General features: G+C 62.7%; 48 protein-coding genes (1 of these 48 running past the window's edge). 17 read left to right on the plus strand and 31 right to left on the minus strand.

Features of this window, described 5'->3' with window-relative positions; all coding sequences use genetic code 11:
• The 3 genes in view from DDA93_RS08480 to DDA93_RS08490 are tightly spaced (at most 18 nt apart) and all read right to left on the minus strand, a layout consistent with a single transcriptional unit that may run on beyond the window.
• Positions 1 to 1,376, minus strand: partial view of an ABC transporter ATP-binding protein/permease gene (locus DDA93_RS08480; protein ID WP_165802601.1) — the 5' portion only. The gene continues 424 nt to the left of window position 1, outside the view; the window shows 1,376 of its 1,800 coding nt (coding positions 1–1,376); its start codon is at positions 1,374 to 1,376; its stop codon lies beyond the left edge, outside the window.
• Between the two features lie 18 nt (positions 1,377 to 1,394).
• Positions 1,395 to 1,796 (minus strand): DUF2304 domain-containing protein, encoded by a 402-nt coding sequence (locus tag DDA93_RS08485; protein ID WP_116778500.1) that lies wholly within the window; start codon positions 1,794 to 1,796, stop codon positions 1,395 to 1,397.
• Between the two features lie 5 nt (positions 1,797 to 1,801).
• Positions 1,802 to 2,467, minus strand: a complete 666-nt coding sequence (locus DDA93_RS08490) for a glycosyltransferase family 2 protein (protein ID WP_193353911.1) — start codon at positions 2,465 to 2,467, stop codon at positions 1,802 to 1,804.
• Positions 2,468 to 2,567: 100 nt separating this feature from the next.
• Here DDA93_RS08490 and DDA93_RS08495 point away from each other — a divergent pair, with 100 nt between their 5' ends.
• Positions 2,568 to 3,713 (plus strand): glycosyltransferase, encoded by a 1,146-nt coding sequence (locus tag DDA93_RS08495; RefSeq protein WP_116778501.1) that lies wholly within the window; start codon positions 2,568 to 2,570, stop codon positions 3,711 to 3,713.
• Positions 3,714 to 3,792: 79 nt separating this feature from the next.
• A complete protein-coding gene (locus DDA93_RS08500) occupies positions 3,793 to 5,820 on the plus strand; it encodes a DUF6541 family protein (protein ID WP_116778502.1) in 2,028 nt (675 codons plus the stop codon).
• A gap of 22 nt (positions 5,821 to 5,842) precedes the next feature.
• Here DDA93_RS08500 and DDA93_RS08505 read toward each other — a convergent pair whose 3' ends face one another.
• From DDA93_RS08505 to glf, 4 genes are read right to left on the minus strand one after another with little or no spacing between them, the layout of a single operon-like run.
• Positions 5,843 to 6,577 (minus strand): ABC transporter ATP-binding protein, encoded by a 735-nt coding sequence (locus DDA93_RS08505; RefSeq protein ID WP_024475671.1) that lies wholly within the window; start codon positions 6,575 to 6,577, stop codon positions 5,843 to 5,845.
• A 2-nt stretch (positions 6,578 to 6,579) separates the two neighbouring features.
• Entirely contained in the window at positions 6,580 to 7,470 is an 891-nt protein-coding gene (locus DDA93_RS08510) for an ABC transporter permease (RefSeq protein ID WP_024475672.1), read from the minus strand.
• Positions 7,471 to 7,473: 3 nt separating this feature from the next.
• A complete protein-coding gene (locus DDA93_RS08515; protein WP_024475673.1) occupies positions 7,474 to 9,474 on the minus strand; it encodes a glycosyltransferase in 2,001 nt (666 codons plus the stop codon).
• Positions 9,471 to 10,658, minus strand: a complete 1,188-nt coding sequence (glf, locus tag DDA93_RS08520; protein WP_019483060.1) for a UDP-galactopyranose mutase — start codon at positions 10,656 to 10,658, stop codon at positions 9,471 to 9,473. The genes DDA93_RS08515 and glf overlap by 4 nt, the downstream gene beginning before the upstream one ends.
• Positions 10,659 to 10,778: 120 nt before the next feature.
• Here glf and wecB point away from each other — a divergent pair, with 120 nt between their 5' ends.
• Positions 10,779 to 11,834, plus strand: a complete 1,056-nt coding sequence (gene wecB / locus DDA93_RS08525) for a UDP-N-acetylglucosamine 2-epimerase (non-hydrolyzing) (RefSeq protein WP_024475674.1) — start codon at positions 10,779 to 10,781, stop codon at positions 11,832 to 11,834.
• Here wecB and DDA93_RS08530 read toward each other — a convergent pair.
• From DDA93_RS08530 to DDA93_RS08550, 5 genes are read right to left on the minus strand one after another with little or no spacing between them, the layout of a single operon-like run.
• Entirely contained in the window at positions 11,820 to 12,968 is a 1,149-nt protein-coding gene (locus DDA93_RS08530) for a glycosyltransferase family 4 protein (RefSeq protein ID WP_024475675.1), read from the minus strand. The genes wecB and DDA93_RS08530 overlap by 15 nt on opposite strands.
• A complete protein-coding gene (locus DDA93_RS08535) occupies positions 12,965 to 13,957 on the minus strand; it encodes a Gfo/Idh/MocA family oxidoreductase (protein ID WP_024475676.1) in 993 nt (330 codons plus the stop codon). The genes DDA93_RS08530 and DDA93_RS08535 overlap by 4 nt, the downstream gene beginning before the upstream one ends.
• Before the next feature lie 2 nt (positions 13,958 to 13,959).
• Positions 13,960 to 15,060 (minus strand): DegT/DnrJ/EryC1/StrS family aminotransferase, encoded by a 1,101-nt coding sequence (locus DDA93_RS08540; protein WP_024475677.1) that lies wholly within the window; start codon positions 15,058 to 15,060, stop codon positions 13,960 to 13,962.
• Positions 15,057 to 15,677: an acyltransferase gene (locus tag DDA93_RS08545; RefSeq protein WP_116778503.1), complete on the minus strand. Its 621-nt coding sequence runs from the start codon at positions 15,675 to 15,677 to the stop codon at positions 15,057 to 15,059. Before DDA93_RS08545 ends, DDA93_RS08540 begins: the two co-directional genes overlap by 4 nt.
• A 39-nt stretch (positions 15,678 to 15,716) precedes the next feature.
• Positions 15,717 to 17,006 (minus strand): nucleotide sugar dehydrogenase, encoded by a 1,290-nt coding sequence (locus tag DDA93_RS08550; RefSeq protein ID WP_116778504.1) that lies wholly within the window; start codon positions 17,004 to 17,006, stop codon positions 15,717 to 15,719.
• Between the two features lie 191 nt (positions 17,007 to 17,197).
• On the opposite strand from DDA93_RS08550, the gene DDA93_RS08555 reads away from it, so the two are divergent.
• A complete protein-coding gene (locus DDA93_RS08555) occupies positions 17,198 to 21,169 on the plus strand; it encodes an FtsK/SpoIIIE domain-containing protein (RefSeq protein WP_116778505.1) in 3,972 nt (1,323 codons plus the stop codon).
• Here DDA93_RS08555 and DDA93_RS08560 read toward each other — a convergent pair.
• Entirely contained in the window at positions 21,166 to 21,606 is a 441-nt protein-coding gene (locus DDA93_RS08560) for a membrane protein (RefSeq protein ID WP_024475680.1), read from the minus strand. The two genes, DDA93_RS08555 and DDA93_RS08560, sit on opposite strands and share 4 nt — an antisense overlap.
• A 423-nt stretch (positions 21,607 to 22,029) precedes the next feature.
• Here DDA93_RS08560 and DDA93_RS08565 point away from each other — a divergent pair, with 423 nt between their 5' ends.
• Positions 22,030 to 22,278, plus strand: coding sequence for a WhiB family transcriptional regulator (locus tag DDA93_RS08565; RefSeq protein ID WP_019483052.1), 249 nt, complete (start codon positions 22,030 to 22,032; stop codon positions 22,276 to 22,278).
• Between the two features lie 175 nt (positions 22,279 to 22,453).
• On the opposite strand, the gene DDA93_RS08570 is transcribed toward DDA93_RS08565, so the two are convergent.
• The 4 genes from DDA93_RS08570 to DDA93_RS08585 are packed head-to-tail and all read right to left on the minus strand — an operon-like array spanning position 22,454 to position 30,841.
• Complete coding sequence (locus DDA93_RS08570) at positions 22,454 to 23,929, minus strand: PAS domain-containing sensor histidine kinase (protein ID WP_019481726.1); 1,476 nt, start codon at positions 23,927 to 23,929, stop codon at positions 22,454 to 22,456.
• A 13-nt stretch (positions 23,930 to 23,942) separates the two neighbouring features.
• A complete protein-coding gene (locus DDA93_RS08575; protein ID WP_116778506.1) occupies positions 23,943 to 28,787 on the minus strand; it encodes an NAD-glutamate dehydrogenase in 4,845 nt (1,614 codons plus the stop codon).
• Positions 28,788 to 28,811: 24 nt separating this feature from the next.
• Positions 28,812 to 30,173, minus strand: coding sequence for a P-loop NTPase (locus DDA93_RS08580; RefSeq protein WP_347693300.1), 1,362 nt, complete (start codon positions 30,171 to 30,173; stop codon positions 28,812 to 28,814).
• An 8-nt stretch (positions 30,174 to 30,181) separates the two neighbouring features.
• Positions 30,182 to 30,841 (minus strand): hypothetical protein, encoded by a 660-nt coding sequence (locus tag DDA93_RS08585; RefSeq protein WP_051317679.1) that lies wholly within the window; start codon positions 30,839 to 30,841, stop codon positions 30,182 to 30,184.
• A gap of 225 nt (positions 30,842 to 31,066) precedes the next feature.
• Between DDA93_RS08585 and DDA93_RS08590 the strand changes: the two genes are divergently transcribed.
• A complete protein-coding gene (locus DDA93_RS08590) occupies positions 31,067 to 31,306 on the plus strand; it encodes a helix-turn-helix domain-containing protein (RefSeq protein WP_024476745.1) in 240 nt (79 codons plus the stop codon).
• A 5-nt stretch (positions 31,307 to 31,311) separates the two neighbouring features.
• Here the strand turns inward: DDA93_RS08590 and DDA93_RS08595 are convergent, their stop codons facing one another.
• Complete coding sequence (locus DDA93_RS08595) at positions 31,312 to 31,863, minus strand: hypothetical protein (protein WP_024476744.1); 552 nt, start codon at positions 31,861 to 31,863, stop codon at positions 31,312 to 31,314.
• 154 nt (positions 31,864 to 32,017) lie between these two features.
• Between DDA93_RS08595 and DDA93_RS16480 the strand changes: the two genes are divergently transcribed.
• Both DDA93_RS16480 and DDA93_RS08605 read left to right on the plus strand, forming a co-directional pair.
• A complete protein-coding gene (locus DDA93_RS16480) occupies positions 32,018 to 32,752 on the plus strand; it encodes a LysM domain-containing protein (RefSeq protein WP_024476743.1) in 735 nt (244 codons plus the stop codon).
• A gap of 159 nt (positions 32,753 to 32,911) precedes the next feature.
• Positions 32,912 to 33,244, plus strand: a complete 333-nt coding sequence (locus DDA93_RS08605; protein ID WP_279325270.1) for an Rv3235 family protein — start codon at positions 32,912 to 32,914, stop codon at positions 33,242 to 33,244.
• A gap of 3 nt (positions 33,245 to 33,247) precedes the next feature.
• Here the strand turns inward: DDA93_RS08605 and secA are convergent, their stop codons facing one another.
• From secA to mtrA, 7 genes are all read right to left on the minus strand, one after another.
• Positions 33,248 to 35,989 carry a preprotein translocase subunit SecA gene (gene secA / locus DDA93_RS08610; RefSeq protein WP_116778508.1) on the minus strand — a complete coding sequence of 914 codons (2,742 nt, stop codon included), beginning with the start codon at positions 35,987 to 35,989 and terminating at the stop codon, positions 33,248 to 33,250.
• Positions 35,990 to 36,084: 95 nt separating this feature from the next.
• The gene (locus DDA93_RS08615) at positions 36,085 to 37,296 is read right to left on the minus strand and encodes a crosslink repair DNA glycosylase YcaQ family protein (RefSeq protein ID WP_024476740.1); all 1,212 of its coding nucleotides are present in this window, start codon (positions 37,294 to 37,296) and stop codon (positions 36,085 to 36,087) included.
• 35 nt (positions 37,297 to 37,331) lie between these two features.
• On the minus strand, positions 37,332 to 38,066 hold the full coding sequence (gene raiA, locus DDA93_RS08620) for a ribosome-associated translation inhibitor RaiA (protein ID WP_019481716.1): 735 nt from the start codon (positions 38,064 to 38,066) through the stop codon (positions 37,332 to 37,334).
• A 167-nt stretch (positions 38,067 to 38,233) separates the two neighbouring features.
• Positions 38,234 to 38,854, minus strand: a complete 621-nt coding sequence (locus DDA93_RS08625) for a phosphoribosyltransferase family protein (RefSeq protein WP_165802602.1) — start codon at positions 38,852 to 38,854, stop codon at positions 38,234 to 38,236.
• Positions 38,855 to 39,216: 362 nt separating this feature from the next.
• Positions 39,217 to 40,953 carry an LpqB family beta-propeller domain-containing protein gene (locus DDA93_RS08630; protein WP_116778510.1) on the minus strand — a complete coding sequence of 579 codons (1,737 nt, stop codon included), beginning with the start codon at positions 40,951 to 40,953 and terminating at the stop codon, positions 39,217 to 39,219.
• Positions 40,943 to 42,616, minus strand: a complete 1,674-nt coding sequence (gene mtrB / locus DDA93_RS08635; protein WP_019481713.1) for an MtrAB system histidine kinase MtrB — start codon at positions 42,614 to 42,616, stop codon at positions 40,943 to 40,945. Before mtrB ends, DDA93_RS08630 begins: the two co-directional genes overlap by 11 nt.
• 43 nt (positions 42,617 to 42,659) lie before the next feature.
• Positions 42,660 to 43,337: an MtrAB system response regulator MtrA gene (mtrA, locus tag DDA93_RS08640; RefSeq protein WP_024476736.1), complete on the minus strand. Its 678-nt coding sequence runs from the start codon at positions 43,335 to 43,337 to the stop codon at positions 42,660 to 42,662.
• Positions 43,338 to 43,488: 151 nt separating this feature from the next.
• Between mtrA and DDA93_RS08645 the strand changes: the two genes are divergently transcribed.
• The 7 genes from DDA93_RS08645 to DDA93_RS08675 are packed head-to-tail and all read left to right on the plus strand — an operon-like array spanning position 43,489 to position 50,679.
• A complete protein-coding gene (locus DDA93_RS08645; RefSeq protein WP_133185472.1) occupies positions 43,489 to 44,781 on the plus strand; it encodes a hypothetical protein in 1,293 nt (430 codons plus the stop codon).
• Between the two features lie 20 nt (positions 44,782 to 44,801).
• Positions 44,802 to 45,488 (plus strand): DUF4129 domain-containing protein, encoded by a 687-nt coding sequence (locus DDA93_RS08650; RefSeq protein ID WP_051317677.1) that lies wholly within the window; start codon positions 44,802 to 44,804, stop codon positions 45,486 to 45,488.
• On the plus strand, positions 45,488 to 46,690 hold the full coding sequence (locus tag DDA93_RS08655) for a DUF4350 domain-containing protein (RefSeq protein ID WP_116778513.1): 1,203 nt from the start codon (positions 45,488 to 45,490) through the stop codon (positions 46,688 to 46,690). The genes DDA93_RS08650 and DDA93_RS08655 overlap by 1 nt, the downstream gene beginning before the upstream one ends.
• Positions 46,687 to 47,688 (plus strand): MoxR family ATPase, encoded by a 1,002-nt coding sequence (locus tag DDA93_RS08660; protein ID WP_024476503.1) that lies wholly within the window; start codon positions 46,687 to 46,689, stop codon positions 47,686 to 47,688. Before DDA93_RS08655 ends, DDA93_RS08660 begins: the two co-directional genes overlap by 4 nt.
• 12 nt (positions 47,689 to 47,700) lie before the next feature.
• The gene (locus DDA93_RS08665) at positions 47,701 to 48,993 is read left to right on the plus strand and encodes a DUF58 domain-containing protein (RefSeq protein WP_116778514.1); all 1,293 of its coding nucleotides are present in this window, start codon (positions 47,701 to 47,703) and stop codon (positions 48,991 to 48,993) included.
• Complete coding sequence (locus DDA93_RS08670) at positions 48,993 to 50,006, plus strand: phosphotransferase (protein WP_116778515.1); 1,014 nt, start codon at positions 48,993 to 48,995, stop codon at positions 50,004 to 50,006. The genes DDA93_RS08665 and DDA93_RS08670 overlap by 1 nt, the downstream gene beginning before the upstream one ends.
• 1 nt (position 50,007) lies before the next feature.
• Complete coding sequence (locus tag DDA93_RS08675; RefSeq protein ID WP_116778516.1) at positions 50,008 to 50,679, plus strand: DUF4166 domain-containing protein; 672 nt, start codon at positions 50,008 to 50,010, stop codon at positions 50,677 to 50,679.
• Here the strand turns inward: DDA93_RS08675 and DDA93_RS08680 are convergent.
• The 6 genes from DDA93_RS08680 to DDA93_RS08705 form a co-directional block, all read right to left on the minus strand.
• Positions 50,676 to 51,701: a hypothetical protein gene (locus DDA93_RS08680; protein WP_347693309.1), complete on the minus strand. Its 1,026-nt coding sequence runs from the start codon at positions 51,699 to 51,701 to the stop codon at positions 50,676 to 50,678. The two genes, DDA93_RS08675 and DDA93_RS08680, sit on opposite strands and share 4 nt — an antisense overlap.
• Positions 51,691 to 52,065: a chorismate mutase gene (locus DDA93_RS08685; RefSeq protein ID WP_019481704.1), complete on the minus strand. Its 375-nt coding sequence runs from the start codon at positions 52,063 to 52,065 to the stop codon at positions 51,691 to 51,693. The genes DDA93_RS08680 and DDA93_RS08685 overlap by 11 nt, the downstream gene beginning before the upstream one ends.
• Before the next feature lie 81 nt (positions 52,066 to 52,146).
• A complete protein-coding gene (mnmA, locus tag DDA93_RS08690; RefSeq protein ID WP_116778518.1) occupies positions 52,147 to 53,286 on the minus strand; it encodes a tRNA 2-thiouridine(34) synthase MnmA in 1,140 nt (379 codons plus the stop codon).
• 13 nt (positions 53,287 to 53,299) lie between these two features.
• Positions 53,300 to 54,508 (minus strand): cysteine desulfurase family protein, encoded by a 1,209-nt coding sequence (locus DDA93_RS08695; RefSeq protein ID WP_116778519.1) that lies wholly within the window; start codon positions 54,506 to 54,508, stop codon positions 53,300 to 53,302.
• A gap of 9 nt (positions 54,509 to 54,517) precedes the next feature.
• Complete coding sequence (locus DDA93_RS08700) at positions 54,518 to 55,450, minus strand: diacylglycerol kinase family protein (RefSeq protein WP_116778520.1); 933 nt, start codon at positions 55,448 to 55,450, stop codon at positions 54,518 to 54,520.
• On the minus strand, positions 55,447 to 56,034 hold the full coding sequence (locus tag DDA93_RS08705; RefSeq protein ID WP_019481700.1) for a pentapeptide repeat-containing protein: 588 nt from the start codon (positions 56,032 to 56,034) through the stop codon (positions 55,447 to 55,449). The genes DDA93_RS08700 and DDA93_RS08705 overlap by 4 nt, the downstream gene beginning before the upstream one ends.
• A gap of 202 nt (positions 56,035 to 56,236) precedes the next feature.
• On the opposite strand from DDA93_RS08705, the gene DDA93_RS08710 reads away from it, so the two are divergent.
• On the plus strand, positions 56,237 to 57,184 hold the full coding sequence (locus DDA93_RS08710; protein WP_116778521.1) for a J domain-containing protein: 948 nt from the start codon (positions 56,237 to 56,239) through the stop codon (positions 57,182 to 57,184).
• Between the two features lie 9 nt (positions 57,185 to 57,193).
• Positions 57,194 to 57,661, plus strand: a complete 468-nt coding sequence (locus DDA93_RS08715) for a tRNA (cytidine(34)-2'-O)-methyltransferase (RefSeq protein ID WP_116778522.1) — start codon at positions 57,194 to 57,196, stop codon at positions 57,659 to 57,661.
• Positions 57,662 to 57,671 lie beyond the last annotated feature (10 nt).

The following is a 57,671-nucleotide window of genomic DNA, read 5'->3' on the forward strand; positions in this document are numbered from 1 at the left end:
GGATCCCAAGTGAGGGCCACGTTTTGGGCGATCGATGCGTCGAACAGGGATACTTCCTGCGGTACGTAGCCAACCCGAGACCTCCAGGAGTGAAGGACCTTACGCATTGGAATGCCGCCGATCAATACCTCGCCGGAGCTCGGTAGCAGCAGGCCAAGTAGCAGGTCGATCAGAGTGGACTTTCCTGCACCCGATGCACCGACGACAGCGACGCGCGAGCCGGCGGGGATGGTCAGGCTGAGCTCGGAGAGTGCCGGAGCTTCAGTATTGGGATAGCTGAAGTTGACGTTCTTGAGGACAATGTCCGGCACGCCTACTGGAAGTTCAGCCTGATCGGGTTCGTCCTGCTCTTTCGCACGGGCTTCCGACTCCCGGATGTCGGTGAGCACCTGCTCGGCGAAGGGTGTACTTGAGTGAACCATCGACAGGATCGCTTGAAACCGTGTCAGTGACGGAATAATCCGAAAACCTGCCACACCAAATAGCGCAACCGCAGCCAATGCGTTGGTCACCGGGTCTATCCCTGCTGGGCTGGTGAGCATACCGATTGCGCCTACCAGCATGAACCCGCCGATCAGTGCTGATTCGAGGACAAACCGTGGCACCTGGCTCAGAAAGGATGCCATGGCCCTCGCCTTGGAGGAGTGAATCCGGTTGCTGTGAACAGCGCGTTCGACGTCGTCAGTGGCGCCTTTGAGGGTGACTTCCTTAAGCGCGCCAACTGCCTCAGTCAGCAGTCTGACAGTCTTGAAGGAGAACTGCCGGTTGCGGCGGCCATTGGCTACTGCCCTGCGGGAAATAACGCGGGACAGCAGGACCGCTACCAGCCCCAGGTAAATGACTGCAGTGGTGGCCGTGATCCAATTGCTTACGAAGAGCACCACAAGCACGGCAAGCACCGAGACGATTTCTCCAGCCAGGGTCATAGAGGGCATCAGGACACCAGATACCGTGATTGACACTCCGGAGTCGACTGAACGCACCAACTCGGCCGAGTTGCGCTTCAAACGGTCAACCCATGGAGCTCTCATGTAAGCGGCGAGCAGCCGGTCGCCTATCGCCACCTCATGGGAGGCAAAACGGGAGGTGGCGAACCGAAGGAGTAGGACGTTCAATGCACTCTTAATGATGACCAGCGTGCAGAAGATCGCCAGAACCGTGATGTAGTCGGGCACGGAATCGATGGTGCCGAAGGGGCCCAGCTGGACCGAATTACCGGTGATGATGCTCGACATGACGATGGCAATCAACCCGAGCGCGACGACGTCTATGAGCGACAGCAAAGAGGAGAGGATAGCGAACCGGATGAGGAATTGCCTGGCAGAATCCGGGAGTACAGCCAAAAGCTGCTTGTTAATCTGTATCAGTGATTTCATATCTTTTGGAACCTTAGCCTAGTTGCCGTCGTGAGGATTCCCGGAACGGGTTCCCTGCGCCTCGGGTGGCTGAGTCCCGGTCTCCCAGATCCTCGGGGTCTCGTCTAGAGCGATCCGACGGGCTAGCTTGGTCATGGACTCTTCCATCCTGCGGTAACGCTGTGCTGTCGATGCCATGAATACCAGGAAGCACACGATGAGGGCGTACAGAACAAGGTCTGTGCCCCGACCAATTCCAAACGCTTGCGCCACGCGGGTCAATACGACGGGAAAGAAGATCGACAACGCTGCGACAAGGGCAAATCCGAGCAGCAGAATACGGCGGATCGCCAGGTGATGGGCATTAGCTCCCCCACGCATCAAAACGAGAGAGCCTAGAATCACGGCAAGCACGAGGACGATCTGAACGATGAACAGCATGAAGGTTACCTAAGGAAGAGGTCGGCCAAAATATTCACGCCGTTCAGGAGTGATTGGCCTTTGGACTTCGAATATTCTGTATACACGATCTCCACCGGGTGTTCCACGATCGTGGGCTTCAGCTCGGCGAGCTGATGGATCAACTCCGACGCGTGAGCCATTCTATTTTGTCTCAGATGGATCCGACGGAGGGTGGCGGCATTGATGACGCGAAGACCATTGTGCGCGTCAGTTAGTTCGATACCCGTCGAGGCACTCGATTGCCAGGCAACCAGCCGCAGGACTACACGTTTGAGTGGTGAAATCTTGGTTCTGTCGTCGAGGAAGCGCGACCCTAGCACCACATCGGCTTCACCAGCGGTGAGTCGAGCCAACATATCTGTAGCATCCTGCACTCGGTGCTGACTATCAGCATCGAAAGTAATAACCGCATGCAGCTCCGGGTCCTGCAATGCGTATTCAAAGCCGGTCTGTAGTGCGGCGCCTTGGCCCAGATTCACCGGGTGCCGCACGACTACTGCACCCGCTTCGATGGCCACTTGTGGCGAGCCGTCGGTGCTTCCGTCGTCGATGCAGACGATATGAGGAAAGTGGGGAAGGAGCCCCTTAATAACGTCGCCGACGACAGTGGCTTCGTTATACATTGGCACTACAACCCAGGAACGGCTCATCAATTCAGTATCGCATAGCTACTGTCGAGGACCTGCCGTGGACGGGTCGCGTCTAAGCTGAACCAATGAGCTTTCCACCTGAAGACGACGGCGGCCAATAATGAGGCCACAGATACTCTGCATTTCCTTCTCCGACATTGATTCGGATTCGCGGGTGCTGCGGCAGTTAAGGCTGCTACGCGAGGCAGGCGACGTAACAACAGTCGGTTATGGCTCTGCCCCAGCCGGAGTCAGGGAACACCTCAACATCGATTCCGCCCGCCCCTCGCTCCCACAGACCGTGCCGGGGGTAGCCAAACTCGCGCTCCGTCTGCACAAAGCGGTCGAGCTGCGTTCACCGGCCGAACAGGATGCCCTGAAGCTGTTGTCCGGGCGGAAGTTCGATCTGGTAGTTGCCAACGAGGCGCGCGCGCTCCCCCTAGCTCATGCAGTCGCCGCTGGAGCACCCGTGTGGGGCGACATGCATGAGTGGGCGCCCGAGGAACGCACCCAGGTGCTCTCCTGGCGGCTGCTCGTCGCTCCCTATATGACGCACGTCTGCCGCCAGTATCTTCCAACTGTCAGTGCAGTGACTACTGTCAATCACTCGATCGCCGATCTCTATAGGAATCGGTTCGGAGTACCGGTAGAAGTTGTCCGTAACTCCCTGCCTTTCACCCAGCTGGAGCCGTCGCCCATGGAGCCCGGCACCATCCGTTTGGTACACAGCGGGGGCGCCGTGCCCGGACGCAACCTGGAGAGCCTCATTAGCGCCGTCGCTCAGCTCGATGACCGGTTCACCCTCGACTTTTACCTCGTGGAAGCGCGCGACGGCGGCAAGTACCTCCGCGCACTGAAGGGCCTGGCTGACGATGACAGCAGGATCCGATTCCATCCCCCGGTGAAGCCCGAAGAGCTGGCCCGCACCCTCAACGCCTACGACGTCGGCGTCTACCAGCTGCCCCCAGCCACCACCAACCAGCGTCTCGCCTTGCCGAACAAGTTCTTCGATTTTGTCCAGGCACGCCTGGCATTGGTTTTTGGTCCCTCCATCGAGATCTCGCAGCTGGTCCGGCAGCACGACCTTGGTTGGGTGACTGATGATTTTGATACCGAGTCCCTGGTCAAAACCCTGAGAGAGCTCACTCCCGAGAACGTGCAGCGATATAAGCACAACTCTCACGCCGCTGCGGCAGTGCTCAGCTCCACCGAAGACGAAAAAACTTCCCGAGCCATCATCGACCGCCTACTCAGAGCCAGTAGCTAATCCGCCGGTGGACTCGGATTCTCTCAGCCTTCTGAAGTATGGTGGCTACTGTTCCAAAATCGATGACCCAGGAGAATAGATGACGTGGTGGCAAGCTGCTCCCACAATCCTCAGTGCCCTGGCATTGATGTTTATCCCCGGCTACCTCATTGCCCGCTCCTGCGGCAGTAGGGGAATCACCGCAGGGGCGCTGGCCTCCCCACTCACCATCAGCGTCATCGCGCTGGGAGCAATTGCAGCGGACCTGGTCGGAGTAACGTGGAGCCTCTGGGTATTGATCGTACCCGTCCTCCTCCTCAGCGTGGGTGGACTAACCGTCCGCCTCCTGTGGCGCCATACTCATCCCACTGCTCATTCCGCCCGCCCTGCAGCACAACAGCACTCGGTCCAGCGGTCGATCGCGTTTGGATCGGCATTGGCCCTTGCAGCCGTGTTGATCGGGTGGCGGCTGATCGAAATCATCATCTCCCCGGACAATGTCTCGCAGACTTACGACGCCGGATTCCACCTCAACGCGCTGCAGTTCATCAGCGACACAGGCTCGGCTTCTTCCCTCACGTTGGGTGGCCTGACAACCAACGGCGCTGACCCTTATTTCTACCCGGCCGCCTGGCACGGTTTCGTCTCACTGCTCACCCAGCTGACCCAGCTGACCCAGCTGACCCAGCTGACCCAGCTGACCCAGCTGACCCAGGCGAGCATACCGGTGGCTGTCACAGCCTCAAGCCTGGTGATTTCGGCAGTGGTCTGGCCGATTGGCTGCATGTTCTTGTGTACCCGGATCACGGGCAACCGTCCCATTCCGCTTCTGGTCACCGGTGCACTCTCTGCAGCGTTCGGCGCCTTCCCTTACCTGATGCTTGATTTTGGCGTTCTCTACCCGAATTTGCTTTCCATAGCGCTGCTCCCAACCTCGATTGGCCTCGCAGCCATGGTCCTGCGCCTGAGCGCCGATAACCACGAAAAATGGGCAGTGAGTCTTCTGGGGTTCTTCGGCACGCTTCCCGGGCTCGCTTTGGCGCACCCGAGCACTCTGATGGCTCTTCTCGCCCTCATGTTGCCGATGGGCGCCGTCGCCCTTGTCCGGCATTGGCGTCACCTGCACCACACGCAGTCGAAGGCGTGGAGATATCTCCCCTCAGTTGCCTCGCTGATCGTCTACGCGGTGGCTGTGTACTTGTTGTGGCTGCGGCTTCGGCCCGGAGAGGCCGCCTCCGACTGGAAGCCATTCCAAACCCCGGCACAAGCGTTCGGCGAGGTGCTCACATCAGCACCTCAAAGTCGACCCATCGCCCTCATGCTGACCATCCTCGTGCTGGCAGGAATTCTTCATGTCCTCCAGCGGAAGGGCGGCTGGTGGGGATTGAGCCTATTCGTCGTGACCGGCTACCTCTTTGTGGTGGCGACAGCCTTCCCCCAGGACGACTACCGGGCGCTACTGACCGGTGTCTGGTACAACGACAGCTTCCGCCTTGCAGCACTGCTCCCGGTGACCACCATCGTTATTGCTGTGATCGGCGGTTCCTGGCTCGTCACGACTTTCGTGTCTCGGATCCAATCCTCGGCAACGGGCGCGCATCGATCCGGATACAGAGCGTCACTGCCAGCGGTTGCTGCGTTGGTGATTGCCATAGCTGTCATCACTGTCGGCTCCCAGGGCAAGCAGATGCGGGAAACAGTCACCACGGCTCAAGAGAGCTACGAGCTCACCGAAGATTCCGATTTCCTGTCCATCGATGAACGGGCACTCATTGAGCGGTTGCCGGGCCAGTTGCCCGACGACGCGGTCATCGCTGGCAATCCCTGGACAGGCACCCTCTACGCGTACGCACTGGCTGGCATACCAACGCTGACTCCTCACGTTGGCTCGACCGGAGGCGACGAGAATCTGACCATCCTGAACCGTCTTCACCTAGCTGGCTCCGACCCTGACATATGTCAGCTAGTCGAAACACTCAATAGCTACTACGTGCTCGATTTTGGGGACACAGAGTTACACCTAGGCGACCATAACTACCCCGGTGTCGAGGACCTGGCGATCAAACCTGGTTTCCGGCTACTGGATTCGGAGGGCGATGCCGCCCTCTACGAAGTAACTGCCTGTTAGGTACTGGCTCCCCCGGTAGCCGCTAAATCGAGCCGCCGCGGAGATGGGCGACGGCGTCGTGAACTGGCCCGTCGAAGATAATCTTGCCGTGGGCAAGAATGACTCCCCGTTCGCAGACCTGAGCAACGAGGTCCAGATCATGGCTGACAACCACAAGTGTCTTCCCAGCCGCTGCCAACTCCATGATCTTGGCGATGCACTTCCGCTGGAACGGTTCATCCCCCACGGCAAGGATTTCGTCGACAAGGAAGACTTCCGGATTGGTGTGCACTGCGACGGAAAAGGCCAGGCGAAGGTACATACCCGAGGAGTAAAACTTCACCTCCGTGTCGATGAACTGACCGATCTCCGAGAAATCCACGATGGATTCGAACAGGTCATCGATCTGTTGCTCCGTCATGCCCAGGATGGCTCCGTTCAGATAAACGTTGTCCCGACCGCTCAGGTCCGGGTGGAAACCCGCCCCTACCTCAATCAGCCCGGCGACTCTTCCCCTGGTCCGCACTGTGCCGTCGTCCGGCAGCATGACGCCCGAGATGTGTTTCAGGAGCGTCGACTTCCCCGAGCCATTGAGCCCCAGCAGGGCCACCGACTCTCCCTGCCTAACATCCAGCGATACATCGTCCAGCGCGTGAAACTTCTTCGACAGGTCGCCTTTGCGGCCCTTGACGAGCCAGACGAACGCCTCCTTGATGGAACGGGTATGTCGCAACACGAACTGTTTGGAAATGCCGCGTACTTCAATTGCAGTCGTCATTGTCACAACTCCTGGGCGAAGCGGCCCTCAAGCCGCCGGAAGGTCCATTGGCCGAAAATGGTCACCAGAAGGGCAGTCCCCAGTCCGATCGGGAGCCACATGTCGAGCAGGTTCGGCGGTGCAGCAATCAACGGATCGGTGATCTCTGATGTAGTGGGAAGCCAGAAGGCAAAGTGAAACAGTTCCACTGCGATAGTCAACGGATTAGCCTGATAGATCACCAGCAGCACCGACGCTGCTCCTGCCGAGAATGCCGTTGCCAGGCCATCCCGGACCATGGTCCAGGTGTAGAGCACGGGTGAAGCCCAGGTGGCGATCATCAGGAGCATATCGACGAAGTTCTCGCTGTCCCTGAAGTACACATTGGCGGCACCGAAGAATAACCCCAGACCCGTGGCCAGCAACGCGACAATGGTGAACCCTGCCACCGCGGCAAAAATCTGGAAGAAGCCCGGGGTCCAACCAGCGAACAGGCAGGCCACCAGCAGCACCAGCAGTTGCGGAAGGAAATGCACCGCCGACACCCACACCGACGCAACCGGGAACAGTTCGCGGGGAAGGTAGATCTTCTTGATCAATCCGCCGTTGCCCACCACCGAGCGGGAGGCGTTACCGAGCGCCTCATTGAAGAAGTTGATCAGCACGATGCCCGAAAACAGGTAAATGGCATAATTCTCGGTGTTGCGGTTCATCCCAAGGAAAACCCCGAGCGCAAACCAGAACACCAGGAACTGCACTCCTGGCTTGACGTACGACCAGAGGATCCCCAATACGGAGCCGCGGTATCTGACCTTCAGTTCCTTGGCGACCAGAAGCTTCAGAAGGAAGCGGGACCGCAGGACGTCGCGGAGACCAGCACCCAGACCGGGCGTGGTGAGTTCGCTGGTGCTCAACCGCTATCCGCTCTTCTCGGAGTTTTCTTCGAAGGTCTTTTTCCAGGCCTCGAAGGATGTGATCTCCTCGGCAGCTGCCTTGTACCTGGCGCTTAACTGGGGCCAGCTCCGAAGGATCTCCGCGTTCAGCCGACCCGCTTCAGTGAGCATGGCCCGTAGCTTTTTGGGATCCCTCTGGTACCAGGACGCTCCACTGCCTTCGGCGTTTGAGACAACGGCGCTGTCGTACTGCGACATCCGCCACCACTTGTTGTCCTGGTGCGCCACGAAAGCCTGCGGCCGCTCCCGACTTGAGTCCTGCACCGGCTTACTCAGTTGGCGGACGATCGTCTTCGCGGCCCAGGGCACCAGCGTGGCGTAGGACGGTGCGCGGAAGCCTTGTCCCTGCCTCGGTGGCTTGTCCATCCGCGCGCCCGGGAAGGCATCGGGGTCAGTTTTGAACTGGGAATCGGGGAAGTCTTTGGACATCCCCCGGATGTCAGTGAGCTTCGTCGGCAGCACCTCGTGAAGCTGCTCCGGTCCCTTCAGGATGTCCTGGAGAGCCATGATCCTGCCTCGCGCCGTGTAGTACTGCATGGAGATCAGGTGCTTGATGTCCATGTACCCGGATTCGCGTACCACGCGTCCGCCATGCTCGTACGGGCTGTGGATTAGCGCGGCGAGCATCCGGTTGCGGGTGTGGAAGTAGGCCTGCCAGCCCACCAGGTCATCCTTGTCGATCCATGACACATGCCACACCGCTGAACCAGGCATGGACACCGTCGGGTAACCGGCGGCCTTGGCACGCAGACCGTACTCGGCGTCGTCCCACTTGATGAACACTGGCAGCGAGAGACCAATGTCGCGGATGACTGTTGTCGGGATCAGGCACATCCACCAGCCGTTGTAGTCCACATCGACCCGACGATGGAGCCAGGGCGTATGACGGAGGTTGGAGCGAACAAAGTCATGACCCAGAACCTGCCCTTCCACTGGCTGGTCCGGCTGGAACCGCCACGGGTTCACCGTCTCACCAAAAGTGTGGAGAACGGTTCGGTTGTAGAGGTCGAACATGTGCCCGCCGACGATGGTCGGGGTCTTGCAATGATCGGCAAACGTCAGCAACCGAGCAATGCTTTCAGGCTCAATGACAACGTCGTCGTCAAGCAGCAGGACGTAATCGCTACCGTTCTCCACCGCCTCGTACATGCCACGGGCAAAACCTCCTGAGCCGCCCAGGTTGGCCTGGTTAATGATCCGCAGTTTCCCCCGGAGCGCTGCCTCCACCTCGGCGAAACCAGGCTGATCTGCAACCTTCTGGGTCCCCTGGTCGACTACCAGGATTTCCTTGAGGGGTGCTAGCGCCTCGGGGTGGTCTGCCAGGATCGAAAGGTTATTGAGGCAGAAATCAGGTTTGTTCAGCGTGGTGATCTCAAGGGTGATCGAGCCCTGGGTTCCGACTGAATGCGGTGCCTGCCACTCGGCTTCGTCCAGGACCAAACTGCCGGACCCGGCCACGAGGTCAAACCAGTACCATCCTCCGTCTCCGAAGGGGGCAAGGGACAGCTCGAATGTCGTCACTGACGTGTCGGTGACCCGTTTGGTTTCCACGTGCTGGAGGGAACCACGCGCGTTGGATTTGTAGACGCTGATTCCGCCGTCGCCGGTAGTGGCGACGCTGAGTCGTACCGACTGGACTGTGGTCCAGCGCCGCCAGTAGCTGGCGGGGAAGGCGTTGAAGTAAGTGCCGAAAGAGACCCGCTCCCCGGACCTCACCAGTGTTGAGCGGCGGGACTTGAAGTCCTCGGCGTGAATTTCCTTCGCATCGCCGCTGCGCGCCGATCCGCCGCCCTGGGGCGACACGCTGCCGTCCATGGTGTTGAGCTGCACGCTGAGCGCACTTCCCGTATCCATGTAGAGCGAAGCGGTATCCAGGTCACTCTGGTTGGGCAGGACGACGCGCTGCAGGGTTTGCCAGCGGGGTTCCCCGGCTTCGTCGGTGGTTGTGATGACGGCATCGCTCATGCGTCTACCCCTCCGCTTTCGAGCTTGGTGCCGCCCGTGAAGTGCGGCTTGAGTTTGTTGTCGTACATGGACAGCGCTGATCCGATTGCCATGTGCATGTCAAGGTACTTGTAGGTGCCCAGCCGGCCACCGAACAGCACCGATTTCTCACCCTTGGCGAGGTCGCGGTAGGCGCTCAGCTTGGCGCGGTCATCGCTGGTGTTCACTGGGTAGTACGGCTCGTCGTCTTTCTGCGCAAACCGGGAGAACTCGCGCATGATGACAGTCGCGTCCTTGGTGTAGTCCCGCTCGGGGTGGAAATGGCGGAACTCATGGATCCGGGTGTAGGCGATGTCTTCATCCGGGTAGTTCATCACTGAGCAGCCTTGGAAGTCTTCGATCGGGAGTACTTCTTCTTCCAAGTCGATGGTTCGCCACGACAGGTCGCCTTCGGCGTAGTCGAAATAGCGGTCGACTGGCCCGGTATAGATCACTGGAACCTGCCCCAGGGTGGCTGCCCGGGAGAACTCGTGATTGTCATCGAAGAAGTCGGTGTTGAGCTGCACTTGAATGTTGGGATGGTCTGCCATCCGTTCGATCCAGGCCGTGTACCCGTCTACGGGCAGGCCCTCGTACTTGTCGTTGAAGTACCGGTTGTCGTAGGTGTAGCGGACCGGGAGCCGGGAGATGATCTCGGCGGGCAGGTCCCGGGGATCGGTCTGCCATTGTTTGCCTGTGTAGTGCTTGATGAACGCCTCGTAAAGCGGACGACCAATGAGCTGGATGCCCTTGTCGTTAAGGTTCTGCGGGTCGGTCCCCGCCAGTTCCCCAGCCTGCTCCTGAATTAATGCCCTCGCTTCGGCTGGCCCGTATGAAGACCTGAAGAATTGGTTGATCGTGCCCAGGTTAATGGGCATTGGGTAGACCTCGCCCTGATGGCTCGAGTACACCTTGTGGACATAGTTGGTGAACTCGGTGAACCGGCTCACGTAGTCCCAGACCCGCTCATTGGAGGTGTGAAAAAGGTGTGCACCGTAACGGTGGACCTCAATACCCGTTTGCGCTTCCTTCTCGCTGTAGGCGTTACCGCCAATATGGTGGCGACGGTCAATGACCGCTACCTTCAGGCCGAGCTCGGTGGCCGCCCGTTCAGCAATGGTCAGGCCGAAAAAGCCCGACCCTACGACAACGAGGTCAACGTTCACAAACACTCCTGAATTGTTGGGGGCAGCGCCGGCTACTCAGCGCTCTGCCTGCACAAGATTACCGGAGAATCAGGTTGCGCCTTGTATTTGGGCCACTGGGCAACGGCTAAAGTGGAACCCATGCGTATCCTTAGCGTCGTTGGCGCACGCCCACAGTTCGTCAAGCTCGCCCCCATTGCCGCAGCAATGAAAGGCCAGGTTGAGCACATCATCGTTCATACTGGCCAGCACTACGACTCCCTGATGTCGGATGTGTTTTTTCAGGACCTGGCCATTCCCGCACCCGACTACAACCTGGGTGTGGGATCGGGCAAGCATGGCAAACAAACCGGAGCGATGCTCACCGGGCTTGAGGAGATTTTCGAGCAGGAACGCCCTGACATGGTGCTTGTCTATGGAGACACCAACTCAACTCTCGCAGCAGCCCTCGCGGCTGTGAAGCTGCACATTCCGGTGGCACATCTTGAGGCGGGTCTCCGCTCGTTTAACCGCCGAATGCCGGAGGAACACAACCGGGTGCTGACTGACCACGCCTCCGACCTCCTGCTGGCACCCACCGAAACAGCTATGGCCCATCTTGCCACTGAGGGATTGGCGTCGAAGAGCGTGCTCGTTGGCGATGTGATGACTGATGTCCTGTTCAAGACCCGTGATTCACTGGTGTCGCAGAACGAGCCGCTACCGACCGGGATGGTCAGTGGCGGTTACTACGTGAGCACCATTCACCGACCGGACAATACAGACGATCTTGGCCGACTCCAGCAGATCGTCACGTCCCTGTCTCAGCTCGACAAGCCGGTACTGCTGTTGGCTCACCCACGCCTGGTGGATCTCGCGGCGCGCCATGGCATCGAGCTGGAAACCGGATCCATCCGGGTGGGCCAGCCGCTAGCTTACCCCGGACTGATCAATGCGGTGATGAACAGTGCTGGCGTGATTACCGACTCGGGCGGCCTGCAGAAGGAAGCCTTCCTGCTACGGGTGCCGTGCACAACCATCCGTCCAGAGACTGAGTGGGTGGAGACAGTCGAGCTCGGCTGGAACGTGCTGGTGTCCGACGATCTGAGCGTCCTGGCAGAGACGGTACAGCGCCCTCAGCCGTCCCCGACCTCTGCCGCACCTTACGGCGAAGGCGACGCAGCACTTGAGGTAGTGCGCGCCCTACTGGTCAGGTAGCTGACGCAAGACCACTGCCGCTGCGCGTTGACCTGTGAGGCGCAGCGAGGCATTGTCTTCGACCCACGCTGAGCGCACTGCCCTGCCGTCATCGCTCTGACGGAGCACGCGGATCATCTTCTCGGCGACTGCTTCAGCAGAAAAATCCGAGGCGAGCCCGAGCCCGTTGTCGGCTACCATGCTTGCGCAGTCACCCCCGCCGGCGAAGATCACGGGTGTTCCGCAGGCTGCCGCCGCATAGATCTTGGTAGGTTTGGCGAAGTCATATCCTTGGTCCGGCACGATACTGACCACTGCGGCTGTCGCACCGCGGATCCATCGCGCGGCCTCCGCAGGCTGAACCACTCCCCCGAAGGTAACCCTGCCGGGCGCGACGTCGTCCGCTAGCTGGCGTAGTTCGGTCTCGGCAGATCCTTGACCAAAGAAGTGAAGCTGAACTGCAGGGAATTCCTTGGCGACCAGCGCAATCGCTTCGATAAAGATGCCGGCACCCTGCCATTCCGACATCGTTCCGGTGTAGACGAAGTATGGGTATTCGACCGGGGCTGAATCACCGTCGCGGGTGAATACTGTCGTATCTACCCCGTTGTTGACAACTGTCAGACGCTGCGGATCCACTTCGAAGGCAGCAATCTGGTCGGCTACCCCGTCGGAGATGGCGATCACGGTGCTGGCTTTCCGCAGGGCGTGCCCTTCCAGGAACCGCATACAACCAATCACCCACCGGGGCGCCTGGATTGCGACGAGGGCATCCGTCCAGACGTCGGCCGCATAGTAAACATAAGGCCGACGGCGCAGCACCGAGCTAAGCGCTACCATCACACCTGTGGTGGGGGGCGGCTCCGAGACGACGACGTCGGCCCTCGACAGCAGGAGCCTAAAGAACAGAGGAACGTCGAAGGACATGTACTGCACATAGCCCCGGACGTTGCCGCCAGCGTCGCGTAGCACCGGCCACCGTGAAACGTCGGGGCGCCGTGCGGTGCCCGGTGTCTCTTTCGGCGGCTGGGTCGTCAGCACGCGGACTGATGCTCCGGCCTCGCGCAGGCCGCTGACAAGAGCCTCAAGACGGAAGGCTGCGGCACCTACCTCGGGGGGATACAGGCGGGTGGCTACCAAAACCCTCGGCTTCACGCAGTGAGGCTTATCATGGACATTTTAGTGGCCGATTCGATGATGGCCTCTGCTACACGGAGGGTGTTGAGTCCTTCGCGCATGGTGACGATGTTGTTGGAGGTGCCCAGCACGGCGTCCCTGAAGGCCTCGTGTTCGGATCTGAGGGGTTCGCGTTTGGTCAGGGCGAGGCGGGTGATGTTGCCTTCGGAGACTCCCCTGAAGTTGGAGACGGCTTCCCATTCGGTGTTGATGGTGCCGTTTTCGAAGAACGTCAGGTCGGCGGTGAGGGTATCAGCGACGAACGCTCCCTTTTCCCCCGTGACCACGGTGAGGCGTTCCTTCATCGGGGAGAGCCAGTTCACCAGGTGGGAGGTGATCACGCCGTTTTCCAGCTGGCACGACGCGGTGACCATGTCCTCGTGCGGGCGACCGGATCGGGTGCTGGTCAGCGCGGAGACTGATGCGAAGGGTGACTGCGCGAGCCAGGCGGTCAGATCAATGTCGTGGGTGCCGAGGTCCTTCACGACGCCGACATCGGCGATGCGGGACGGGAACGGGCCCTGACGGCGGGTGGCGATCTGGTAGACCTCCCCCAGGTCGCCGTTCTCAATCCTGGCCCGCAGTGACTGCAATGCAGGGTTGAACCGCTCGATGTGGCCGACCGCTCCGACCAGATTGCGCTCTTCAAACGCGTCCACGAGGCGTTGCCCGCCGTCGATGGTCGACGCGATGGGCTTCTCCACCATGGTGTGGATGCCCGCGGCCGCCAACGCCAACCCGACTTCCTCATGGAGACCAGTCGGGACCGCGCACACAGCCATGTCGATGCCCTGGTTGATGAGCGCTTCGACCGAACCGCAGACCGGCAGGGACCCGGCGACACCGTGCGGGTCACCGAACGCATCAGCGACAGCGACGAGTTCGAGGCCCTCAACTTCCCGGATCACCCGGGCGTGATGGCGTCCCATCATGCCGAGCCCGATCAAACCGACTTTCAGATCAACCATGCTCAGGCTCCTGCCGTGGTCAACGCGTTGACCGCTTCAACGATGCGTTCCAGGTCTTCCTGGTCCAGCGACGGGTGCACCGGCAGGGATAGCACTTCCTGGGCCGCGATCTCCGTGTTGGGCAGGTCCTCTTCACGCATGAAGGACGGCAGACGGTGGTTCGGGATCGGGTAATACACTCCCGAACCGATCTGGTAGTCCTCCTTCAACGCGGAGGCGAGCTTGTCCCGGGCAGCAGCGCCGCCATCGACCCGCACCGTGTACTGGTGGTAGACGTGCTCGGCTCCCGGAGCCACGGCAGGGGTGCCGACCCCGGTGAGATTCGCATCCAGGAACGCGGCATTAGCTTTGCGCTGAGCCGTCCAACCCATCACCTTGGTCAACTGGACCCGCCCGATTGCAGCATGCAGGTTGGTCATCCGGGCGTTGAAGCCCACCAGCTCGTTCTCATACTGGCGTTCCATCCCCTGGTTACGCAGCAACCTCAGGTTCCGTTCGATGGTCGCGTCGCCGGTGGACACCATGCCACCCTCACCCGAGGTCATGTTTTTCGTCGGATACAGCGAGAACATCGCGAAGTCCCCGAACGTGCCCACTTTCCGGCCGTCCAAGCCGGCACCATGAGCCTGCGCCGCGTCTTCGAACAAGCCGATTGAATGCTTATCGGCCAGGGCCCGGAACTGAACGATATTTGCGGGGTGCCCGTACAGGTGCACCGGCATGATGCCCTTGGTGCGGTCGGTGATCAACGACTCCACGTGGGCAATGTCCAGGCAGTAATGATCCAGTTCAATATCAGCGAAGACCGGTGTCGCACCGGTCAGGGCCACCGAGTTGGCGGTCGCGGCGAATGTGAAGGACGGCACAATCACCTCATCCCCAGGGCCCACCCCCGCAGCCAACAATCCCAGGTGCAGCCCGGACGTCCCGGAATTCACTGCCACAGCCGCCCGACCGTCTAACAGGACGTCGGAGAACTCGGTCTCGAAGGACGCCACCTCGGCGCCCTGCGCGAGCATCCCTGAAAGCAGTACGGCATCCACCGCTGCCCGCTCGTCGTCCCCTACAATCGGCTTCGCTGCCGGAATGAACCCTTTACTCATGCCTCTACCCCTACTGGTTTCAGTATTGAACTCGCTGTTGAACCCACTGCTGCTGTGGTTTCTTCGTACTTTTCTCCGGTGGCCGGGCACACCCAGGTACCCGCCTCGTTGCGCAGCGGGTGGCCGGCCTTACCGACCCAGCCGACCCGTTTCGCCGGGACCCCCACCATCAGGGCATATGCCGGAACATCCTTGGTCACGACGGCGCCTGCGGCCACAGTGGCCCACTCACCGATCGTCACCGGTGCCACACAGACGGCGCGGGCGCCAATCGACGCGCCGTCGCCGATGGTGACGCCGACCGGTGTCCAGTCGTGGGCGCTCTTGAGTTCACCATCCGGTGACACCGACCGCGGATATGTGTCATTGGTCAGCACCACCGCCGGGCCGATGAACACCCCATGACCCAACGACGCCGGCTCGTAGACGAGCGCGTAGTTCTGGATTTTCGAATTCGCGCCAACCTGGACACCGGTTCCGATATACGCGCCCCGGCCCACGATGCAGTTCTCCCCCAGGACCGCGTCCTCACGTACCTGCGCCAGGTGCCACACCTTGGTGCCCTCACCCAGGGTGGCCTGGGCGGACACATCAGCGCCGTCAGCTATGAAACTCATCGAGTCCTTCTTCCGTTATGAAGCGCGTGTCGCAAAGGATCAGGCCTTGCCGATGACCCGGTACAGCACACCGTCCCAGTGCTCAGCCGAACTCACCCGACGCCCATCAATGAATGCCTTCACCCCAGGAAGATCAGCCGGGCCCAACGACGCATACGACTTGTGGTTGGCTTGCACCACGGCGGCATCGATCGGCTCACCCAGGTGGTACGCCTCGAAACCCAGACGCTGAAGTTCCTCATCCGTGTACATCGGATCATGCACCAACGCGGTAGCTCCACGGGCCTTGAGCGCATCAACGGCAGCGAACACCCCGGAAAACGCTGTCTCCTTCACTTCACCGCGGTACGCGGCGCCAAGCACCACCACCCGTGCACCCTGAAGGTCGCCATACGCGCCTTCCAGAAGCCCAATCGTGTAATCCGGCATACCAGCATTAGCCTCACGCGCGGCACGGACCACCGTCGCGTCAGGGTCATTCCACAGATACAACCGCGGATACACCGGAATGCAGTGACCGCCCACCGCGATACCTGGCTGATGGATGTGGCTATACGGCTGCGAGTTCGACGCATCGATCACCTGATAAATATCAATCCCGGTCGTCGCCGCGAACCGGGCAAACTGATTGGCCAACCCGATATTCACATCCCGGTACGTGGTCTCAGCCAGCTTCGACAGCTCCGACGCTTCAGCGGAACCCAAATCCCAGACGCCATTCCCCCGAGGCAGATCGGGACGGTCATCAAAGTCAAGGACAGCCTCATAAAACTCAACAGCCGTCGCCGCGCCGGCCGGGGACAACCCACCCACCAGCTTCGGGTACTTCCTCAAATCCTCGAACACCCGACCGGTCAGCACCCGCTCTGGGGAGAACACCAAATGGAAATCCACGCCCTCGACCAAACCTGAACCAGCCTCAAGCATCGGCTTCCACCGCGTCCGGGTCGTACCCACCGGAAGAGTCGTCTCAAACGACACCAACGTGCCAGGCGTCAAATGCTTCGCCAGCTCAGTCGTCGCCGCATCCATCCAACCGAAATCAGGCTTCGCATCCTCATCAACGAACAACGGGACCACCAACACCACAGCATCAGCACCAGGCACCGCATCCGCGTAATCAGTGGTAGCCCGCAACTTCCCCGTCGGAACCAGCTCCGAAAGCTTCTCCTGCAAATGGGCTTCGCCCGGGAACGGCTCAACCGCCTGGTTCACCAACCCAACTACCTGAGCGTTCACATCCACGCCGACCACCTCGTGGCCCTTGGACGCGAACTGCACGGCGAGCGGAAGCCCGATTTTCCCAAGCGCAATAACAGCAATCTTCACGAAACAATGACCTTCTCTAGTGGCAGGTAAAGAACATGTCCAGCCGGACCCAGTAGTCAAGCCTATAGGCACACAGGGAAAAACGCCTGATCTGCGTTTGTCCACTTTTCGCCTCGTCAGGCCGCCCGGCCTGCCCTGGGCCGATAGCGTCGGTGACAGAAATCGTTGGATTCCGCCGAAGGTCCGGGCCTATGCTGCTTCACCTCACACTGGTTTGGGCGCCCTGCCCTTCGGCGCCGCCACAGGGCAGGACGATTGAGCTGGTCGTTGACACCTCGCTGATTAGGTCGGCCCTGGCGCTCCGAGATGCTCTGTTCGCTGGTTACAACACTGGTGCGTGCACCGTCGCGGGTCAGCCGCTGGAGGATCTGAGTCTCGGCGTGGCACCCCTGGTGACTGGGGCGGTGGTCGTGGCAGGCGGCACGGCTCCCTGCCCGGACCGGCCCCGGGGCGGAACATTACCGCCACACCTGGTCTTTGTCGTCTGTTCCGGGCCGGATGCTGGCCAGCTGGTAGGGCTAACCCGCGGTACGTACTCGGTCGGACGCTCGGGAACTGACATTGTCCTTGACGATCCTGAAGTGTCGCGGGTCCACGCGCTGCTGACCGTCGAACGGAATCGTGTCCTGCTGCGGGACGTCTCCTCAGGCAATGGGACCTGGGTTGATGATTCGCTGGTAAGTGAAGCTACTGTCTCGGTCACATCCAGGATCAGACTAGGGGGTAGCCGTTGCCGTCTCTCACTGGTAGATCAGCCCCCGCCGGGCGAGCCGGTTCCCCATCTTTCAGAGCCCCTCGAGGTAGCGCGCCCGAGCTCTGTCACCGCAAACCCGGCGATGGTGGCTGCCGCCCTCGTTCCGCTCACTCTGGGAATCGGTCTGGCGCTGACCACCGGGATGTGGCTTTTTCTGGGCTTCAGCGTGTTATCAGCCGGGTTCGGCTTGGCTCCGCTGGTGGCGCGCCGCCGTGGACGCCGTGGTTTCGCTGCCGCCCTCGCCCGGGCAGCCGAGGAGGACCGAGATCGACGACGGGCCGTGTGCGACGTCGGCCGGCTGGCCTTACAGGCCGTCGCATCAACCTGTGCCGATCAGGCAGTACGCCGCGGAATGGACGGAATCCCGGTTTTCGTCAGGATTGGGGAGGGAACCCAGCACGCGAACCTGGTGGTCAAGCCGACAGGCGGATTTTGGGCTCCTCCGCTTTTGACTGATGTTCCGTTGGTTATTGAACTAGCTTCGAATGGAACAGTATTTCCTGTGCCGGAGATCAGCATTTCGGGGTCCGGACTCCACCTGCTGGGACTGGCTCGATCTCTGCTGCTTCAGCTAAGCCATTCGCCCGGTGCCGCGATCTGTGTTGGAACCGACGTTGAACTGCCGGTGGACGCACGCTTTCTCCCTGGGATTGTGCTGGCTGATACGGACACGGCGCTCGCCGAACTTTCCCGGGCCGAATTCCCGGTACCGGTGTTGTTGTTCGGATCGAGCGCCCTCTGGAATCCGCCGAGGGGACGGTTGGCTGCGATTTTCAGGTTTGGGGTCGGCCCTGGGGAGGAGTTACCCCCGGGGCCGGACGGGTCTGGGATGCGCATTGATCTTCGCGGCGGTCAAGCCGATCTGCTGGCCGAAGGATATCCGAGCAGTTTCCGCCCGGACCTGGTGGGTAACCGGTCGTTCGGCAGGCTTGCCCGCGCGCGGGCGATTCGGGGGTTCGCTGATTGTCCTGCGGCAGTGGCTGGTATCAGCCAAGAGTTCCCAATCCCGTTTGGCCGGACCAGCCTCGCCCTTCTCGTACCGACCGCACCTGAGCAGGTGATCCGCACCTGGGCCAGGCCCGGGCCGGGCCTCGCCGCACCGATTGGCCCCAGCGCTGCGGGCGCACTGATCTTTGACCTGGTCTCGGACGGACCACACTTGCTCATTGCGGGGACTACTGGGTCGGGAAAATCAGAGCTCCTCAGATCCCTGGTTCTTTCCATTGCGCTCCACCACAGTCCCAGTGACGTGAACTTTCTCTTCATTGACTTCAAGGGTGGTGCCGCGCTGCGGATACTCTCCGACCTGCCGCATGCCGTGGGCCTGCTGACCGATCTGTCGGCGGCCGCAGTGGCGCGGGCCCTCAAGTCCTTGCTGGCAGAGATCAGGCGACGGGAGCAACTCTTCGCACGGTATCTCGTCGGTGATATCCGCGAGTGGCCGGACCCCGACAGACCAGTGCTCCCCCGCCTGGTTCTGGTCATCGATGAGTTTCGAATGCTCGTGGAAGATGTTCCCGGTGCGATGGGGGATTTGATGCGCGTTGCCACCCTCGGGCGGTCGCTGGGCATTCACCTGATCATGGCAACCCAACGCCCTCAAGGTGCCCTGTCGCCGGATATCAGGGCCAACGTGACCGCCACCATGGCGCTCCGGGTCGGATCAGCGCTTGAGTCTCACGATCTCATCGGATCCACGGCGGCAGCCACCATCCCAGTGGATGCACCCGGACGAGCCCTTCTAAAAGTGGGATCCGGGAACCCGATCGAATTTCAGACTGCATCAACAGGAGCGCCCGGAAACGAGGGTGCGACCGGCGCTGGAGTTGTCGCCCTGGCCAGCTACCTCCGGCAGCCAGAGGCCGCAAGCCCCACCCCGGTGCAGGGCCAGCGGACGGTGATTCCCACACCCATAGCTCCCGAGCTGGCCACACGGCTGGTGACTGTGCTGGCTGCTGCCACGGCCATGAAACCGGGCGCTCCGCTGCACTATCCGGTCCTGCCAGAGCTACCCGCAATAGTGCCACCACTTCCCGACCCGTCCAGCCCCCCGGGCACCGTCCCGTTGGGGTTGCTCGATCTACCGGAGCAGCAGTCCCAACGTCAACTCCTGTGGTCCCCTGTTGAGCAATCACATCTCGCACTGGTCGGCTGCCCGCCTGGCGGGACCACCGATGCCCTGGTACACCTCGTGGATCAGCTGGTGCACCGGGTACCGGATCATCACCTGTATCTTCTGGACGGCGATGGGAGCCTCGGGTGGGCGGCCCCGGCGCCCCAGGTAGGCGCGTATGTCGGCCCGCAGGAGCTCAAGCGAGCTGCACGCGTTCTGAAGCTGATATCCGAGCAGGTCATCACCCGGCTTTCGCGTTCCCCCGGATCCGACGACGGCGCTCCCCCCAACCCTGGGCTGGTTGTGGTGATTTCCGGGTGGGGCCGCTGGGCGGGAGCGCTCCGAAACAGTCGGTGGGCTTGGGCCGAAGGACTTCTGCAGGACATTGCCCGGGACGGTCTCGCTGCTGGCACCACCCTGGTTGCTGCCGGCGGACGTGAGCTGACAAACTCCCAGTTTTTTACTCAAATTCCCAATCGATTGTATTTTCCTCTGGGCGCGGGCCGAGAAACGATTCTGACGTGGCCAGCCCATTCGCCAACGGAAGATCTACCCGGGCGCTGCCTGGCTCAGGGGCCGATCGGGACCACAGCGGGCGCCCTGGGACAGGTGGCCCTCGGACGAATAACCGGACCCACCGTCAACCCTGCCACCGGGCCACAGCCGACGACGCAGCCCTTCCGGGTGCTGCCCATTCCCTCGGTAGTCCGCGCGTCCGGCGACCTGTTCAGGGCCCCGGTTGGGGGTCCGCTGCGCATACCAATCGGCGTCGGCGGCGACGAGCTGCGAGTGGTTTACCTTGAGCCGACGAGGGGTTCGGTGTTCCTTGTCCTGGGCAGCGCAGGTTCGGGGCGCACCACCCTCCTCCAGCGCATCGCGGCGTCGGTACCCACCGGCACGGTATGTCTGGGCCCGGGCTCGCAGGCCGAGCCGGACTCCTTCTGGAGGGACCTGGCCCTGGCCCACCGTGCCGGTGATGAGCCACCCGATGCTCTTCTCCTGATTGATGACGCCGATCGGCTCGCACCCGAGACGCACCGCCATCTCGCTGTGCTGGTCGCGGCGGGCTATCGGCTCATTCTTACGGCCCTGAACAGCCCTGCGGTCACCAGAATCCCGTTGGCAGCCCAGGCACGATCGACACGGGCGGGAATGGTCCTTTCCCCCCGTCAACCATCTGATGGAGATTTTTTCGGCGTACGACTGGACTGTGATGATTGCCCCACCCCGGGGCGTGGGTTTCAGCTGGGCCACGGTGACCCACTTGAGGTCCAGGTTGCGCTCCCCCCTGGTTAAAGGACCTTGGGGCTGTCTGCCGTACGCGTGGTGTGGGCGACAACTGGTTTGGTGAACAGGAGCAGCACGACGGCCGCCGCCGGTAGCAACAGGGCCACACCCACAATCACGACGCCGGCTGACAGCGTGGGTATGGCGATCACGATCATGAAGAGTTGGAACACCAGCGCAGCGGATCTAGTCCAGCGGTACCCGCGGAGGAGGTTGTAGCTGACCGCAAGTAGCCAGATCGCGAGCACCACGAGGAATACCATGGTGAAGACTGCCCCGCCGAGCGAGGTGGGTGTGCTGGTGAGGAGCCCGTACAGGTACCACCCAGCGGCGGCGAGCAGTCCGAGCGCCTCCACCAACAGAATCGCAGCAATAACTTTAGCTCCGGCCGGACGAGCACCGGCGGGAAGAGGTTCGGGTGTTGCCTCGCCAGTTGCGCCCGCCATCAGCGTGTCACCCGAGGGAAAGTCGTTCGTTTTAGCTGCAATTTCCGCATAAACGTATCCATATCATCTAGTCAATCGCCATGACGATTTCTGCACCCTAATTCTTTGGTCTAGCCGTCGAGGCTTGTGGTTTCTCAAGCCTAGTCATGATGATCCTGCCGAGCATCCGAGGTCTTGACACGGAGGCGGCCACCCGACATAGTCGAATCAAAGCGACGCATTGATTTCCGTGCCAGCTGCTAATGGCTGTGATGTATAACTCACCACATTGCACAATTTACCGCTTGTTTCCTCTTGTTTGCTTCGATTTAACGTGACAGCCTTGAGGAAGAAGCAACCGGGGGCCGTACTGGCCCCTTTACTATGTGGCCATTCGTGAATGTTTTCACAAACACGGATCGCCGAAGGAGAAAGTGATCGTACATGGATTGGCGTAGCCGCGCTGCATGTCTGGACAAGGACCCGGAGCTGTTCTTCCCGGTCGGAAATACTGGGCCTGCCCTTCTTCAGATCGAAGAAGCCAAAAGCGTTTGCCGTCGTTGTCAGGTGGTTGACACCTGCCTTCAGTGGGCTATCGAATCGGGACAGGATGCCGGTGTTTGGGGTGGACTGAGTGAAGATGAGCGCCGCGCTCTCAAACGTCGCGCCGCCCGGGCTCGTCGCGCGTCCTAACTGCCGTCGGGGCCACGAACGCTGACCAGCATTAGGTAATAGGAACGGATCGCCACCCCCGGGGGTGGCGATCCGTTCCTGTTACCTAATGCTGTGGAAAATCACCGCTGTGGAAAATCACCGCTGTAGAGAATCACCGCTGTGATGGACTGACTGCTGCTATGAGCGACTGCTGTCATGAGCGGTTGTCATGCAATCCCAGCTCAATAGACACGGCTGTCCCGCCGCCCTCCCGTGGCGCCCACTCGATGGTGCCATCCAACTCGCTGGTGACCAAGGTCCTGACGATTTGAAGGCCAAGGCCCTCCTTGTGGTTTTCGTAGGGCAGGCCGATCCCGTCGTCGGCGACCGTGACGTTCAGGATTTCGTCGCCGTCGCTGCCCGTCCGTCGATTGGCGAGAAGCCACACCGTACCGGTTCGTTCCGCGAGCCCATGCTCCACCGCATTGGTGACCAGTTCATTGATCACCAGGGCCAACGGCGTGGCGAAATCACTGGGCAGTTCGCCGAATGACCCGGCGCGTTCGGTACGCACTACGTGGGCGGGGGACGCTACTTCAGCCGACAGCCGGAATTGCCGTGCGATCAGCTCGTCGAAGTCGACGCTCTGGGATAGTCCCTGCGAAAGGGTCTCGTGCACCAGGGCGATAGTCCCTACCCGGCGCATCGCCTGCTCCAGCCCCTGCTTGGCTTCGTCGCTCACCATGCGCCGGGATTGCATCCGCAGCAATGCGGCAACGGTCTGCAGGTTGTTCTTCACCCGGTGGTGGATTTCCCGGATGGTGGCGTCTTTGGAAACCAGCTCCATCTCCCTGCGGCGCAGCTCAGAGACATCCCGACACAGCACCAAAGCGCCGAACCGGTCCTTCTCGTCGCGCAGGGGAATGGCCCGCAGCGACAGGCTCACACCACGTGATTCGATTTCCGTCCGCCAGGGCATCCTGCCAGTAACCACCAGCGGGAGGGTTTCATCGACCATGCGCCGGTCGGTGAGGAGCGAGGTGACTATCTCCGCTAAAGACCTGCCTTCCAGTGTCTCAACATCGCCGAGCCTCCTGAATGCCGAGACGCCGTTCGGGCTCGCATACTGAATAACTCCTTCGACGTCCAGCCGAATCAACCCATCGCCAACGCGTGGGGCTCCGCGCCGGGAACCGGTGGGGGTTGCGAAATCCGGCCACAGCCCGAGCGTGCCCATCCGGAGGAGATCGTGAGCGCATTGGCGGTAAGTCAGTTCAAGCCGCGAAGGCATTCGGGAACTGGAGAGGTCCATATGTGTGGTGACCACCGCGAGGGTCCGACCGTTCCGCACCATCGGCACCGCTTCGACCCGCATAGCCATTTCGGTGGTCCAGTTCGTATCCCCGGACCGTTCCATCTTTTGGCTCATCCACGCTTTGTCGACCAGCGGAAGCAGATCGGCCCGGATCCGCTCCCCCACGAAGTCCGTGTGAAAGACGGTGTGGGAGGTGGACGGCCTCACATGGGCCAACGCTACGTACCCACCGTCGTCCAGGGGAAACCAGAGCGCAAGGTCGGCGAAGGCTAGATCAGCAACCATCTGCCAATCCCCGACCAGAAGATGCAACCATTCCGCATCGCCTGGTCCGAAATGCGCGTACTCACGGATCGGATCAGTGAATATTGCCACGAGCTTTCCGGCCCTACCGTCGGACGATCGACCGGAGCAACCGGAGCGCAACCGACAGCGACGCCATGTCGTCGCGTTCGAGGCGGTTGATCTCGGCGAACATGTGTCGGGCGCGCTCAAGCATTTCGGCGTTCTGCTGTTCCCAGGCGACGAGCCGATCCCCTGCTTCTGCCCCCTCCATGCTCGACGAAGCCTTCATCACCGAGACGGTCATATCGGCAATCGCCGAGTACAGATCGTCCCGTAATGCTGCCCTGGCCAGTGCCTGCCACCTGTCCCTGCGCGGAAGGGTGGTAATCCGCTCCAACAGGTTGTCGACAGCAAACCTGTCGTAGACGGCGTAGTAGACCTGGGCAATGCGTTCGACTGGTTCGTCGATTTGCTGGGTGATCAGGGCGACATCGAGCAGACCGAAAGACTCGAACTGTTCGGCCCAGTGCCGGGCAATATCGTCCGGCAAACCCCACTCTTCTGCGCGGGCAAACCACTCGTTGACCCGCTCCTTGTCCCTCCCACGCACGTAGTCAACAAGATGGGTGCGCAGCGGGTCCATCAGCGGCTTGAATGTCTCGATGTCGTCGGCCACTGACGTGCCCTGCCCGACATTGTTGACGAACCACCTGACAGCCCGGTCGAGTAGCCGACGCATGTCCAGATGCACGGCTGACCATCGTTCGGTCGGGAAACTCGCCGGAAGTTCGCCCAGCGCGTCCACCAAAGCATCGAGGTCGTAGATTTCGCGCAGCGCAACGAATGCACGGGCAATCACCGGCCCCGACACCGAGGTCTCCTCCATCACCCGGAAAGCGAACGTGATACCGCCCAGGTTGATCATGTCGTTGGCGATCACCGTCGAGATAATCTCGCGCCGCAGCGGGTGAGTATCGAGCTGGCTGTCGAAGCGCTCTGCCAGCTGTTTGGGGAAGTACTCCCTCAGAGTGCTGCCGAACCACGGGTCGTCGGCCAGATCGCTATTGGTGAGGGCCTTGGTCAGTTCAATCTTGACGTAGGCTGCCAGCACCGACAGCTCGGGTGAGGTAAGCCCCTGTCCGCTCTCCACGCGGGTCCGCAGTTCCTGCGTGGTGGGCAGCGCTTCAAGTTCCCGGTTCAGGTCCGCGTTCGTCTCCAGCCAATCCATGAGGCGTTCAAAGCTGGGGCTCCATTCCAGAACACGCTGCCGATCGTTCAGGAGCAGAACGTTCTGGTCGATGTTGTCTTTCAGGACCAGCCGTCCTACCTCGTCAGTCATCGAGTGCAGGAATTCAGCGCGTTCCGCCGCGGGTAGCGCACCAGTCCGGACCATCCGGTCAACGAAGATCTTGATGTTGACCTCATGGTCCGAGCAATCGACGCCTGCCGAGTTATCGATCGCGTCGGTGTTGAGCACCACACCAGCCAGTGCAGCCTCGATGCGCCCCAGCTGGGTCATCCCAAGGTTTCCGCCCTCACCCACAACCCGGGCACGCAACTGGTTGCCATTGACGCGGATCGCGTCGTTGGCCTTGTCCCCGACTTCTGCATGGGTTTCGCTGGATGCCTTGACGTATGTGCCAATGCCGCCGTTGTACAGGAGATCCACCGGCGCACAGAGGATGGCACGGAGCAGCTCTGGCGGGCTCAGCGTGGTTACTGACTCATCCAGCCCAAGAGCCGCACGGACCTGGGCCGAGATGGGCACAGTCTTGGATTGCCGTGGGTAGATCCCACCGCCCTCGCTGATCAGTGCCGCGTCGTAGTCCTCCCAGCTTGACCGTGGGAGGTCAAACAGCCGACTCCGCTCGGCGAATGATGCTGCCGCGTCTGGGGTCGGGTCGAGGAAGATATGCCGGTGGTCAAACGCCGCAACGAGCCGAATGTGCTCGGACAGCAGCATGCCATTACCGAAGACGTCACCGCTCATGTCGCCGACGCCCACCACCGTAAACTCTTCGGCCTGGGTGTCGACGCCAAACTCGCTGAAGTGCCGTTTCACCGATTCCCACGCGCCGCGGGCCGTGATGCCCATCTGCTTGTGGTCGTAGCCGACCGACCCGCCTGAGGCGAAGGCGTCCCCTAACCAGAAACCATATTCGGCCGATAGCTCGTTGGCGATATCGGAGAACGCGGCTGTGCCCTTATCAGCTGCCACCACCAGGTAGCTGTCGTCGCTGTCATGCCTCACCACGCGGGGCGGAGGGACGACGGTTTCGCCGTCGTCGCCTGTCACCAGGTTATCGGTGATATCGAGCAATGCCCGGATGAAAGTGCGGTAGCTTGCCTGTCCTTCAGCCAGCCAGGCAGCACGATCCACCGCAGGATTGGGAAGCTGCTTCGCGAAGAAACCACCCTTGGCGCCAGTCGGAACGATCACCGCGTTCTTGACCGTCTGCGCCTTCACCAGACCGAGCACCTCGGTCCGGAAATCCTCGCGACGGTCAGACCAGCGCAACCCTCCGCGGGCGACCTTGCCGAACCGCAGATGGACACCTTCGACCTGCGGTGAGTACACCCAGATTTCGAACTTGGGCCGCGGGTGGGGTGCCCCGTCGATGGCCGAGGTGTCGAACTTGAAACTGACGTGGCGCTTGTCCTGGAAGTAATTGGTTCTCAGGGTTGCGCCGATCAGGTTTCCGAAGGTGCGCAGGACCCGGTCGGCGTCGAGCGTGGGAACCTGTTCCAGCCCGGACTCCAGGGTGGCCCGCGCACTGTCGGTGAGTGACTCCCGTTCGGCTTCGCTGAGGTCGGGGTCGAACCGCGCTTCGAAGAGCATCACCAGTGCGCGGCTGACCGCTGCGTTGGCGAGCAGGGTGTCCGCGACAAAACCGTAGGAGTTGGTGTTGCCCATCTGCCGCATGTACTTGGCATAGCTGCGCAGGATCACCACCTGACGCCAGTGGAGGTTTTCGCGAAGGACCAGCCGGTCGAACGGGTCAGACTCGGAAGACCCAGCCACAGCTGCGGCGAACGATTCCTCGAGCAGCCGGCCGGTGCGAACAGGATCAATGCCCGCCGGGTACTTCAGGCCCAGGTCATACAGGAAGAATTCCTTGCCGTCGGAGCGCTCAACCTCGAAGGGGCGTTCATCCAGCACCTCGAGTCCGAGGTTATGGAGGAACGGAAGGATCTGACTCAGGCTTTTGGGCTCCGTCAGGTAGAGCTTTAGTCGGGCGTCCTCCTCCAGCCGTTCGCCTGCTCCCTCGGGAACATACACGTGCATGACCGGCGCGGCTGGGGAGTTCTTCTCGCACCGTTCAAAACGTTCGATGTCCTGAAGGGCGTCCTCCACCTCGTAGTCGACCCGGTAGCTGGCCGGAAAAGCTTCAGCCCACAAACCCGAGACGTCCTCGGCAGTCCGCCGGTCGAACCGTCCACGGACCACCTCATCGATACCTTCGGACCAGGACCGGGCAGCACCCACCAGCCGTTGCTCAAGCGCTGCCGGTTCCACCGGTGCAACCTCAACGCCCCGCGGCAGCCTGATACGGAAGAACAGCCGCGCAAGGGCAGATTCGCTGATCCGCGCCTCGTAGTCGATGGATTCGGCTTTGAAAGTCTGTCGCAGTTCCTGCTCAATCCGCAGGCGCACCCCGGTGGTGTACCGGTCACGTGGCAGGAAGACCAGTGCCGACATGAATCGGCCGTAAATGTCTGGCCGCAGAAAGAGCCGTGTACGGCGACGTTCCTGGAGCTTCAGGATCCCCATCGCCGTCGTGATCAGGTCCTGGACCTCGATCTGGAAAAGCTCGTCGCGCGGGTAGGTCTCGAGAATGGACAGGAGATCCTTGCCCGAATGCGAGTCGGGTGGGAAGCCGCACTGCAACAGGACAGCATTGACTTTGTCACGCACAATCGGCACGCCGCGCACCGAGCCGGTGTACGCACTGGTCGCGAAGAGTCCGATGAACCGGCGTTCGCCGTTGACGTTCCCCTGCGCATCGAATCGTTTGACGCCAATGTAGTCGAGGTAGGCGGCACGGTGGACCGTCGAGCGGGAGTTCGCCTTGGTGATGACCAGGGCTCGCTTCTCCCTGGCCTTGGCTTTGCCGGCGCTGGTGAGTTGCTGGACCTGACGTCCGCCGACGGGGTGCCTCAACAGCCCCAGGCCGTTCCCGTCTGCGATCCGCAGAACGTCCTGGCCGTCGTCGTCGGTCAGGAGGTCATATTCCTTGAACCCCAGGAAGGTGAAGTTTCCGGCATCCAGCCAGGTAAGCAACTCCCGGGCCTGGTCAAGGTCGGGGATGTCGGCGCCACCTGGAACAGAGTCGAGGGACGCGGCGATCTCGCGGACCTTGCTGCGCATGGCGGGCCAGTCTTCTACCGCTGCGCGTACATCGCCGAGAACGTTGGTCAGCCCGGCAATGATTTTCTGGCGACGGTTGTCGTCGAGGATCCGGCCTACTTCGACGGCGATCCATGACTCGATGTGGGCTGCAACGTCGCCGTCGGCGATCAAGTGTGAGACGTTGGGCAGAGCTGCTGTATCACCGCTGGACACACCTGCCGAGGACGGTACCCGCTGCAATTTGTGCAGCGCAGCACTTGCCCGGTCCCGGGTGGCGATGAAGGTGGGGTGCATGACGAGCCGGATGGCCACCTGATGGCGCACCAGCTCGGCGGCCACCGAGTCAACCAGGAACGGCATATCATCGGTCACGATCATGATGACGCTGGCGTCGGACTGGTCGAAGATGTCTACCGCCGCTTCACCAACCTGGCGGTTTTCGGCGAGGCCACGGTGTCGCAGGGCGCGCTCTTTGAGCGCTTCAGCTGTGTGTGCCTTGGCGTCCTCTTCAGCGAGATGTTCATAGTAGTGACTGATGAACTCTCCGGTAGAAGTGTCGGAACTTGGCTGGTCCGTCATGCTGGATCCAGACGACATGAAAACGCCTCCATAAAACGAATATTAAAGGCCGCTCCGTTGCGGCCCGTTACCCATGAGCCTAACGCCGTTGCGGGAAAACTTCACTTCGTTGTGGCCTGCTCCAAATGGCCAGCGCCGCAGTTGTTCAATCGGTACACCGGCAAGCGCTGCGATCCCCTCGCGTAAGGGTGATCGGGGTGCAGATTCCAGCAACACTGAACCTCCCAGAAGCGCAGCGTCGACGGTGGTGAAGTCCGCTGGCAGGAAGGCTTCCACCTGCTGAGCTGGACCAAACCGGTCCCAGGCTTCGCGGAGCTGACGCTCCGGTCCCCGGCCGACGGCGGCCGCCCGAACCTTGTTCAGGACCACCCGTGGGACAGTTCCCGGCATGGAAGCTGTCAGGTCCGCGAGCGCACGGACCAGGCGTGGCAGCCCGACGGCGTCCGCCGCGCCCACGGCGAAGATCGTGTCGGCCGTTTCCAGGCAACAGAGCGTGGCCGCATTCCGGCGGGGTGCGACGGTGTCGAAACTCAACTCCTCATCAGTTTCAAGGCAGAACCCGCAATCGATAACCGTCACATCGGCAACTTCGCGAGCGAGCTCAAGCACCCGGGCCAGCGCCGCCGGCCGCAGTTCGGTCCAGCGGTCGGCCCGGGTAACGCCCGTCAGGACGCCAAGCCGAGAGCCCCGCACTGCTACCACCGTGATGGCCCGGCGGAGCCCTGCCCGGTCAAGCGACCCCTGATCCGCGAGCCGGCAGGCTTGCGCAATTCCTGCAGATTCGTCGAGGAGGCCCAGAGATGCAGCAACGCTGGCTCCATAGGTATCCGCATCGATCAGCAACACCGACCGTCCGTCAGCCGCGAGCTCGGCCGCAAGATTCACTGCCACCGTGGTGCGGCCGGGCGACCCCGCCGGCCCCCAGACCGCGAAAACCTCTCCGGTGCCGGTAGCCGTCACCTCCGCCGTGGGGAAGCCCTCGGGATCGACGTCGGAATCGAGCGCAGGCGTGGGATCGGTGTAGGACATCCCACCGGTCTGCAGGCTGCGGGAGCCACGCTGCTGATCACCGGCAGCCTCCACGGCTGCTTCAATTATTGATGCGAGGGTGACGGCAGCAACATCGCTTGTTGTGTGGCGAATGCCCAGCGCTTCGAGGCGGCTCCGGCTGTCGTCGTCGTCAGCCAGGGCGACGACGACGACGTCTGCGTTATCGAACCGATCGATCAGTGAAGAGGTCAGCTCCCCGGCGTCCGCAGACAGGATGACTGCGCGCGCAAGCCCGGTCTGGCATACCGCGATGACCTCCGCGAGGTTATTGCACCAACGGACCACCGTGACCGGGCCCCGCAGGTTCTCCAACCCGGTGACACACTCCCGGGCAGCGCTCCCGCCAGTAACCACCGGGAGATTCACGGCGAGCCGCCAGGGTTGAGGACGATGGCAATTCGCGCCTCGTTAAGCAGTGCGGCCAGCAGCTCAGGCAGTGTCTCGTCGCCTACGAGAACATGAACCAGGGTTGATCCGGTTCCCCCGCCGAGCGCTGACTCGGACACCGTCAACTCCGAGATTTCAGCAGCTTCCAGTAACTGGGTAGGGGGTTCCCAGGTGCCCCCCTCCCCCTCAAGCGACACCCAGACATCGACCCGTGACCCGGTGACGGTTCCGGCCGGCAGCGGATCGTCAATGGTCAGACCCACTGGTTTGCGGTCCAGCTCATCGGCGCTGCCCAGGGCGGCCCGCGGCACCAACTCACCCGCCCGCAGCAAGTGGGTGGCAACTGCATCTTCGGGGACCCCCTCATCGACCCCGAGATAGGCCAGCTGGAGATCATCCAACCGCACCGCAACAACTGTCAGGTCGGCGGAGGTTACCACCGCACCCACTGGTATATCCGCGCGGGCCGCGTAGACGCCGGTGGTTTGATCGGCGCTGCCCACCACGGCGGTAACAGCGGCGATGGACGCCAGCACAAGCAGGAGGCCTACCAGGAGCCGCGGATCCTTCCACGACGGCTTCCTCAACCGGACCGGGGGCTTATCTCGTTCCGGGGTAACTGCCAATAGGCTCACGATGGCCTCCTACAGACTCCGGCCGCCCAACCGTCCAGCCCCCGGATATTTTTGACCTGATCCAGCAATTCTCGTGGACGACTGCCGCAAAATAAATCCTTTGGAGCCAAATGCTTCCAAACTGTGGATAATCCGGTGAAATCGCGGGTGGTGATGGCAAGATTGGAAGTCAGCGGTATCGAAGGTGCAAAGGTCCTGCGAAACGTGGGACGAAAGGCGGAAGACGTGGCCGAGAAGAGGTTCCTAACCCTCGCTGATGTTGGTGAGGTGCTGAACATTTCGTCGTCTCAGACGTACGCCCTGGTCCGGTCCGGGGAGCTACCGGCCATCCAGATCGGTGGCCGCGGTCAGTGGCGGGTGGAGTCTCACATCCTCGAAGAATTCATCGCCCGCGCCTATCAAAAGTCGGCCGCCGCGGTACGGGAGAGCTCTTTCGGCCACGCCCGGGAAGATAGCACTCACTAGTGCTATCAGGGGCGGGACAGTACCGCCTCAACGTTACTGAACGGAATCAGGACCACACCCGCGACGCTGCCCTTGCGCCGCTGTTCCCCGAGCGGCACCGTTGCGAGCTCAAGGAAGTCCTTCCCCACCCGGTCAATAGTGCCGTCTAACCGAACCCCACCAATAGCAAGCTGCAGCGTAAGCAGGGTTCGGTCCCTGGCGAAGGCCCGGTAGACAGATCCTAATCCCAGCCTCGTAGCCACCACGGAGGGCTCGGCGACGGCCTGTCTCCCCATACCCTCGACGGTACTCAGCGCGATGGCTGGAATCATCGCGGCGCCGGATCCGGTCGCCAATACTAGCCATTCAGATCCGACCTGCCGGACGACGCCACTGAACAAGGCTCCGCTGGGAGTCCGAATTCGCAGGGTGACACCCTGCTGTCCCCGGATGCGGTCCATCGCCGTAAGAGCCGCAAATTCCAGTCGAGACCGCTCGGTAATTTCGCCCTCCACGGCTATCAAGCGGGCCGCAGCGAACTGGGCCTCAAGGTCCTGGAACAAGGATTCCCACCGCACCGGGCCAGCCTAGGACTCCCTGCAAGCCGGGTCAAGGATAGACACCGAACAGCATTAAGGTGTACAAACTACCTATACAGATTTAAATGAGACTAAACAGCTTCAAACAACAACAAACAACCTACTGACGGTAGCCCAACGTTCAGGAGAAAAGGTGAAAACTTTCAGCGAAAAAGCTGTTGCAGCGAGCATCCCGCTGCTGGGGGTGGGGCTTTACGCGTGCGGTCAGGTGATTCTCGCCAACGCCGGACCGCTCACCGGGTACCAGCGAATTGAAGGGCTGCTCGGCCTGGCAGCGGCCAGCGCTGGGGTGCTGGTGGTTGGGTGGTGGGTCGTCACGCTGGCTCTCGCCCTTTTGAGTGAGCTGCTGATAGGAGCGGGCTTCCGGAAGGCTGCAAGGGTGGCTGGGCTTTTCACCCCTGGCTTCATGCGAAGGCTTGCCGCCGCCATGGTGGGTCTGCACGTTCTCAGCGGAGTACCAGCGGCGCTGGGCGGAGAACTTCCAGGTCGCCTACTCACTGCGCCGATCGTGTCTGCCCCTGGCGATTCGGTACTTACATCCGGTGCGGAGCCGCGGCGGGATGAACCGCCCACCGTCAGACCACAGTGGAAACCTCTCCCGGCACCCGTCGACGGCCTCCCGTTGCTGCGGGGCCAGACTCGGGCTGCAGCACCAGCGGGCACGGATTCCGGCCTTCCGGTGATCACCGTTCGCCCCGGTGATTCGCTGTGGACTATCGCTGCGGCCCACCTCGGACCGTTCGCCACAGATGTCGAGATTGCCGACGCTTGGCCGCGATGGCATCTCGAGAATCGTGGAGTGATCGGCGACGATCCCCATCTACTCATTCCCGGCCAGTTGCTCCGGGTCCCTCCCACCGCGCGGTAGCCACGCCAGGAGCATCATGTTAACCCAGACCCAAATAGTCCGTCCTCCCCTGGCCCCCGACCCGACCTCCGATTCACTCACCGGATCCGTCCCGATCGCCAGGTCTCTGCCCCCACACCAACCATTGAGGAGCTCGCTGCAGCAACCCAGGTACAACGCATCACCCGTTCAGTGGTGCAGGCATCCCTCGAAGTCCTCGGTGGCTCCCGGCCACTACAGCAGCTGGCCGAATGGCTGGATCCGCCCAGCTACGAACGTCTCCAACTTCGCGCCAATCTGGTCCGTAGCCTCAACCGGGGCGCATCCACTGGGCGCCCCGACCATCTGCTGCACCGGAATGTTTCGGTGCGCTCCGTGCGGATCTGTCGCATCACTGAAACCGTCTACGAAGCGTCCGCGGTTGCCTGTGAAAACCACAGAGCCCGCGCCGTCGCTCTCAGACTGGAGCGACGACGCGGGCACTGGAGGGTGACTGCCCTCGAGATCGGCTAGGTGCTACTTCTTTTTGCGCTTCGAAGCCGCACGGGCTTCGGCCCGGTTACCGCCATTGGCTTCGGCCGTCTTCGCCGTACCGGAGCGCCGCTCCACCCGCGTTTCGACCTCGCCCTGCGCGTTCGGCGCCGAGAAGTTCAGGGTTGCCGGCCTTTCCGGGGCGTCGAGGCCGGCTGCTTTGATGGTTGGGCCCTGCACCAGGCCCCGACCATCAGCCACTCCCGGGAGCCCGGTGGGCGCGGGAGCAGCTACCTCAACGTCCAGGTTGAACAGGAAACCGATGCTTTCCTCCCGGATCGCTTCCATCATCGCCTGGAACAGGATGAACCCTTCACGCTGGTACTCGACCAGCGGATCGCGCTGGGCCATCGCCCGCAGTCCGATGCCTTCCTTGAGATAGTCCATCTCATACAGGTGTTCCTGCCATTTCCGACCGATGACCGAAAGGACCACCCGGCGTTCCAGTTCGCGCATGGTCTGCTCCCCGAGGGCCTCTTCGCGGGCCTGGTAGGCGACCTTCGCGTCCGACAGAATTTCGGCGTGAAGAAAATCCCGGGTGACCTTGGACGGGCCGCCAGCTTCGTCAAGTACCTCGTCAATGGTGAGGCTGATCGGGTAAAGCGTACGGAGGTTGGTCCACAGCTGCTCGTAGTCCCAGTCATCGCCGTGTCCCTGCGCTGTTGCTTCGTCAACCATCGCTGTCACGACGTCTTCCAGGAAGAAACTGACCTTTTCATGCAGGTCACCGCCCTCGAGGATGCGGCGCCGGTCCCCGTAGATGGCTTCGCGCTGACGGTTGAGGACGTCGTCGTACTTCAGGACGTTCTTGCGCTGCTCGGCGTTCCGTCCCTCCACCTGTCCCTGAGCGCTCTCGATTGCTTTGGAGACCAGTTTGGACTCCAGGGCGACGTCGTCGGGCATGGTTGACGAATTCATGATTCGTTCGGCTGCACCGGAGTTGAACAGCCGCATCAGGTCATCGGTCAGCGACAGGTAGAAGCGCGACCGCCCGGGATCGCCCTGGCGTCCGGAGCGACCGCGGAGCTGGTTGTCGATACGACGCGACTCGTGGCGCTCCGTGCCGAGCACATACAGGCCACCTAGTTCCCGGACCTCGTTGTGCTCTGCCTCGACCGAGTCCCGGGCGGCGATCAGCGCGTCGGGCCACTGGTTCTCATACTCGTCGGGGTTTTCCGCCGGGCTCAGCCCCCGCTTCTCCAGTTCGGCGATGGCGTTGAACTCGGCGTTGCCGCCGAGCATGATGTCGGTGCCACGACCGGCCATGTTCGTCGCCACCGTGACGGCCCCCTTACGGCCGGCCTGGGCCACAATCGAGGCTTCACGCGAGTGGTTCTTGGCGTTCAGCACCTCGTGCCGGATGCCAGCTTTCGCGAGCTGCTTCGAAAGATACTCGCTTTTCTCCACGCTGGTGGTACCCACCAGGACCGGCTGACCAGTCTCATGGCGTTCGACGATGTCCTTGACGACGGCGTCAAACTTGGCAATCTCATTCTTGTAGATCAGGTCCGACAGGTCGGCACGCACCATGGGCCGATTGGTGGGGATGGGCACGACCCCAAGCTTGTACGTGGCCATGAACTCGGCGGCCTCAGTTTCGGCTGTACCGGTCATCCCCGAGAGTTTCTCGTAAAGCCGGAAATAGTTCTGCAGGGTGACCGTGGCGAGGGTTTGATTCTCGGCTTTGATCTCCACACCCTCCTTGGCCTCGATGGCCTGGTGCATGCCCTCGTTATAGCGCCGCCCGGCGAGAATACGGCCGGTGTGCTCGTCGACGATCATGACCTCGCCGTTGAGGACCACATAGTCCTTGTCTTTCTTGAACAATTCCTTGGCTTTTATGGCGTTGTTCAGGAACCCGATCAGCGGGGTGTTGGCAGATTCATAGAGGTTCTGGATTCCGAGGTAGTCCTCGACCTTTTCGATACCGTCTTCAAGCACTCCGACCGTGCGCTTCTTCTCATCGACCTCATAATCGGTGTCCTTGGTGAGCTTCTTGACTACCTTGGAGAACTCGGTGTACCACCTGTTGACGTCCCCGGAGGCTTGCCCCGAAATGATCAGCGGGGTGCGCGCCTCATCGATCAGGATTGAGTCAACTTCATCGACGATGGCGAAGTTGTGGCCGCGCTGCACCAATTCGGCTGCACTCCACGCCATGTTGTCGCGCAGATAGTCGAAACCGAATTCGTTGTTCGTGCCGTAGGTGACGTCGGCGTTGTACTGCTCGCGGCGGGTAGTGGGATCCTGCTTGGAGAGGATGCAACCGCTGGTCATCCCGAGGAACCGGAAGACGCGCCCCATCAGCTCGGACTGGTACTCGGCGAGATAGTCGTTGGTGGTGACAATGTGAACGCCCTTGCCAGTGAGCGCATTTAGGAAGGCGGGGGCGACGGCGACCAGCGTCTTACCTTCACCGGTCTTCATCTCCGCGATATTGCCCAGGTGCAGGGCAGCACCGCCCATTAGCTGTACATCGAACTGCCGCAGCTTCAGCGTGCGCGCCGATGCCTCACGGACGGCCGCGAACGCTTCGGGCAGTAGCGCGTCGAGTGTCTCACCGTCGGCATAACGCTGCTTGAGCTTGTCGGCCTCCCCCCGGAGGTCGTCGTCGCTCATCTCGCGAAACTCGTCCTCCAGGACGTTAATGGCATCAGCATAATTTCGGAGTTTCTTCAGTGTCTTCTTATCGCCGGTGCGGAGGACTCGTTCAAGAAGTGATGGCACTGGTATTTGCTCCCAATCTAGGTGCGCCGAAATCTGGCCTGTTCAGTCTACGGGAGAGACGACTTATCCTGTCGAACTGGTGCCGCCAGAGCGTGCTATTCGTGGGAAACTGCCAGTTTCAGGGCCTCGGCCAGATCACCATTGGGCTCGACGACTACGTCATCGAGCCCAAGCCAGGTAGCCATGAGCCGTAGCTCGGCCGCCAGTTCGACGACGGTATCTGCTGGCGCGCCGGACTCGCTATGGCTGCCGCGCACCAGGAGCTTTCCCGCAGCCCGGTCGGCCTTGAGATCCACCCGCGCTACCATCGCTTCACGCAACAGGAACGGCAACACGTAGTAGCCGTATCGTCGCGCGGAAGCGGGAGTGTAGATCTCAATCCGGTAATCGAATCCGAACAGTTCCGACAGTCTCCGGCGTTCGAACACCATCGAATCGAAGGGGCTGAGCAACGCCCTTCCCTCGGCTTTCCGTGGCAATACCGAGTTCACATGGCGGAAGGCTGGCCTGTTCCACCCTGTGATGGTGACGGGCTTGAGGATTCCACTGGCAATCAACGATTCGATGGCACCCGCTGTCGGTTTCAGCGGGAGCCGAAAATAGTCGGCAAAACACTTCAACGTCCCGACCCCGAGCGCGCGGGCCGATAGCTCGGTCAGGTGGAGGTGGGCCTCGGTTGGGTGGACGATTGCCAACGCCGCGCCGGGGTCCGGGAAGACCCGCTCCGTGAGTGCATATTTGCGCTCGAATGACGCGCTACGCCCGGCCGAAGAAACCTGACCCCGTTCGAACATGTCCTCCAGGACCCGTTTCACCGAATTCCAGTTCCAGCCCCACTGGTCCGTGGCCCGAGTCTCAATATGTCCCAACCGTTGTTGCAGTTGTGGAGCGGTTAGGGGACTGCTGACGGCGAGGACGTCGCGAATGCGGGAACGAAGCGATTCCCTCAGCCCTTCGGGCACTGAATGAGCCCCAACCCACCGGCGCTCCTGCAACGGACGAAGATAGGGAAAGAGCGTGGGTCTGATGAAGCTGGCTTCGTGCGCCCAGTATTCAACCATCCGGCGGGGGTGTGTGCTGGCTAGCCGATCGAGCTGGTCGCGGTCGTACTGACCCAGCCGGGCAAACAGGGGAAGGTAGTGACTGCGAATGAGGACATTGACCGAATCGATCTGCAGCAGCTGCAGCCGGGCAAAGGCAAGGCCCACCTGCCTCGCCGTAGCGGGGCCGACGGGCCTTACCCGTGCCAGTCCCTGTGCCTCAAGCGCGATGCGTCGGGCCTGGGACAGGGAGAGGACTGTGGTCACCCTTTGACCTTACTGGGGTCCTCTCCCCTGCCGGCTCAGGCCGACGCCGAGGCCGCCGCTTCCCGTGCCCGGTAGGCAAGGAGTTCCTCGCGCGGATCCTCAGTTCCCTCAGCGCACCGAGCGTCGAGGGTGATGACGCCGTAGGTCCAGCCCTGCCGGCGGTAGGCAACTGAGGGTGCACCGGTTGCCGAGTCGACGAAGAGGTAGAAGTCATGCCCCACCAGTTCCATGTTGTCGACTGCATCCTCGAGTGTCATTGGAGTGCCGGAGAAGACCTTCCGGCGGATCAGTACCGGCGAGTCGCCGGCCGGGATGTCATTCTCGATCTCGTAGCTGTCGACGACGCTGTCCTGGGCTTCCTGCGGGGCCTGGGTGGACTGCACTTCGAGGTACAAAGGGGCTGTGGTGCTGGCGGGTTCAAGATCAGCTGTGGCTTCACGAACGGCCATGGGGGTATGGCGGCCGTGGTGGACCTTCCGCCGGTCTCTGGCACGGCGTAGTCTCTCCAGCAGTTTGCTGTAGGCAAGGTCGAAGGCTGCAAATTTGTCGGCTGCTGATGCCTCGGCCCGGATCACGGGGCCCTTCGCCAGGACGGTAAGTTCGACGGTGAGCGCGCTATCCGCATTACGGGCGCTGGGCTCCTTGGTAACTTTCGCCTCTAGCCGCTGCACCTTGTCGCCAAGCTGCTCGATCTTGTCGATCTTGTCCTCGGCGTACTCACGAAAACGGTCCGAAACTGACAGATTTCGACCACTGATCAAAAACTCCATGGTGTCCTCCAAAATCCCTTAGGTGACACAACAGCGGCCGGGGAGTCGTGCTTCCAGCCGCTGTCGACGGATATCTAATTGTCCTCGAGATACCCATACCTCACGTTAGTTCACCCACCCCTGATATTCATCCTTCGGCGGTTGTTTTTTTCCGCTAATTTTGTTCGTTACTTTCCTTCGGCACGCGACGGTGGCTCGGTGGCGGCAACCACTGCCGCCCCGGCCACCTCCGCTCCGGCCAACCGCAGAACCCGCGTCATTTCGGCAATCGTCGCCCCGGTGGTCAGCACATCATCAACCACCAGGCACACCGCCCCGGGGACCAGATGCTGGCCCCGCCGCAGGGTCATGGTGAGGCAGACATTGGCGCGTCGCTGGGCCGATCCGAGGCCCTTTTGCTGCTGCTGCCCAACTCGGCCGGCGAGCGCTGACCCCAGTCGGACGGTTATGCCCCGGTACCCCACCAACCTGGCGGGCCGGCAGCCTGCGGGCAACTCACCTCTTCGAACCAGCCCGTCAAGGAGCAGGCCGAGAGGATCGTACCCGCGGCGGCGCAGCGACGCTCCTTTTGTAGGCACCGGCACCAGAAGAATCTGTGCCGTTTCACCGCCCTGGCGGAGCCCCTCCACGGCCGAGTGCAGCGCTCCAGCGAGCGCCGTTTGCAGGGGTCTGCCCACATCGGTGCGGTGATGGTTTTTGTAGGCAAGCACCAACCGCGCGAGTGCGGACCGGTAATGGCCTCCTGCTGTGACCGGCAGTGGGTCACCGAAACCTGTGGCTGACTCCATGCGCCCCGGCACCTGAGGCAAGGCAGGCGCACCTCGTTCAACCCTGAGGGGGCGGACCGTCGCTTTGCGGATTGCGGTGAGACACTCGGGGCAAAGTGGGATCAAGAGGCGCCCGCATACAGCACACTCGGTAGGGAACAGGAGCGACCAGAAGCCCACGATGGCACCGGTAAAGCCCTGCACGTCCGGCCTCATCCGGACCGCATCGAGGCGGCCGGCGACGCCCCTCCACAGCGGCGCGGATCGGAATCCGTTCATGCCCTGACTTTGCCACCTCGGCCAGTCCCCGACGTCGCCTTCGTAGCCGAGTGTGGACAAAATCAGTCGCCGAGCCTGGGCAGATCGGCGCCCGTGTGCAGAGCTCAGCCCGGGAACGCCGGATCCTGGACACCTTCCACCGGCTCGTTCGACCAGGTATCCCCAACCCGGTTCCGGACCCCCTCCGAGGTGCCGGCGAAGATGGCCGTCGGCCCGGTGCCCGCACTGATGTGCAGAATGCCCTCAAGGGACGACAGCGCATCGACAGTCCCGTCAAGACCAAGAAATTCAGGGGTCACCTCTTCCTCTGCGGAGGCCTCGGCGACGATGACGGTGTCCTCGTTGACCCACTTCGCGGTATTGACCGGACCGCTGGCGAAAAGCTCCCGCGGAGTACCAAGACTCTGCGGGGTGCGGTCGTTGCTGCGCACGATCCCGGCAAGGAAAACGCGGCTTAGCCCCTCCTGCTCGGTCACGACCAGGGCCCGGGACCCATCCCTCGACACCCTGAGTTCCAGCACCACTGAATCAGCTAGCCAGGGTGCCGTCACCGACACCGCGCTGTCTTGCAACCCGCCGGGAGGAACCGCGGTAACCGTCGATCCCAGGCCTTCGGGCCCGGTGCTGGCCGTCCAAACCCAGTTGTTCGGGTCGAAACTGGGAGAAGTCAGCCTTCGTCCGGTCGCAGCGGTGATGATTTCCTGATCCTGCCCGGTGGTGTAAAGCCGTGTCCGGTTTCCGTTGAGGAACGCAAAGTCCGCCCCGGACAGGGTCATTGCCGGGTCCTGGGGATCCAGTGCCGCCACCGAAGGGACGCCTTCAATGGGAACGGTCTCTTCCGTCTGGTACAGGAATAGCTCGTTGCCGGAGACGACAATCTGTTTGTTGCCGACAGCCGGATCGCCGACTGGGATTACCAGGTTCGGGTGGGGGACATTGCCCTCGTCGCCAAGGTACACCGGCTGCCCTTCGACAGTCATCTGCACCGAATTGACCGTGTTCAACCCGGCCAGGTTCTCCCGGAGTTGCTGCTGCATCTGTTGTCGGATCAGGTCACTGGTTTCCTGCAGCACATCGGGGGACAACTCGACGGTTGCCGTCCCCGACACGATGGGCACCGATTCGACGCCGAGGGTGGTACTTTCCGGGAACGCGCTGGTCACCGACCCCTGCAAGTATGGAGCCGGACCGTCAAGCATCGCCTCCACAATATTCGTGGCAATGGCTGCCCGGTTTACGAACCACCTGACGTCGGGCACCCAATGTTCGAAGGAACTGCTGTAGAAGTACAGGCTGTATGTTTCAAGCAACAGCTCAGCCTGGCTCGAAGAAATCATGATGCCGTTGGGGATCGAGGTGATACGCCACTGCCCGTCGGCATTCTGCTCGAGCTTCGCGGTGAGGCTTTCAGTGGTGGTAGCAGGAGCCCCCGTACGGATACCTTCGGCGTTGATGGTCCCCTCGACTTCGAGTTGGATCTGGTAGACACCGTCAGTCGGGGACGCAGAAATCTGCGGGTCAGCTCCGTAGATGATGATGCGCTCTTCTGGCCGCCATTGGGCGGCGAACTCGTCGGTGAGGTAGTCCCGTGCGATCTCGTAGTCGCCGGCGGCACCCGTGCCGGCGTTGACGAAGGAGTTCAGGAGGGATTCCGGATCAGCATCCTGCCGGGGCCCGGGTGGATTGAAAATCAGTGGGTCGGTGGTGTCGGACCCGGTGTCAGCGGTGATGACTCCCACTGGACCAGAGGTAGGTATGGACGAGCAGCCGCTGACCACCAGCACGATCGGCAACAGTAAAAGGGCCAGTGACCGGCTCAGCGGACGCCTGTTAGCGGGCATCGTGGGACTCCTTTGGCAGAGTGGTTAGCTGCGGCAGCGAGTCCGGGGATGTTCCGACCGACGGACGGTCGGGCAGCCCGCCCATCCTTGGCGGCAGCGGCAACGGTGAGACCTTGAGAACGGACTCCCTGAGCTTGGGAAGCGTCAGCCGAAAACAGGCGCCCTTACCCGGGGAGCCCCAGGCTTGCAGCCAGGCTCCGTGGAGATGGGCATCCTCGGTGGCAATTGACAATCCAAGGCCGCTCCCGCCGGTGGTTCGGGCCCGGGCCGGGTCGGCCCGCCAAAACCGATCGAACACCCGGGACGCTTCAAGCGGGGTCATGCCGATGCCGTAGTCACGAACTGCGACGGCGACGGCGTCCGGATTCGAGGCAATATAGATCGAGACAGGCTTCCCATCGCCATGCTCCAGCGCGTTCACCACAAGATTCCTGAGAATCCGGTCAATCCTGCGGGGATCCACTTCGACCAGGCATTCCGTTTCGCGGGAAATAATGCTCAGCTCGGAGCCGCACGCATCCGCTAACGGCTGGGCGCCGTCAATCACGTGCCGAACCACCTGGAAAATGTCGACGGATTCCGCTTCAAGCACCGCGGCGCCGGCATCGAACCGCGAGATTTCCAGTAGATCGGCGAGCAGCGCCTGGAATCGTTCCACCTGGTTGTACAGGATTTCGGCGGACCGGCGGTTGACCGGGTCGAAATTGGCGCGCGCGTCGTGGAGCACCTCGGCGGCCATCCGCACCGTGGTCAACGGGGTACGAAGTTCGTGGGAGACGTCCGAAACGAAGCGTTGCTGCATCTGCGACAGTTGTGCGAGCTGGGTGATCTGATCCTGAAGGCTCTCCGCCATATGGTTGAACGACGCACCAAGCCGCGCCACCTCGTCCTCGCCCTTCACATCCATCCGTTCCTGCAATTCGCCGGCCGCCAGCTTTTCGGACACCACTGCAGCATGGCTGACTGGCCCGACCAGGCTCCGGGTCACGAACCAGGCGATCGCCCCAATGATCAGCAACAGGACGATGCCAGCAATCCAGATCACCCCGTGAATGTAGTCAAGGGTGGCCTGCATCGAGGACAGGTCGTAGATCAGGTAAAGCGCATATTCGGTCTGCCCTGGCGGCAGCGTCACCTTGGTGCCGAACGCCAGCCCCGGCACCCTCTCCCCTGAAGTCGACTCGATCGACGTGGCGGACCAGTATTGGTCATCGCCCGACCTCACCGCGTTGGCCATGGCCGCCGGGATGGCGCTCGACTCGGTCAGGTTGTCGCTCCCGAACGGGGCAACGTAGATATCGGTGGTCTGATCGGGCACTATGGCGAGGATGAACCGCCTGGGTGCATCGGCGCCGCCACCCTCAAGGCTTGGCAGGGTGTCCTGCACCAATCGGAGGGTCGATTCGCTGTCGGTGGTCGAGGCGCTGCTGAAAATTGCTGCGACCTCGCTGAGCCCGTTGCTGGACTCGGCGCGGAACTGTTCGAATCGTTCCTCGTACAACCCGGTCGCAATCTGGTTGGACAGGAAGGCGCCGACGGCAGCGAAGGCCACCGCGGTGAGAAGCAGGGTGGAGACGACAGTGCGGAACTGCAGCGACCGTCGCCACTGCCGGGCGGTCCGCGAAAGCACCGTCCGGATCCAGGACCAGGCATGCGACGCCACGCCACCCAGCCTGTTCCGAACGCTAGCTGCAGCGCGGTCCAACTTACCCCTGTCCTGCCTTGTATCCCACGCCCCGGACCGTCAACACAATCTCTGGCGCTTCCGGGTCCCGTTCAATTTTCGACCTCAACCGTTGCACATGCACATTGACCAGTCGGGTATCCGCGGCGTGCCGGTAGCCCCAGACCTGTTCAAGCAGCAACTCCCGGGTGAAGACCTGCCAGGGTTTGCGTGCCAGCGCAACCAACAAATCGAATTCCAGGGGGGTCAGAGAAATCCGGTCACCGGCGCGGACCACCGAGTGCCCGGCGACGTCGATGGTGACCTCACCGATGCGGAGAGTCTCGGGAGCCTTCTGGTCACCGGGGCGCAGCCGCGCTCGCACCCGTGCCACCAGTTCCGCAGGCTTGAACGGCTTCGGCACATAGTCGTCGGCGCCGGATTCCAGACCTCGCACGATGTCGGAGGTGTCCGACTTCGCAGTCAGCATGACGATGGGGAGGTCGGATTCGTTGCGGATCTGGCGACAGACTTCGATTCCGTCTATCCCTGGCAGCATCAGATCAAGCAACACCAGGTCGGGTTTGGAGCTCCTGAAGATGTCCAGGGCCTGAGAACCGTCAGCGCAGAACACGGGATCAAATCCGTCGTTGCGTAGTACGATGCCGATCATCTCGGCCAGTGCTTCGTCGTCGTCAACGACCAGAATGCGTGCCTTCATATCTCCATAGTCTCCCATTGCCACGGCAATGTCGTACTAGCGCAATCGCTCCGCGCGCCCCAGCGCCGGGCAGGTTCCCGGAAATCCCTCCCGGTAACTATAGTTCTAGGAGACGGGTTCACAAGTGGAACAAACGTTCCGGGGGGACAGGATGAGCAACAATCCGCATGAGAGTGAACCAGCCGACAAGTCGCGGGACGATACGGCGGGCGCACCTCTTCCGCCACCTAACGCCCAGCCACCGCAGTGGGGTCAACCACCACAGCCCGGGCAGAACGCCCAGTGGGGGCAGCAACCACAGTGGGGGCAGCACCCCGAACCCACTGGATCACCCCAATGGGGAGCGCAGCCCGGGTGGCAGGGCGTTCCGCACGGCCAGTTCGGCGGCTATCAGGCACCGCCTAAACCGGGAATCATTCCGCTGAGGCCCCTGGGCCTGGGCGAGATCCTCGACGGGGCGTTCCAGGCCTGCCGGAAGAATCCGTTGGCAACCTTCGGCACCGCCATCCTGTTCCAGGTAGTGATATCGGTTCTCACCCTGCTGTTGACGGTCGGTTTGTTCGGCTCAATCGCGCAACTGGATCCCGTCGACCCGTCGATGGACGAGGTTGCAGGACTGGCGACGTCACTGGTTTCCGTCGCCACGGCACTGGTGGTGCTCAGCAGCGTGGGTGTCCTCATTCTGCAAGGGGTGCTGGTCATCCCGATCGCACGTGCAGTGCTCAACGAGCGCACTTCTTTTGTGCAACTGTGGAAACTGGCCGTCCGGCGGATCCTGCCCCTCCTGGGTCTGGGATTCCTCCTGCTTCTGCTGGTCATTGCCGGACTGACGGTTCTGGTGGTGATCGCGGTGCTGCTGGCCATGCTCCTCGGTCAGGACTCGGTCTGGTTGATCGTGCTGGGAACCCTCGGCTCCTTGGCGCTGATTGTCTGGCTCAGTATCAAATTGGTCCTTGCACCGGCGGTACTCATGCTTGAGGGTGCCGGACTGCTCACCTCCCTGCGCCGGTCCTGGACATTGACTTCCCGCAATTGGTGGCGAACGTTCGGGATCCTGATCCTGACCAGCATCATCGTCTCTATCATCACCTCGGTGATTTCCACTCCCCTGAGCCTGCTCGCCACCCAGTTCGTGTCCTTCAGCGACTCGCCGGCCGAGCTCGGCGAGGAGCTGATGAACTCGCTGCCCATCCTTTTGGTCGGTCAGCTCATTACAGCTGTCTTCGGTGCCATTGGTTACGCCTTCCAGGCCGGTGTGACCGCCCTGCTCTATGTGGACCTTCGCATCCGGCGCGAGGGGTTCGATGTGGTCCTGCTGCGCGAACATGAGGAAGCAACTGCGGGCCGGTTCACCCCGATTCCCGGCCAGTCCGCCAACCCCGGCGGTCAACAATTCGGTCACCGGCCGGGTGGACCACCGAGCCCACCCACCACCGGGACCTGAGCCGGGTGCCACTTTCGCCAATGCTGATCCGTTTGATTGACTCGTCGGTGCCGATCGGTGGTCGGGTCCCGGTCGTGCCCGACGACGAGGAAGCCCGCGGTTGGCTGGAGGATGAGCTCGCCCAGGGCCGCTATCAGGAGGCGGAACCCAATTTCCTGGAACGGATCGCCACCACGATCCTCGAATGGCTGGGGTCTATCTTCGCCGACCTTCGGCCGCTTGAGGCCGGACCCGGTACGTTGCTGCTCGCCCTGGGCGCCGCGGTGGTGATCGCCGCAGCGGTGTGGCTGGTCAAACCTCGCCTCAATGCCCGCAACAAACGCGCCCGCACCGGAGTGTTTTCGGGTGACACCGTCCGCACCGCGCAGGAGCATCGTGGACTCGCCGCGGCTGCGGCGGGATCACGGGAATGGGATATTGCGCTGACCGAGCGGCTACGAGCGGTGATCCGCTCGGCCGAAGAGCGGGGTATTATCGATCGCCAGCCCGGGCGCACAGCAGGTGAGACGGGAGTGCAGCTCAGGGCCGCCTTCGGGGCGATCGGCGCCGACACCCTGTGGCTAGCCGACCGCTTCAACGAGGTGCACTACGGCAACCTGCCGGCGCATGAATCCGACTACCAGCGGGCAACGGCGGTCGATGTACTGCTTGCAACCGCCCGCCCGGACCTGCAGCAGCCGGCAACAGAACTGGCAGCGCCCCGCTGATGGCTGTCGAAATAGACCAGGCCACCACCATCGAGGTCGTCGGTGATGGCGGCAGCGCGGGCCGTGCTGCAGCCACCCGCCTCCGTAGGCTCGCTCCCTGGCTGGTGCTGGGATTTCTCCTGGTGGCTGTGGTGCTGGTGGGATTTTTCGGACGTTCCGGGCAGGACGGCGTCGCACTCTCCCCCGCCAACCCGGCTCCGGCAGGAGCCATGGCGCTCGCAGAGGTGCTTAGGGGACAGGGCGTCGAGGTGATCCAGGTGGAATCGCTCGAAGCCGCCGCGGCTTCGTCGTCGGCTGGCGCCTCGACCCTCCTGCTGCACGATCCGGATTCGTGGCTCAACTCCGACCAGCTGAGCGCCCTGGACGGTGTCGCCGACCGACTGGTTCTGGTCGAGCCGAACACCCTCATCCTGGGCGAACTTGCCCCCTCCATCCGACAGGCGGGTCTAATCCCCGCCTCCGAAGACACCCCCTTGCCGGCAGACTGTGGGGTTGAGGACGCCGCCGCCGCCGGCAGTATCTCCCCCGGCGGTTTCGCCTACCGGGCCGATCTGATCTGTTTCCCCCCCGCTACTGCGCAGGGCGGCCCACCCTCGGGTTCCTACGCCGCCACGGCTGGCCAGGAAGTGGTGGCACTCGGCCACGGAAGCATCATCAGCAACGAGACCATCGATCAGGAAGGCAACGCGGCACTTGCCCTGCGAACCCTGGGGAGCAGCCCCGTCCTCATCTGGTATCAGCCCACGGCAGCCGATCTGGCGCTGACCGACACACCGGTCGATCCCCTGAACCTGCTGCCCGATTGGGTGAACCTTGTGATGCTGTGGCTACTCGGCACTGGCCTGTTGGCCGCTGTCTGGCGGGGACGCCGCCTGGGGCCGCTCGCCGAGGAACCGCTGCCCGTGGTGGTGCGGGCGGCCGAGACGGCCGAAGGACGGGCGCGGCTCTACCAGGATTCTGGGTCCATTGATCGCGCCGCCGCCAACCTCCGAGCCGCCACCCTCATTCGGCTTGCAGCACGGCTTCGCTTGCCGGCCACCAGCTCGGTCACCGAGGTGGTAGCCGCGGCGGCACGCCACTCCCCGCGGTCCCCGGCCGACCTCGACCAACTTCTGCGGACCGAAAGACCAGCGTCCGACACCCAATTGGTGCGATGGAGCCAAGACCTTGACGCCCTAGAGAAAGAGATCGACGCGAGATGAGTCAACACATCCCGACCCACCAGGACTCCCCGGTGTCACCGGACGGCCCCGGCCCCGAACGCCAGGCCCTGCTGAACGTGAGGTCCGAGGTAGCCAAAGTGATCGTCGGCCAGGACGCGGCAGTGACCGGAATGCTGATCGCCCTGCTCGCGAAGGGCCATGTGCTGCTTGAGGGCGTTCCGGGTGTCGCCAAAACCCTGCTCGTGCGCACCCTGTCGGCAGCTTTGAGTCTCGATACCAAGCGGGTCCAGTTCACTCCCGATCTGATGCCGGGAGACGTCACTGGGTCACTCATTTACGAGGCGCAGAACTCGGAATTCACCTTCCGCGAGGGGCCGGTCTTCACCAACATCCTGCTGGCGGACGAGATCAACCGGACGCCGCCCAAGACCCAGGCCTCCCTACTGGAGGCAATGGAGGAACGCCAGGTGTCGGTCGACGGCGTTTCGCGGGCGCTCCCCGATCCGTTCATCGTCGCAGCCACCCAGAACCCGGTGGAGTACGAAGGCACCTATCCCCTGCCCGAGGCTCAACTCGACCGCTTCCTGTTGAAGCTCACGCTGTCAGTGCCGGACCGGGACGACGAGATAGAGGTGATCCGCCGCCACAGTGCGGGCTTCGACCCACGGGACCTCGCTGCGGCGGGGATTCGCCCGGTCGCCTCGGCCCTTGATCTGGCGAAGGCCCGACGCGCGGTGGCTACAGTAGCGATTGCGCCCGAGGTCATCGCCTACATTGTTGATGTGGTCCGCGCCACCCGCACAGCTCCATCTTTCCAGCTCGGTGTTTCCCCGCGCGGTGCCACCGCATTGCTCAACACCGCCCGCGCCTGGGCCTGGTTGTCAGGCCGCACCTTCGTGACGCCGGACGACGTCAAGGCCCTCACCCTGCCAGCGTTGCGACACCGGGTGTCGATGCGTCCCGAGGCTGAAATGGACGGAGTCGAAGTGGATGATGTGCTGTTGGGGATCCTCGCTACCGTCCCAGTGCCACGCTAGGCCCCGGGCCGCATGACCATCACCGGACGATTTGTCCTCCTGGCATTCCTCGGGATTATTCCCGTGGCGCTCTACCCGGGCGCGGTGTCCATCCTGATCTGGACCACTGCGTTGGTCCTGGTGGGAGCCCTGGACCTTTCCCTGGCCGCCTCGCCGAGGAAAACGGGCCTCAGCCGGGACCTACCGGACAGCGTCCGGCTGACCGAGGCTTGCACCAGTACGCTCACCGTCCGTAACTATTCCCGGCGTCAACTGAGGGCCACTGTCCGTGAGGCGTGGCAGCCGTCGGCAGGGGCAGCTGATGCCGTACAGCACGTCTCGGTTCCACCGGGTGAGTCCAGGCAACTGTTGATCAGGTTGCTCCCCGAACGGCGTGGGCATCTGCGGGTGGCACAGGTGACGATTCGCAGCGTCGGCCCGCTGGGGTTGACCGGCCGCCAGGTGAGCATTCCGGCTCCCGGGCTCCTCCGGGTCCTACCCCCGTTCCATTCCAAACGACATCTTCCATCGAAGCTTCGCCGGTTGCGTGAGCTTGACGGCCGGGCCGCCGTCCAGATCCGCGGTGCCGGCACCGAATTCGATTCGCTCAGGGACTATGTCAGGGGCGACGACGTCCGCTCGATCGACTGGCGCGCGACCGCCCGCCGCCGCGACACGGTGGTACGCACCTGGCGGCCGGAACGCGACCGGCGGGTGGTCATCGTGTTGGACACCTCGCGCACTTCAGCTGCGCGGATCGACGATGAGCCCCGGCTGGACACGAGTATCGAGGCTGCCCTGCTACTGGGCGTCCTCGCACAGCGGGGTGGGGACCGGGTGGATTTCCTTGCCTTCGACCGCCGTCCCCGGGCCAGGGTGAATTCGGCGGCGAAGGGGAATCTGCTGAACGCCCTCGTCAAGGCGATGGCACCGTTGGAGCCCGAGCTGATTGAAGCCGACTGGTCACGGGTGCCCGGCCAGGTTCGCTCCATCTCCTCCCACCGTTCTTTGGTTGTGCTGCTGACATCGCTGGATTCGGGCTCAGTAGAAGAGGGGCTGCTGCCGGTGCTGGCCGATCTGACCTCACAGCATGTGGTGGTGGTCGCGTCAGTTCGCGACCCGCGACTGGATGAGATGCGCGGCGAACGCCAGTCCGTGTCCGACGTGTATCGGGCCGCGTCCGCGGAGCGTGCCCTGCTGGACCGTGCCGCGGTGACAGCCCAGTTGCGTCAGCTGGGGGCAGAAGTGGTCGATGCTACCCCCCACGAACTACCGCCACACCTTGCTGACATGTATATCCGGCTCAAAGCGGCGGGCCGGCTCTGATGATCCCGACCGAAGATAGTGCCAGGGTCGACTACTCCCGAACAGCCCACCGCACCCCGTGGGCAGCGATACCTGCGGCTGTTCGCCACCGAATCGCGGCCGAGCTGGGAAGCCCGACGGAGTCCGTCACCCCGGCTGGCGGTGGCTTCACCAACGGCTTCGCAGCTGTCGTTGGCGCCGGGAACCGCCGCCTCTTCGCCAAGGCGGCGCCGTCAACGGACAGCCACATTTTCGCTGCCTATGTCCGCGAGGCCGAGGTTCTCACTGCACTTCCGGCCGGACTTCCCATCCCGCAACTGCACTCAACCGATCAGGTCCTTGCTGGGGGCACCCGCTGGCAGCTGCTGTGCTTTGAGGCCGTTGACGGCTACATGCCGGGGCAGCCATGGACGGTCAGTGATCTCAGGGCGGTGCACGCGTCACTCCTAGTGGTGCAGGCAGGGCTGCAGGAAACGCCAGCAAACCTTGCGAACGGGTCAATGGTGGAGGAGTTCTTCGGAGCCAGCCCACGGACCGACCTCGTAGAGTGCTGGGCCCCGAACGGAGCGCTTCCCGCCTATTTGCCGTCGCTGAACGTCCAGCACCTGTCCGAGCTGGAAAAATTGACCGCACTGGGTCACGAGGCGCTGGCCGGCGATGCTGTGCTCCACAATGATCTCCGGGCAGACAACATCATGATCCGCCCCCGTGGCGGACCCAGGCCGACGCCCGTTGCACTCTTCTGCGACTGGAACTTTCTGTCTATCGGGCCCGCCTGGGCTGACTGGGTAGCCCTGTTGGTTTACCCACGCCAGGCAGGGGTCGACGTTGACAGCTGGCTTGCCGACTCTCCGCTGAGCTGCGGGGCCAACCCCGACCACATTGATGCGTGGCTGGCGGTGCTCGCCGCCTACATGGTCACCAGCGGAGACCAACCCGAACTGGCCACCAGCCCCTACCTGCGGATGCACCAACGCTTTACGGCACGAATCCTGATCGATTGGCTCAGTGAACGACGAAAATGGGAGCTCTAACATGCAGTCCATCTACCAGCGCGCCTTGGGCGCCGATTTCAACAGGTTACAGCCCGAACTCCAGGCCTACTTTGGCCTTCACGCCGACGCGGGCCAGGCGGGAATAGGCAGCGGCACCTTCGATGTGGCAGGCTGCCCCGCCTGGTTTATCAGGCCCTTCTTCAGGCTGGCAGCTGCCGAGAACTCGTTTTTCCCCGAGTATGGGACCGATGTCCCCTTCAGCATCAGCAATTTCCCGCACCTTGACCCGTTTGGGCGTGCATCCCTGACCGCCCGCCGGATCCTGCACTTCCCGGCTGCTGAGCGGATTTTCGAGGACACCACCTCGGAGGAGAACGGTCAGCTGCTCGACTATGTGGGGGCGCACCGTCTGACGCTCACCGATCTGACCTGCTCGGTCACACCAGCCGGGAGGATGCGGATGGTGTCCACCCGGACCCGGGTATTCGCTGGCCCGGTGCGGCTACCGGTGCCGGACGTCGTCGGGGCGCAGGCCTACATGGAGCAGTGGTGGGATGAGGAAGCCGGTCGGTTCCGGATCCAGACCCGGGTGATCCACCGTCAGCTGGGGACACTCCTGGTCTACGCGGGGGCCTTCGACTACCACCTGGTCGACTTCGACGGTGTCCTGCCCGCTGAGGCGGAGCCGCGACGCTGGGAGAAGCGCCGCTAGTCGTTAGCCATCTCCTGGTTCAGCGCGTCGGCGGTCTGGGTCAACCGGCGCAGGATGTTCGCGGCGGCGGCGGGTGAAACCCCGGCCAGCCCGGTGTCGGGGGTCAACCGCAACTGCGCCAACCGGTTCAACGGCAACCCGAGCATCCGCCAGGGCGACAGGACTGCCCCCGCCAGGGCGGACACCGTTGGGACGGCTCGCGGGTCGGGCATGATGCCCGCCCACAGTTCGCCGCCCGCTTCGAGTTGACCGGCCAGGGACTCCCACTGCGCCATCGACAATCCCGCGAGGGGAAGCGCTACCGCGGTGATGTTGCTGGTCGCCAGCACATCGAGCGGAGCGCGCTCGGCGGGGAATGACACCGCCACAGTTCCGCCCCCGGCTGCCCGCACTGCCTCGGCTACGGTGTCCCACGCGTCGGCGGCTTCCTGGTCCGGCACCGCCCGGAGGGTCCGGTAGCCACTCGCCGTCGGCACACCGCCGGCCAGGACAAACGCGATTTCGGGTTCGTCCAGTTGTACCTGTACCAGGGCGCCTGATGCCGCTGATCTGACCCTGCTGACCAGGTCGGCAGCGCCGGCTGCCAGGGAATCCCTGATTTCGCGGCGCGCCCCGACGTCGAGCAGGGCGCGTTCCCCGCTGTGCAGATGGAGGTTGGCGGCAAGGGACAGTGGGCCCCGCAGATGGATTTTCAACGCTGGCGCCGGCTCTGATTCGGCACCAATCACATCACCGAGCACGTTCAGGTCGGTGGACAGCGCCGACACTGCCCGTCGATGATCCTTGCCGGGCCGGTCGACGAGGCGCCAGCCGTGGGGCTGCACATCCACTGGCAACTCCACCAGGATGGCTGCTGTCCGCCCGACGGCGTCGCTACCGACCCCGCGGCCCGGCAGGGATACCAGGTGGGGAAGGTGCGGGTCACCGAGCTCTCCCCGGACCACCCGCGTAGCTTCGAGAGGGTCAGTTCCTGGCCATTCGCCCAGGGCGGTAGCTGTGACCTGGGCGGAGCTAGGCTCCACCAGGGCCCTCCGGTGACCGGCGGTTCTCGGACAGCGCCTGATGGTGACGGATCACCTCGGAGATGATGAAGTTCAGGAACTTTTCGGCGAAGGCCGGGTCTAGGTTGGCTTCTTCGGCCAACGCGCGAAGCCTGGTGATCTGGGCCGCTTCCCGATCCGGGTCGCCCGCCGGTAGCTGGTGCTCCGCCTTGAGGACCCCCACCCGCTGGGTGGCCTTGAACCGTTCGGCGAGAAGATACACGAGAGTCGCATCGATGTTGTCGATACTGCTCCGCACCGACAGGAGCTCCGCCATCACCTCGGGTTGTACCTGCCCGGCGAGGGAGCTTGCCCCCGGGTCGTAGCCGCTGCTCGATTCAATCATGCATCAAGTCAAACACCAGTTGCAGACTGCCGACTAATCCGGCGTCGACATATTCAACCGGCAGTGCGACGGGGCGTGTCCCTACAGGGCTGGTTGAAGTTCGGGGCGCTCCAGTGACCGGGCAGAGTCGAGGGTCGCCTGGCCCAGGACCCGTGTCCCCTGGTACAGGACGACGGTCTGGCCCGGGGCGACTCCGCGCATCGGTTCGTTCAGCCGGACCACGAGCTCCGCCTGCCCCGCACCGTTGTTCTCCATCCAGGCCACCGCGTCGACAGGGTCGCCGTGGGCTCGCACCTGCGCCATGCACTCGAATTCGCTGCCGGTCAGTACCGCGTCGATCGGCAGTCCGGCCCAGGACACCTTGATGCCCCGCAGCTGGTCTACAGCCAGCAGCCGCTCGGGACCGACTACCACCTTGTTTTCTTTCGGCCGGATCTCCAGCACGAAGCGGGGCTTGCCGTCGTCGGCGGGTGTGCCGAGCTTCAGGCCACGACGCTGGCCTACTGTGAAGGCGTTGGCGCCGGGGTGGGTGCCCACCTGCTCCCCGTCGGTGTCGACAATCGCACCCTCGGTCATCTCGATGCGTTCGGCCAGCCAGCCGCGGGTGTCGCCGTCGGGAATGAAACAAATGTCGTGGCTGTCGGGCTTGTTAGCCACGGACAGTCCGCGCCGCTCAGCCTCGGCGCGGACCTCCGCCTTGGACGGGGTTTCGGCCAGCGGGAACATTGAGTGCTTGAGCTGCTCGTGGGTGAGGACGCCCAGCACATAGGACTGGTCCTTGGCCCAGTCCGCGGCCCGGTGCAGCTCGCGGTTCCCATCACTGTCCTCAATGACCTTCGCGTAGTGGCCGGTGCAGACGGCGTCGAAGCCCAGCGCCAACGCCTTTTCCAGGAGCGCCGCGAACTTGATCCGTTCGTTGCAGCGCATGCACGGGTTCGGAGTGCGACCGGCGGCGTACTCGGCGATGAAATCGTCGACAACGTCCTCCTTGAATCGTTCCGAGAAGTCCCACACGTAGTAAGGAATCCCCAGAATGTCGCAGGCACGCCAGGCGTCACGGGAGTCCTCGATGGTGCAACACCCACGACTACCGGTACGTAAGGTGCCAGGCATGCGCGAGAGCGCCAGGTGGACGCCGACGACGTCGTGCCCTGCCTCCACTGCGCGTGCTGCGGCGACGGCGGAGTCCACTCCGCCGCTCATTGCTGCGAGTACCTTCATGAGTTGTCCTTCACTATCGAAAACCTGTTCCAGCTGTCTGAATGTTTGAAGCATGGCCAGCCATTCCAGCCTGCCGGGCGCGGCGGTAGGCCTCGGGCAACGCAGTTCCAAGGACTTCAACGTCCTCGGGGCCTGAGGTATGCCCGAGCGAGAATCGCTGGGCCCCTCTGGCCTCCGACTCGGTGAGGCCCATCGCGAGCAGCACATGGGACGGCCGGGGTACTCCCGCCGTGCAGGCCGAGCCGGTGGAGCATTCCACTCCGGCAAGATCGAGCAGGAACAAGAGGGAGTCCCCTTCGCAGCCGGGAAACGTGAAGTGGGCGTTGCCGGGAAGCCGCAGGGTCCGGTGCCCTCTGAGGACCGCCTCCGGGATAGCGGACTCCACCTGGGCGATCAGCTGGTCCCTGAGGGCGGCGATGCGGGCGGACTCCTGGTCGAGATTGCCTGTGACGAACGCAGCGGCCGCAGCGAAAGCCGCGATACCTGCGGCGTCAAGGGTTCCCGACCGGATATCACGCTCCTGTCCTCCACCATGCTGCACCGGAGTGAGCGTTACCGCCCGCCCGACGAAAAGGGCCCCTACACCCACCGGGCCGCCGATCTTATGCCCACTGACCGCCATCGTCGCGAGTCCTGAATGGCTGAAAGACACCGGAAGGGAACCGAAGGCCTGCACGGCATCCGAGTGCACGGGGATGCCGTGCGCCGCGGCTGCCGCGGTGATGTCCCGAATGGGCTGGATGGTGCCGACCTCGTTGTTGGCCCACATCACGGTGATCAGCGCGATGGTGTCCGGGTCGTCGTCGAGCTCGGCCTGCAGCGCCGCCATGGAGACCACGCCATCGGAGTCGACCGGTAGCCAGGTGACCAGCGCCGCTTCGTGTTTGGCCAGCCATTCGACCGTGTCCTGGACCGCCGGGTGTTCGATGGCTGAGCACAGGATCCTCAGCCGGCGCGGGTCCGCGGCGCGGCGGGCCCAGAACAGGCCCTTGACGGCAAGGTTGTCAGCTTCGGTCCCACCGGAGGTGAAGATCACCTCCGAGGGATGCGCTCCCGCCGCGGCGGCGAGGGTCTCACGGGAGTCTTCCACCACCCGACGGGCACGACGCCCTGAGCCGTGCAGCGACGATGGGTTGCCGCTACGGCTGAGTTCGGTGGTGAGTGCGGCGAGCGCGGGCGCCGAAAGAGGCGTGGTCGCCGCGTGGTCCAGGTACACGGGCATCGGTCAATTCTAGCGGTTCCGGCTCGACACTTCACTTTTCACCGGTCGGAGGACTCTGAGCGCCCGGGGAACGACGTCGATCTGGACCGGCGCCGGCCCTACCGGTTCCCCATCGGCGAAGACCGTCAGCCCGGCCACCTCGACACGGACCGAACGGACCTTTTCGATCCGGACCGCCGGGTGAGACACATGGGTTCCCGCGAAGAGCCGGGGCAGCATCGCGATCAGCCGGAGTCGTGAGACTGCGGAGACCACCAACAGATCCAGGTGCCCATCATCACAGAGCGCGTCGGGCGTAATCTTCATTCCGCCTCCAATGGACCTCCCGTTGGCCACCGAAACCAGCATTGCGGCCGTCGACTCGGCAGACCCATCGATGACCAGCCGGTAGCCGATGGGTCTGAAGACTGCCAACTCACGCAGCACGGCGAGGGTGTACCGGCTCTTTCCCCGGGGCCAGGACCAGGTGTTGGCCCGGGCATTCACTATCGCATCGAATCCTGCTGAGCAGGCCCCAGCGAACCAGAGCACTCCTGCCCCGTCCTGGTCCCTGCTGATGCGCCCGAGGTCCATCCAGTGGGGCGGTCCGGGGAGTGCTTCATGGATGACGAGGGCCGCTGCTTCCGGGTCCCTGAGGGGCAGGCCGAGGGTCCGGGCCACATCATTGCCGGTGCCGGTCGCCACGATGCCCAGGGGGACCGTGGTTCCCGCCAGGACATTGGCTCCCAGCTGCACCATCCCGTCACCGCCCACCACGACCAGCGCGTCCGGCGACCTCTCCGCCACAGCTGAGCTCACCCGGTCAACAAGCGTCGCATAGCTTGGTCCGGCGAGGACAGTGACCCCGTGTCCGAGGGCAATGAGTGAGGTGACTGCCGCGCTTGCCGCCTTCTTCGCAGCCCCCGCCCCGGCCGTAGGGTTGACCGCGACCAGCAGCTTCATCTGATCACGGCCCCCAGGGCCTCGGCAATGGTCATCGCCTGCGCGACGTCGATCACGGCACCGCGGAACTGTACGTAGTCCATCGACAGTTCGCCCAGTTCGCTGCCACGTAGGTCGGTTCCCCGGAGCCGCGCTCCTGCCCATTCAGCATTGGATAATTGGCAATTCCGCAGCGACGCCTTGGTGAGGTTGGCCTCGGTGAAGTCGGCTTCGGCGAGGGACACGCCAGTGAAGTCGGCGGTGGACAGGTCCGCACGCACCAGCGAAACATAGGACCAGTTGCCGCCAGTGACCTTGAGGGGGACCAGCGACGAGTTGACGAAGGAACTGCCGGTCAGCCTGCACCCGGCAAAGGTCGAATCGAAGAAGCTGCAGGATTCGAACCGGCAGCCGTCGAATGCCCCCTCAGTGTGGGTTGAGACATTGAACTTGACGTTGCGGAACACACACTTGCTGAAGTTGGCCCCGCTGGACTGGAGTTCGGTGAAGTCGCAATCAACGAATAGGGTTCCCGCATAGTCTGCACGGTCGAGTACCTTGCCGTACCAGTCCTCGCCCCTGATCACCTTGTCCCGATTCGTCATTGTCCGATGCTACCGAAGCCGAACCCTTTCGCCCGGTTCGCCGTTGAAGGTACAGCGGGTATTTGGTTGGCAGTCGGGAAACCGTCTACAGTCTTGCCCTGATGAGGCATAGCGTGCCGGCCGCGTCTGCGCCCGGAACTTCAGCACATCGGTTCCACCCGCTCCAGGCCCCCAGCATGCCCGCCGAAGATGAAAGGCCCTCATGGCGACCCCGCCCGACCGGACCTACTACGCCGTCCTGGGATTGTCGCGGAACGCGACCGCCAAACAGGTCAAGGACGCCTACCGCCGGGCCGCACGATCAACCCATCCTGATGCTGGCGGGAGCGCCGAAGAGTTCCATGACGTGGCCGTCGCCTATGAGACCCTCTCGGATCCAGAACGTCGCCGACGGTATGACCACGGGCTGGGTGGCAGCCCGGCCGCCCATGAACCGACGGCGGCCAGTTCGCCCTCACGGTCAAGTGTTCCCTCTCCTGATCGTGCCGCTGATGACGAAGCTTTCCAACGTCCAGCCGTCTACGAGCCGCCCTTCTCACCAGCGCAGCCTCCGGTGATTCCACTGACCCTCGCGGGCAGCCAGATCCATGGCACCGCTCGACAGCCTGGATTCTTCAAGCGTCTCGGATCCGGCAGCGGCTCACGGTTCGACGGCGAGCGCCGCACCGCTGCCCTGCTGGAACACCGTTTCCTTCCGGGCTTCCCCGCCGCCCGACTAGTTAACGGTTTGCGGTTCGGCGACGACACCGGAACTGAAGCGGGCCATGCGGTGTTGGCCGGATACCGTCTGGCGGTCGTCGATTCGATGCTCGCTCCACCCGGTAACTATCGCTGGGACGGGCGTGCCCTGCGGCACAACGGCAGAATCGCCGGTGACGTGCGCATTACCGAGTCGGTCCGACGGGTCCAGGATCTCTTTCCAGAGTGCAATGTCCAGGCGTGGCTTGTCCTCCACAGGGGTGAAGGCAACCCCTTCGAGCCGATTGTCGATTACCCGCCAACGCTGGACAAATCTGCACTGACCAGCGTTCATGTGGCGAATCCCGGTACGCTCCTCCGCGAGCTCAAGAAATTTCTGGGTGGCGGGCCGCAGCCCTATGTGGTGCAGCTCCCCGTACTGGGCCGTTTGCTACAGTACGCCGAGCGCTAGGATTAACGAGTGTTCCGTATCCTGTTCTACACGCCCGAAATCCCCGGCAACACCGGCAACGCCATTCGGCTGGCCGCTGTCACCGGCGCCGAATTGCACCTGGTGGAGCCGCTCGGCTTCAACTTCGATGATGCAAAGCTGCGCCGAGCGGGGCTCGACTACCACGACCTGGCAGTGCTCCAGGTCCACAAGGACCTGGCGAGCGCGTGGGAAGCTCTCACCCCCCAGCGGGTCTTCGCGTTCACTTCCGACGGCGAGGAATCCTATGCGGACATCAGCTACCAGCCAGCAGACGTGTTGCTCTTTGGGCCTGAGTCGGTAGGTCTACCACTGGAGGTCAAGCATGACCCCCAGGTGACGGCCCGGGTCCGGCTACCCATGCTCCCCACCCGTCGTTCACTTAACCTCGCCAACTCGGCGTCTATTGTTCTCTACGAAGCATGGCGCCAGCACAGCTTCGCCGGCGCCGTCGTCTAGCTTTTTCAGC

Origin of the sequence: Arthrobacter sp. Bz4, assembly GCF_003075455.1 — a bacterium.
In the GTDB taxonomy this organism is placed as follows: domain Bacteria; phylum Actinomycetota; class Actinomycetes; order Actinomycetales; family Micrococcaceae; genus Arthrobacter_D.

Bases quoted from the DNA above. Each gene is read 5' to 3' on its own strand.
- DDA93_RS08485 (WP_116778500.1), bottom strand. From the start codon at position 1,796: ATGCTGTTCATCGTTCAGATCGTCCTCGTGCTTGCCGTGATTCTAGGC.
- DDA93_RS08490 (WP_193353911.1), bottom strand. From the start codon at position 2,467: ATGAGCCGTTCCTGGGTTGTAGTGCCAATGTATAACGAAGCCACTGTC.
- DDA93_RS08495 (WP_116778501.1), top strand. From the start codon at position 2,568: ATGAGGCCACAGATACTCTGCATTTCCTTCTCCGACATTGATTCGGAT.
- DDA93_RS08500 (WP_116778502.1), top strand. From the start codon at position 3,793: ATGACGTGGTGGCAAGCTGCTCCCACAATCCTCAGTGCCCTGGCATTG.
- DDA93_RS08505 (WP_024475671.1), bottom strand. From the start codon at position 6,577: ATGACGACTGCAATTGAAGTACGCGGCATTTCCAAACAGTTCGTGTTG.
- DDA93_RS08515 (WP_024475673.1), bottom strand. From the start codon at position 9,474: ATGAGCGATGCCGTCATCACAACCACCGACGAAGCCGGGGAACCCCGC.
- wecB (WP_024475674.1), top strand. From the start codon at position 10,779: ATGCGTATCCTTAGCGTCGTTGGCGCACGCCCACAGTTCGTCAAGCTC.
- DDA93_RS08535 (WP_024475676.1), bottom strand. From the start codon at position 13,957: ATGGTTGATCTGAAAGTCGGTTTGATCGGGCTCGGCATGATGGGACGC.
- DDA93_RS08540 (WP_024475677.1), bottom strand. From the start codon at position 15,060: ATGAGTAAAGGGTTCATTCCGGCAGCGAAGCCGATTGTAGGGGACGAC.
- DDA93_RS08545 (WP_116778503.1), bottom strand. From the start codon at position 15,677: ATGAGTTTCATAGCTGACGGCGCTGATGTGTCCGCCCAGGCCACCCTG.
- DDA93_RS08555 (WP_116778505.1), top strand. From the start codon at position 17,198: ATGCTGCTTCACCTCACACTGGTTTGGGCGCCCTGCCCTTCGGCGCCG.
- DDA93_RS08560 (WP_024475680.1), bottom strand. From the start codon at position 21,606: ATGGCGGGCGCAACTGGCGAGGCAACACCCGAACCTCTTCCCGCCGGT.
- DDA93_RS08565 (WP_019483052.1), top strand. From the start codon at position 22,030: ATGGATTGGCGTAGCCGCGCTGCATGTCTGGACAAGGACCCGGAGCTG.
- DDA93_RS08575 (WP_116778506.1), bottom strand. From the start codon at position 28,787: ATGTCGTCTGGATCCAGCATGACGGACCAGCCAAGTTCCGACACTTCT.
- raiA (WP_019481716.1), bottom strand. From the start codon at position 38,066: ATGGAGTTTTTGATCAGTGGTCGAAATCTGTCAGTTTCGGACCGTTTT.
- DDA93_RS08625 (WP_165802602.1), bottom strand. From the start codon at position 38,854: ATGGAGTCAGCCACAGGTTTCGGTGACCCACTGCCGGTCACAGCAGGA.
- DDA93_RS08630 (WP_116778510.1), bottom strand. From the start codon at position 40,953: ATGCCCGCTAACAGGCGTCCGCTGAGCCGGTCACTGGCCCTTTTACTG.
- mtrA (WP_024476736.1), bottom strand. From the start codon at position 43,337: ATGAAGGCACGCATTCTGGTCGTTGACGACGACGAAGCACTGGCCGAG.
- DDA93_RS08645 (WP_133185472.1), top strand. From the start codon at position 43,489: ATGAGCAACAATCCGCATGAGAGTGAACCAGCCGACAAGTCGCGGGAC.
- DDA93_RS08650 (WP_051317677.1), top strand. From the start codon at position 44,802: ATGCTGATCCGTTTGATTGACTCGTCGGTGCCGATCGGTGGTCGGGTC.
- DDA93_RS08655 (WP_116778513.1), top strand. From the start codon at position 45,488: ATGGCTGTCGAAATAGACCAGGCCACCACCATCGAGGTCGTCGGTGAT.
- DDA93_RS08660 (WP_024476503.1), top strand. From the start codon at position 46,687: ATGAGTCAACACATCCCGACCCACCAGGACTCCCCGGTGTCACCGGAC.
- DDA93_RS08665 (WP_116778514.1), top strand. From the start codon at position 47,701: ATGACCATCACCGGACGATTTGTCCTCCTGGCATTCCTCGGGATTATT.
- DDA93_RS08670 (WP_116778515.1), top strand. From the start codon at position 48,993: ATGATCCCGACCGAAGATAGTGCCAGGGTCGACTACTCCCGAACAGCC.
- DDA93_RS08675 (WP_116778516.1), top strand. From the start codon at position 50,008: ATGCAGTCCATCTACCAGCGCGCCTTGGGCGCCGATTTCAACAGGTTA.
- DDA93_RS08685 (WP_019481704.1), bottom strand. From the start codon at position 52,065: ATGATTGAATCGAGCAGCGGCTACGACCCGGGGGCAAGCTCCCTCGCC.
- mnmA (WP_116778518.1), bottom strand. From the start codon at position 53,286: ATGAAGGTACTCGCAGCAATGAGCGGCGGAGTGGACTCCGCCGTCGCC.
- DDA93_RS08695 (WP_116778519.1), bottom strand. From the start codon at position 54,508: ATGCCCGTGTACCTGGACCACGCGGCGACCACGCCTCTTTCGGCGCCC.
- DDA93_RS08700 (WP_116778520.1), bottom strand. From the start codon at position 55,450: ATGAAGCTGCTGGTCGCGGTCAACCCTACGGCCGGGGCGGGGGCTGCG.
- DDA93_RS08705 (WP_019481700.1), bottom strand. From the start codon at position 56,034: ATGACGAATCGGGACAAGGTGATCAGGGGCGAGGACTGGTACGGCAAG.
- DDA93_RS08710 (WP_116778521.1), top strand. From the start codon at position 56,237: ATGGCGACCCCGCCCGACCGGACCTACTACGCCGTCCTGGGATTGTCG.